This is a genomic window from Pseudomonas sp. NY15372, from assembly GCF_048068215.1.
Lineage (GTDB): Bacteria > Pseudomonadota > Gammaproteobacteria > Pseudomonadales > Pseudomonadaceae > Aquipseudomonas > Aquipseudomonas guariconensis_A.
Genome location: NZ_JBLUPY010000005.1, coordinates 113,228 through 167,500 on the forward strand (window position 1 = coordinate 113,228; position 54,273 = coordinate 167,500).

A 54,273-nucleotide genomic window follows, 5' to 3' on the forward strand; every position below is an offset into this window, starting at 1 on the left:
GGGCATCGCCTGCAGCTTGCGCGCCAGTTGCCGGGCGGCGGCCAGGCATTGCTCACCATCCTCATGCAGCTCGTTGGCCAGGCCCCAGGCCACGGCCTGTTCGCCGTTGAGCAGTTCGTTGGCCAGTAGCAACCGCGCGGCCCGGGCGTGGCCGAGCAGCCGGGGCAGCAACAGGCTGGAGCCGAACTCCGGGCACACCCCGAGCGGGGCGAACGGCATGCGCAACTTGGCCGAGCGGCTGACCAGCACCTGGTCGCAGTGCAGCAGCAGGGTGGTGCCGATGCCGATGGCCGGGCCATTGACGGCGGCGATCAGCGGCTTGGCCAGGCCCATGACCACGCGCATCAGGCGGAACACCGGGCTGTCGCGGTCGCGGGGCGGGTTGTCGAGGAAATCGCGCAGGTCATTGCCGGCGCTGAAGGTCTGCATACCACCGGTGATCAGGATCACCTCGACCAGCGGGTCTTCGTCGGCTGCGCGCAGCAGGTCGCCCAGCTGGCGGTACATGGCGACGTTCAGGGCGTTGAGCTTGTCGGGGCGGTTGAGGGTCAGGGTCAGCAGGCCCTGGTCCAGCGCGTAGGTGATCAGGTCGTTCATGGCAGCCGCTTTGTTGTTGTGATCGGGGCCTCGGCGCATGAACGCCAGGCCGGTGGCAGGGAGGGTTTATCACGGTGCTCGGCTTGTTGTACAGTCGTTCAGCCAGACTAGTCCCAATGAGAACCACGATGAGCCAGGAAGCCCGCTACAACCGCATGCTGCCGGAACTGCGCAAGGCCAACCTGGTCGAGGCGACCCTTGCCTGCCTGAAACGGCACGGCTTCCAGGGCGCCTCGATCCGCAAGATCTCGGCCGAGGCCGGGGTCTCGGTGGGGCTGATCAGCCACCACTATTCGGGTAAGGACGAACTGGTCGCCGAGGCCTACATGGCGGTGACAGGGCGGGTCATGGGCCTGCTGCGCGACGCCATGGCCCAGGCTGCGCCCAATGCGCGCGAGCGGCTGTCAGCGTTCTTCCGCGCTTCGTTCTGCGCCGAGCTGCTCGACCCACAGCTACTCGATGCCTGGCTGGCGTTCTGGGGCGCGGTGAAAACGGCCGACGCCATCAACCAGGTGCATGACCATTCCTATGGCGAATACCGCAACGAACTGAGCCGCCTGCTGGGCGCGCTGGCCAGCGAGGAAGGCTGGCAGGGCTTCGACGCGGACCTTGCCGCCATCAGCCTGAGCGCCTTGCTCGACGGTTTGTGGCTCGAATCCGGGCTTAACCCTGGAACCTTCTCGCCCGAACAAGGGGTGCTGATCTGCGAAGCCTGGGTCGATGGCTTGCAGGCCGGCGGCAAGCGGCGCTTCAGCCTGATCGAGGGCTGTTGATCACCTGTTCAGTAACGGGTACGCTGCCGTCGCGGGTTCGAAGAACAACACCAATAAGAAAGAGACAACACGCAATGACGCCTCGGGTACTGGTCGTCGATGACGATCCGCTTATTCGCGACTTGCTGCATGCCTATCTGTCCCAGGAAGGCTATGACGTCCACAGCGCTGATACCGCTGAGCAGGCCGATGCCTTCCTCGCCAGCCAGGATGTCGACCTGGTGCTGCTGGACATCCGTCTGCCGGGCAAGGACGGCCTGACCCTGACCCGGGAGCTGCGGGTGCGTTCGGAGGTCGGCATCATCCTCATCACCGGCCGCAACGACGACATCGACCGCATCGTCGGCCTGGAATGCGGCGCCGACGACTACGTGATCAAGCCGCTCAACCCCCGCGAGCTGGTATCACGTGCCAAGAACCTGATCCGCCGCGTGCGCCATGCCCGCGTCGCCCAGCCCGCACCGGCGTGCACCCAATCGCTCAAGCAGTTCGCCGACTGGTCGCTCGATACCGACCGGCGCCGGCTGATCGACCCCGATGGCGGCGAAACGCTGCTGACCCATGGCGAATTCCAGCTGCTCAGCGTGTTCCTGCGCAACAGCGGGCATACCCTGACCCGCGACCAGTTGATGGACCAGATCCGCAACCGCGAATGGGTACCCAACGATCGCTCCATCGATGTACTGGTCGGCCGTCTGCGGCGCAAGCTGCACGACGACCCGGCCGAGCCGCAGTTGATCATCACCATCCACGGCACCGGCTACCTGTTCACCGCCAGCGTGGCGGCCTGAACCCCATGGGCCGCCTGCTGGTGCTGGCCCTGGTGCTGCTGAGCCTGCAGGCTGGGGCCGGGGAGCGCATCCGTTATTGCGATTACCCGGTCTACCCACCGATCTCCTGGAGTGACGGGCGTCAGGTGCGTGGCCTGGCCCCGACCGTGGTGCGTGAGTTGCTCGGGCGCCTGGGCTACGACGTGCAGATCGTGGTGCTGGGCAACTGGAAACGCTGCCTGATGGACGCGGCGGCCGGGCGGGTCGACGTGGTGCTGGCCTACAACACCGACCAGCGCGACCAGAGCATGCGTTTTTCCACGGTGCCGGTGCTGCGCGAGGAAGTGGCGGTGTTCTACAACCGACGCCGGCCGGTGCATTTCCAGCGCATCGAAGACTTGGCCGGCTATCGCGGCGGGCTGCTGTTCGGCGAGAGCTATGGCGCCGAGTTCGACCGTTTCGTGGTCCGGCATCAGAACATCGAATGGGTGTCGTCCAGCCAGCAGAATTTCGGCAAGCTGATCCGTGGCCGCATCGACTTCGTCATCCAGGAGCGGCGCACCGGCGAACTGTTCGTCGAGCACCTGGCCGGCGCCGAGGACATCCAGGCGTTGCCCAAGGCCCTGAGCGTGGACTACCTGCGTGTCGCAGTCTCGCGCCACTCGCCCCTGAGCCGGAAGATGGATGCCATCGACGCGCAATTGCGGCGCATGACCGACAGCGGCGAGATCGACGTCTGGCTGGGGCAGAGCGAGGTGACCTACCGCGACATGATCAATTTACCGGCGGATGCACGATGATCCGCCTGCACACCGACGGCCTGCTGCGCCGCCTGCTGCTGTTCATCTTCCTGTTCAGCCTCTGCTTCACCGTGCTGGCCAGCTCGGTGCAGCTGTATTTCGAATACCGCCGGGAAATGCGCGACATCGAAGCGCGCATGGACCTGATCCGCGCCGGCTACCTGGCCAGCCTGGAGCGCAGCCTGTGGGACCTGGACGAGGCGCAGCTGGATGTGCAGTTGCGTGGCCTGGTGGATTTTTCCGATGTGGCCCGGGTGCGGCTGTTGAGCGACGACTTCCGGCTGCTGCGGGGCCAGGCCGAGCCCAAGGGGCCGTTGCGCATCGAGCGCTTCCCGTTGGACTATCAGCCGCCTTCCGGGCCATTGCGCCATCTGGGCGAGCTGGAAGTCAGCATCGACCTGGGCGCGGTGCATCGCCGCTTGTTCGCAACCGGTCTCACCAGCCTGTTATGGATGGGCGTCTTCCTGTGCGGCCTGGCCGTGGCGCTGTCTGGGCTGTTCTACCGCCTGGTGACGCGCCACCTGCAGGTGATGGCCGAGTTCGCCCGACGTATCGGCGCCGGGCAGTGGCAGGAGCCTCTGCGCCTGGGCCGGCGCCATTCGGCGCGCCCAGACGAGATCGACACCGTGGCCCATGCCCTGGATGACATGCGCCGGGCGATTCTCAGCGACATCGAGCGTCGCGAGCTAGACCGCCTGGCCTTGCAGGACAAGCGCGACGAGCTGCAGGCCATGGTCGAGCGGCGCACCGAGAGCCTGGCTCGGGCCAAGGACGAGGCCGAGGCGGCGAACCTGGCCAAGTCGCGTTTCCTGGCGACCATGAGCCATGAGCTGCGCACCCCCCTCAATGGCATTCTCGGCATGGCCGAACTGCTGCGCGGCGGGCGCCTGGACGACCTCGACCGGCAACGTCTGGAGGCGTTGTACAAGGCTGGGGAGGGGTTGCTCACGATTCTCAACGAAGTGCTGTATTTCGCACGTCTGGAGGAGGGCGAGAGCCGCCCGGATCGGGTCGACTTCTCCCTGCGTCAGCTCTGCGAGGAGGTCATGACCCTGCTCGAGCCCCGGGCCGTGGACAACGGTAACCGCCTGCACTGCCAGATCGACCCGCAACTGCTCCCTTTCCACTATGGTGCCGAGCAGTACCTGCGCCAGGTGCTGAGCAACCTGCTGGCCAACGCCATCAAGTTCACCGAGCACGGCCAAGTCAGCCTTCAGGTCCAGGTGCTGGCCAACCAGGGGGCGAGCCAGCGGGTAAGCGTGAAGGTCAGCGACAACGGCATCGGCATCGCCCCGGCCATGCAGGCCAGAATTTTCGAGCGCTTCACCCAGGCCAGCGAGGCTGTGGCGCGGCGCTATGGCGGCACGGGCCTGGGCCTGGCGATCTGCAAGCACCTGGTGGAAAAACTGGGGGGGCGCATCGGCCTTGACAGCACCGAGGGGCAGGGCAGCTGCTTCTGGTTCGAGCTGGAGTTGGCCCGAGGCCGGCAGCCCCAGGCCCAGGCTCCCATTCGCCAGGTTTCCCAAACGCTGGACATCCTGGTGGTCGAGGACGTGGCGCTCAATCGCGAGGTGGCCGGCGGTCTACTCACCCGCGATGGCCACCTGGTCAGCTTCGCCGAAGATGCAGGGCAGGCCCTGGCGATGTGCGCGCGGCACCGTTTCGACCTGATCCTGCTGGATGTACACCTGCCGGGCATGAGCGGCGTCGAATTGTGCCGCCAAGTGCGCGCCACGGCGGGGCCCAATCGCGATACCCGGATTCTAGCCTTGACCGCTGGTGTGCAGCCTGCACAGGTGCCCGGCTACCTGGAAGCGGGCATGCAGGGCGTGCTGGCCAAACCGCTGCGCCTGGACAGCCTGCGCCAGGCCCTGGCCGAGGCGGCGCCAGCGATACCAGCCAAGGCGCCGGACGACAGCGTGGACTGGGCATTGCTGCAAACCCACCGCACCTTGCTCGGCGAGCAGAAGGTGCAAGGCTTGCTCGTGGTCCTGCGCCAGGCCATCGACCAGCACCAGGCGGCGCTGGCCCAGGCCATGCAGGCCAAGGACTGCACCGAGGTCGCGCACCTGGCTCATCGCCTGGCGGGCAGCAGCGATTCCCTGGGCTTTCGTGGCCTGGGAGCGGTACTGCGGCGCCTGGAGGATGCTGCGTTGGCTGATGACTTGGCGGCACTCGAAGGCCTCGGCGAGCCCTTGGCCATGCAGCTTGCCGGGGCGTGCGACACCCTGGAACAGCTGATACAGGGCTGACGTACAAAAAAGTTACGACTTTTTACATCTTCGATCCTTTCGTACAACGGCACCTTACATCCGTTTCCAATAATCGATGGCAACCGTGCGCCCCACGGTCCATGAGGCTTATTGGAGATAACAATAATGAACTGCCGTAAAGCTGATGCCCCTCTCAATTCCCTGCCGTTGCAGCGTACCTGCCGAGCCGAGGTGCGCCATGTCTGAGGCCACCGACCGCAAAGGTATCCAGCTGACCCGCGCGCTCAAGAGCCGCCACATCTTCATGCTGTCGCTGGGCGGCGTGATCGGCACCGGCCTGTTCATGGGCTCGGGGGTCACAATCAACCAAGGCGGCCCGGTAGGCGCGATCCTGGCCTACCTGGTGGCGGGGTTGCTGATGTACCTGGTGATGGTCTGCCTGGGCGAGCTGTCGGTACAGATGCCGGTATCCGGCTCGTTCCAGGCCCACGCCACGAAATTCATCGGCCCGGCCACCGGCTTCATGATCGGCTGGGTGTACTGGATGAGCTGGGCCACCACCGTGGGCCTGGAGTTCACCGCCGCAGGCATGCTCATGACCCGCTGGTTCCCCGACGTGCCGATCTGGTACTGGTCGGCGCTGTTCGTCGGCGTGCTGTTCGGCCTCAACGCCCTGGCCACCCGCGCCTTCGGTGAGGCCGAGTACTGGTTCTCCGGCATCAAGGTCGCGACCATCCTGGGCTTCATCGTCATCGGCGTGCTGGTGATCTTCGGCGGCATCCCGCTGGAGAGCGGGGCGCCAGCACCGATGCTGGACAACCTGGTCGGCGACGCGTTCCCCCATGGCCTGTCGGCGGTGTTCGCGGTGATGATGACCGTGGTCTATGCCTTCCAGGGCTGCGAGATCATGGGCGTGGCCGCCGGGGAGACCGAGCATCCGGAAAAGAGTATTCCGCGTGCGGTGCGCAACGTGGTGTTCCGTGTACTGATCTTCTACGTGCTGGCGATCGCCGTGCTCTCGGCCATCGTGCCCCATGAGCAGGCCGGTCTGATGGAAAGCCCGTTCGTGCAGGTGTTCGACATGGTCGGCATCCCGTACGCGGCGGACCTGATGAACTTCGTCATCCTCACCGCCATCCTCTCGGTGGGCAACTCCGGGCTGTACGCCTCCACCCGCATCCTCTGGGCCATGTCCAAGACCGGCATGGCGCCCAAGAGCCTGTCGCCGTTGAGCAAGCGTGGTGTACCGCTGCGGGCCTTGAGCGTCACCCTGTGCTTCGCGCTGGTATCGCTGATGACCAGCTTCATCGCCGCGGATACGCTGTTCATGGTGCTGATGGCGGTGAGCGGGATGTCCGGCACCGTGACCTGGATCGTCATCGCCCTGGCGCAGTACCGCTTCCGCAAGGCGTACCTGCGTGACGGCGGCAAGCTCGAGGACCTGAAGTACCGCGCGCCGCTGTACCCGCTGGTGCCGCTGCTGTGCATCACCCTGTGCAGCTCGCTGTTCGTGTTCCTGGCCATGGACGAGACCCAGCGGCCGTCGCTGTACTGGGGCTTTGGCTTCATTGCCCTGTGCTATGCGGCATATTTCCTGGTCAATCGCCGTCGTCAGGGTGCCTTCGCGCCGAGCGCGCCTGGGGTTTGAGCCGCGCGCTCACCTCAAGCCCCTATCGCGGGACAAGCCCGGTACCACAGGCTAGCGCTGGTCCCCTGTGGGACCGGGCTTGTCCCGCGATTGCGTTGGAGCAGGCACGACAAAACTTCAGTTGTGCAAAGTTGTAACAACGCAGCGATCGAACTCATTCTTCGTCATTTTAAATTCATTAAAAACAATGAGTTATACGAGTAACTTCATTTGTTACACGCAGTTTTACCTCGATTGCCGCCTTGTTGAACACTCGTTTAGTATCTCTTCAAACCTTGTCCCTCTCGCCATCACAACAACATCGAGGCCTCCCATGACTAGCCCGTCGCCACTGCTGAGCAAGGTCGAAGCCGGCGTTGCCTGGATCACCCTCAACCGCCCCGAGCAGCGCAACGCGCTGGACATCCCCAGCCTGAAGCAGCTGCACGCACTGCTGGAGGCCTTCAACACCGACCCAGCCGTGCGGGTAGTGGTGCTCACTGGTACCGGCCGCAGCTTCTGTGCCGGTGCAGACCTTGCCGAATGGGCCGAGGCCGAAGCCCGTGGCGCCCTGGAAAGCTACGGCTGGACCGAGACCGCCCACGCCCTGATGCAGCGCCTGCACAGCCTGGACAAACCTACCATCGCCGCCATCAACGGCACCGCCGTCGGCGCCGGTATGGACCTGAGCCTGTGCTGCGACCTGCGCATCGCCGCCGCCTCGGCGCGCTTCAAGGCCGGCTACACCAGCATGGCCTACAGCCCCGACGCCGGGGCCAGCTGGCACCTGCCACGGCTGATCGGCACCGAACAGGCCAAGCGTCTGCTGTTCCTCGACGAACTGTGGAGCGCCGAACGAGCCCTGGCCGCAGGGCTGGTGGGCGAGGTATGCGCCGACGACCAGTTGCCGGCGGTCGCAGCCGAACTGGCTGGGCGCCTGGCCAATGGCCCGACCTTCGCCCATGCCCAGACCAAGCGCCTGATCCGCGACGGTGCCCAACGCACCCTGGCCGAGCAGCTACAGGCGGAACTTGCCGCCGGCCTGCTGTGCGGGCGTAGCCAGGACGGCGCCGAGGCGCTGCGCGCTTCGATCGAGAAGCGCGCACCTCATTTCGTTGGTAAATAAACACTTACACGACCTTCTTCAGGACCATTCCAGATGAATTTCCAACTCACCCAAGAACAAGAAATGTTGGTGGAAGCGGTACGCAGCTTCGTTAACAAGGAGCTGCTGCCCTACGAGGAAGAGGTGGACCGCGCTGATGCCGTGTCGCCGGAGCTTGCTGCGCAGATCCGCGGCAAGGCCATCGCTGCCGGCTTCTACGCCTTCAACATGCCTGAGGAGGTCGGTGGCGGCGGCCTGGACTACCTGTCCCAGGCGCTCATCGAACGCGAACTGTCCAAGGTGTCCTGGGCCCTGCATGTCTTTGTCGCACGCCCCTCGAAGATCCTCATGGCCTGCAAGGACGAGCAGATCAATGACTACCTGCTGCCGTGCGTGCAAGGCGAGAAGATCGATTGCTTCGCTCTCACCGAGCCAGGCGCCGGCTCCGACGCCAACGCCATCAAGACCCGCGCCGTGCGAGACGGCGATGACTTCGTGATCAACGGCAGCAAGCACTTCATCAGCCACGCCGGCCACGCCGACTTCGCCATCGTCTTCGCCGTCACCGATACCTACGAGCACAACGGGCGCAAGCGCAACGCCGTGACCGCCTTCCTGGTCGACCGCGGCACCCCGGGCATGACCGTACGCCGTGGGCCCAAGTGCGTGAGCAACCGTGGCTACCACACCTACGAGCTGTTCTTCGACGACTGCCGCGTGCCGGCCAGCAAGGTACTGGGTGAAGTGGACAAGGGCTGGGAAGTCGCCAACGCCTGGCTCACCGCCGGCCGGGTGATGGTCGCCGCCAACTGCGTCGGCCAGGCCCAGCGCGCCCTGGACCTGTCGCTGCAATGGTCGGCCGATCGCAAGCAGTTCGGCCAGGCGATCGGCAGCTACCAAGGGGTGTCGTTCAAGCTCGCCGACATGGCCACGCAGATTCGCGCCGCGGAGCTGCTGACCCTGCACACCGCCTGGAAGATGGACCAAGGCAGTATGACCGACGGCGAGGCCGGTATGGCCAAGCTATTCGCCAGCGAAGTGCTGGGCAAGGTCGCCGACGAGGCGGTGCAGATCTTCGGCGGCATGGGCCTGATGGACGAAGGGCCGGTGGAGCGCATCTGGCGCAACGCGCGCATCGAGCGGATCTGGGAGGGCACCTCGGAGATCCAGCGGCACATCATTTCACGTGAACTGCTGCGCCCCTTGCTGCGCTGATCGGCCTGGAGAACCCCCATGTCGCATTCGATCCGTGACAACCTCAAGCGCCTGCTGGCACCCAGGCACCTGGCCTTCGTCGGTGGCCGCAGCATGGCACGGGCGCTCAAGCGCTGCGCCGAAGGCGGCTTCGCCGGCCAGATGTGGTTGGTCAACCCGCAGCACGAAAGCCTGGACGGCGTGCCGTGCGTGGCGAGCGTCGCCGACCTGCCGTGCGCACCGGACGCCGTGTTCATCGCCACCAACAAGGACCTGACCCTGCAATGCGTCCAGGCCCTGGCCGAGCGCGGTGCCGGTGGCGCCATCTGCTATGCCTCGGGCTTTGCCGAGAGCGGCGAACAAGGGCGCCTGTTGCAACAGCGCCTGCTCGAGGCCGCCGGTTCCATGGCCTTGCTCGGCCCTAACTGCTACGGCCTGCTCGACTACCTGCATGGCGCTGCCTTGTGGCCGGTCGCCCATGGCGGCAAGCAGGTGGAGAAGGGCGTGGCGATCCTGACCCAGAGCGGCAACTTCGCCTACAACCTGTCGATGAGCGACCGCTCGCTGCCGGTAGCCTACATGGCCTCGGTCGGCAACCAGGCGCAACTGGGCGTAGCCGAGCTGATGGATGTGCTGCTGGATGAGCAACGGGTAACGGCCATCGGCCTGCACCTGGAAGGCCTGAAGAACGTGCCCGGCTTTGCCCGCGCCGCGCACAAGGCCCTGGAGCGAGGCATCCCGGTGATCGCCCTGAAGACCGGCGTCTCGCAGATCGGTGCCGAACTCGCGCTCAGCCACACCAGTTCGCTGTCGGGCTCCGACGCCCTGTACGACAGCCTGTTCCAGCGTCTGGGCGTGATCCGCGTGAGCGGCCCGGTAAGCTTTGTCGAAACCCTCAAGGCCGCCGCCTGCGGGCAACTGCCCAAGGATGGCCGCCTGATCGCACTGGCGTGTTCCGGTGGCGACGCCGGATTGATCGCCGACTATGCCGAGCGTAATGACCTGGCTCTGCCTCCACTCGAACAGGGGCAGGTAGATGAGCTGGCCCAGGTGCTGCCGGCCTACGCCAACCTGGTCAACCCGCTGGACTTCACCACGGCGATCTGGGGCGATGCCGCCGCGCTCGAACGCATGCTCGACAGCGCCCTGCGCGGTGATGCCGACGCGGCCATGCTGGTGCTGGACTACCCGGCGCAGTTCACCGGCGAGCGCAAGGAGTGCGACCTGCTGCTGGGGCTTTACTGCGACGCCCTGGCGCGTCATGGCAAGGTCGGCTTCGTCACCTCGGCCTTCCCGGAACTGCTGCCGGCTTGCGCCCGCGAGCGGTTGCATGCCCGTGGCATCGCCGCCTTGCAGGGGGTGGAGGACGGCCTGGCGGCCTGGGGGCGGATCGTCGCCTACCAACGGAACCGCCCGCGCTTGCTGGCACTGGGCGAGTCGGCCCTGGTACCGCTGTGCCCACAGGCGCTGGATGGCCAGGCGCAAATGCTCGATGAATGGCAATCCAAGCAGGCGCTGCGCGCGTTTGGCCTGCCGGTGCCGGCCGGTGTGCTGACCACGCCCCGGCAGGCTGTCACCGAGGCCGCCGGGGTGGGCTTCCCTCTGGTGCTCAAGGCGGTCAGCGCACAGTTGCCGCACAAGACCGAAGCCGGCGCCGTGGCGCTCAACCTGCGTGACGCCAGCGCCCTGGAGGCGGCGCTCAAACAGATGCGCGAGCGTATCGCGGCCTACGCGCCGAACATGCCGTTCGACCAGGTGCTGCTCGAGCCCATGGCCGAGGCGCCGCTGGCTGAGCTGATCGTCGGCATCAAGCGCGAGAACGACTTCGCCCTGGCCCTGGTGATCGGTGCCGGCGGGGTGCTGGTGGAACTGCTCAAGGACAGTGTCAACCTGTTGCTGCCCACCACCGACGGCGCCATCCGCAATGCCGTGCTGGGCCTGCGCAGCGCCGGCCTGCTGCAAGGCTTCCGCGGGCGCCCGTCGGCCGACCTCGACGCCTTGGTGGCGGCGATCCGCGCCGTGGCCGACTACGCCTGCGAGAACGCAGGCCGCTTGCTGGAGCTCGACGTGAACCCATTGATGGTCGGTGCCCAGGGCACCACCGCGGTCGATGCGCTGATCCGCCTCGGCCAGCCGCAAGGAGAACGACATGCATGAACCTTCCATGACCGCCGGCCAGGCCCTGGTGCGGCTGCTGGGTAACTATGGCGTGGATACCGTGTTCGGTATCCCTGGGGTCCATACCTTGGAGCTGTACCGGGGCTTGCCGGGCAGCGGCATCCGCCATGTGCTGACCCGCCATGAACAGGGCGCCGGCTTCATGGCCGACGGCTATGCCCGGGTCAGCGGCAAGCCGGGCGTGTGTTTCGTCATCACTGGCCCCGGCGTGACCAACGCGGCCACCGCCATCGGCCAGGCCTATGCCGACTCCATCCCGATGCTGGTGATCTCCAGCGTCAACCACACCGCAAGCCTGGGCAAAGGCTGGGGTTGTCTGCACGAAACCCAGGATCAGCGCGCCATGACCGCGCCGATCACCGCGTTCTCCGCCGTGGCCCTGTGCGCCGAAGACCTGCCGGAGCTGATCGCCCGTGCCTGGGCCGTGTTCGACAGCGAGCGCCCACGCCCGGTGCATATCTCCGTGCCGCTGGACGTACTGGCGGCCCCGGTCGCCCGGGACTGGAGCGCCGAGGTGGTACGCCGCCCCGGGCGTGGCCTGCCGGACCGTGACAGCCTGGATCAGGCGGCCTTGAAGCTCGCTGCTGCCAAGCGACCGATGATCATCGCCGGTGGCGGCGCCTTGCAGGCCGCAGATGAACTGCGACAACTGAGCGAGCGCCTGGCGGCGCCGGTGTTCACCAGTGTGGCCGGCAAGGGCCTGCTGCCGCCTGAGTCGCCTTTGAATGCCGGTGCCAGCCTGTGCGTGGAACCTGGCTGGCAGATGATCGCCGAAGCCGACGTGGTGCTCGCAGTGGGTACGGAAATGGCCGACACCGACTTCTGGCGCGAGCGCCTGCCGCTTCGTGGCGACTTGCTGCGGGTGGATATCGACCCACGCAAGTTCAACGACTTCTACCCTTGTGCTCTGGCCTTGCATGGCGATGCCCGGCAGACCCTGGCGGGCCTGCTGGAATACCTGCCGCACGTTCAGCGCGACGCCGGCGCCGTTATCGAGGCGGTGGCCTACCTGCGCCAGGCGATCCGCGCAGGCCATGGCCCGCTGCAAGGCATCCACCAGGCGATCCTCGACCGTATCGCTGCTGTCTTGCCGGAAAACGCCTTCATCAGCAGCGACATGACCCAGCTGGCCTACACCGGCAACTATGCCTTCACCAGCCGGGCCCCACGCAGCTGGCTGCACCCCACCGGCTACGGCACCCTCGGCTATGGCCTGCCAGCGGGTATCGGCGGCATGTTCGCCAGTGATGACCGCCCGGGCCTGGTGCTGGTGGGCGATGGTGGTTTCCTCTATACCGCTCAGGAGCTGGCCACCGCGGTCGAGGAGCTGGACCGCCCGCTGGTGGTGCTGTTGTGGAACAACGATGCCCTGGGCCAGATCCGCGACGACATGCTCGGCCTGGACATCGAGCCCATTGGTGTATTGCCGCGCAACCCGGACTTCGCCGCGCTCGGTCGGGCGTTCGGCTGCACCGTGGCGCAACCGCACAGCCTCGACGAGCTGCAACAGGAGCTGCAGACGGGCTTTGCCCGCAACGGCGTGACCCTGGTCGAACTCAAGCACGCCTGTGCCCACTGACGGAGGATTGCCATGCGCTTTTCCACGCTGACCCAACGCATCGCCGGCGACGGCGCCGCCGCCTGGGACATCCACTACCGCGCCCTGGCGATGCAGGCCGAGGGCAAGGACATCCTGCTGCTGTCGGTGGGCGACCCCGACTTCGATACCCCGGCGCCCATCGTCGAGGCGGCCATCGACAGCTTGCGCGACGGCCATACCCATTATTCGGACGTGCGCGGCAAGCTGGCCCTGCGCCAGGCCATTGCCCGTCGCCACCAGCAACGCAGCGGCCAGAAGGTGGATGCCGACCAAGTCACCGTGCTGGCCGGGGCCCAGTGCGCGTTGTTCTGCGTAGCCCAGTGCGTGCTGGAACCGGGCGACGAGGTGATCGTCGCCGAACCGATGTACGTCACCTACGAGGCCGTGTTCGGCGCCTGTGGCGCGACCGTGGTACCGGTGCCGGTCAAGCCGGAGAACGGTTTTCGCGTGTGCCCCGCGGATGTAGCTGCGCGCATCACCCCCCGCACCCGTGCCCTGGCACTGAACAGCCCGCATAATCCATCGGGGGCGAGCCTGCCGCGCGCTACCTGGGAGGCGCTGGCAGAGCTGTGCATCGCCCATGACCTGTGGCTGATTTCCGACGAGGTCTACAGCGAGCTGTTGTACGACGGCGAGCACGTCAGCCCCGGCAGCCTGCCGGGCATGGCCGAACGCACCGCGACGCTCAACAGCCTGTCCAAGTCCCACGCCATGACCGGCTGGCGGGTCGGCTGGGTGGTGGGTTCGGCCGAGCTGGCCGGCCACCTGGAAAACCTTGCCCTGTGCATGCTCTACGGCTCGCCCGATTTCATCCAGGATGCCGCGGTCGTGGCGTTGGAACAGCCGTTGGCGGAACTCGAGGCGATGCGCGACGCCTATCGCCAGCGCCGCGACCTGGTCTGCGAGCGCCTGGCAGGCTGCCCGGGCATCAAGGCGCTCAAGCCTGATGGCGGCATGTTCGTGATGGTCGATATCCGCGAGACCGGCCTGAGCGCCCAGGCCTTCGCCGACCGCTTGCTGGACCGTGAAGGGGTATCGGTGCTGGCAGGCGAGGCCTTCGGGCCGAGCGCCGCCGGGCATATCCGTCTGGGCCTGGTGCTCGGCGCCGAGGCGCTGGACGACGCGTGCCGGCGTATCGCCCGTTGTGCGCGGGCCTTAGTGGAGGAACAGGCCCATGCGTGAGTACCCGCGGCTGTACATCGACGGTGCCTGGCAATTGCCGAGCGGGCAGGGCATGGCCGAGGTCATCGACCCGGCCAGCGAGGCCGCCATCGGCCGCGTACCGCTGGGCGACGAGCAGGACGTGGAGCGCGCGGTGACGGCTGCCCGGCGTGCGTTCGGCGCCTGGTCGCGCACACCCTCCGGTGTGCGCGCTGGTTACATTCGTGCCCTGGCCGCGCAACTGAAGGCCAAGGCCGGGGAAATGGCCGATGTGATCACCGCCGAGCTGGGCATGCCAGTGCAGTGGTGCCAGATGGTTCAGGTCGATGGCCCGATCGAGGGGCTGGAGCAGTACAGCGAATTGGCCGGGTTGATGGACGAGGTGCGCGAAGTCGGCCATTCGCTGGTGTACCGCGAGGCAGTGGGGGTATGCGCTTTCATCAACCCCTGGAACTACCCGCTGCACCAGATGATCGGCAAGCTGGCCCCGGCCTTGGCCGCCGGCTGTACGGTGGTGGTCAAGCCCAGCCAGGAAACGCCGCTGCATGCCTTCCTGCTGGCCGAGATGATCGACGCCATCGGTCTGCCTGCGGGTGTGTTCAACCTGGTCAGCGGGCCAGGCTCTAAGGTGGGCGAGGCCCTGGCCCGGCACCCGCAGGTGGACATGGTGTCGTTCACCGGCTCCACCGGCGCCGGGGTGCGGGTATCCCAGGCCGCCGCGCCGACGGTCAAGCGCGTGTGCCTGGAGCTGGGCGGCAAGTCGCCGTTGTTGATCACCGCCGATGCCGACCTGGAAGCGGCCGTGCGCCATGGGGTGCAGGACGTGATGATCAACTCCGGGCAGACCTGCACGGCGCTCACCCGCATGCTGCTGCCGGCCGAGCGCTATGCGCAGGCCCTGGAGATCGCGGTGGCAGAAACCCAGGTGCTCACCATGGGCGACCCGCGTGACCCGCGCAGCTTCCTTGGCCCGATGTGTTCGGCTGGACAGCGGCGCACCGTGCTGGACTACATTCACCTGGGCCAGGAGGAGGGTGCGCGGCTGCTATGCGGCGGCGACACCGCCACGGGCTTCGAGCGGGGCTACTATGTGGCGCCTACGCTATTTGCCGACGTCGACAACCGCATGCGCATCGCCCAGGAGGAAATCTTCGGGCCGGTGCTGTGCCTGATTCCCTATGCCGACGAGGCCCAGGCAGTCGAGATGGCCAACGATTCGCCGTTCGGCCTGTCCAGCGCCGTCTGGGCCGGTAGCCGCGAGTGCGGCCTGGAGCTGGCGCGGCAGATGCGCGCCGGGCAGTGCTTCGTCAATGGGGCCGGGTTCAACTACCGCGCGCCGTTCGGCGGGTACAAGCAATCCGGCAATGGTCGGGAATGGGGCGAGGAGGGCTTGGGTGAGTTTGTCGAAGTGAAGGCCGTACAGGTCTGAAGCCAACAGCCACTGCACGCCGCCTATAGGAGCGGCATGCCCGGACCGCCGCGACGGGCTGCGAAGCAGCCCCAACGATTCACTAGCAAGGACCCTTTCATGAATGTACTGATCGTCCACGCTCACCCCGAGCCGCAATCCTTCACGGCCGCCCTGCGCGACCAGGCGGTCGAGACCTTCACCGCCCAGGGCCATCAGGTGCAGGTCAGCGACCTGTACGCCATGGGCTGGAACCCGGTGGCCAGCGCCGAAGACTTCGGCACCCGGGAGAACCCCGACTACCTGGTATATGCCCTGGAGCAGCGCCTGGGGGTCAAGAGTGGCTCCATCGCCGCGGATATCCAGGCCGAACTGGACAAGCTGCTGTGGGCTGACCTACTGGTGCTGAACTTCCCGATCTTCTGGTTCTCCGCCCCGGCCATGCTCAAGGGCTGGATCGACCGCGTGCTGGTCTCCGGTGTGTGTTACGGCGGCAAGCGTTTCTACGACCAGGGCGGGCTGGTGGGCAAGAAGGCGCTGGTGACCGTGACCCTGGGCGGGCGCGAGCACATGTTCGGCGACGGTGCCATCCACGGGCCGCTGGAGGACATGCTGCGGCCGATCCTGCGTGGCACCCTGGCCTATGTCGGCTTCGAGGTGCTGCCACCGTTCGTGGCCTGGCACGTGCCGTACATCAGCGACGAGGCGCGCAAAGGGTTTTTGCATGACTACCAGCAACGCCTGACCCACCTTTCGGACGACCTGCCACTGGAGTTCCCCAAGCTGTCGCAGTTCGACGAGGCGCTGTATCCGCTGCCCAAGTGATTGCGACCGATTGTCGCTGAGCGGAGACCCGGACGGGCGCGATACCGCGCCCACTTGGTTTTGTTGCCCGGGGCGCAACACATATTCTTCACGTCAAGACTGGTCAGTGGCGGCCCTACGACTTAAGGTGGCGGGTAGCAAAACTTGTCTGGAGCTCCAATGTCGAACTTCCCCATCGTCCGCCCACGTCGCCTGCGCCAGAACCCATCGTTGCGCAACCTGTTCCAGGAGACCGAATTCCGCCTCGACGACCTGATCCTGCCGATCTTCGTCGAAGAAGGTATCGACGATTTCGTGCCCATCACCAGCATGCCGGGGGTCAACCGCATTCCCGAGAAGCGGCTCGCCAGCGAAATCGAGCGCTACGCCCGCGCCGGCATCAAGTCGGTGATGACCTTCGGCGTCTCGCACAACCTGGACGCGACCGGTAGCGACACCTGGAACGAAAACGGCCTGGTGGCGCGCATGGCGCGTATCTGCAAGGACACCGTGCCGGAAATGGTGGTGATGTCCGACACCTGCTTCTGCGAATACACCAGCCACGGCCATTGCGGCGTGCTGCACGACCATGGCGTGGACAACGACGCCACCCTGGCCAACCTGGGCAAGCAAGCGGTGGTGGCCGCTGCCGCCGGTGCCGATTTCATCGCCCCGTCGGCGGCGATGGACGGCCAGGTCCAGGCCATTCGCAGCGCCCTGGACGGCGCAGGCTTCCATGACACGGCGATCATGGCCTACTCGACCAAGTTCGCCTCTTCGCTCTACGGCCCGTTCCGCGAAGCCGGCGGTACCGCGCTCAAGGGCGACCGCAAGAGCTACCAGATGAACCCGATGAACCGCCGCGAAGCCGTGCGCGAGTCGCTGCTCGACGAGCAGGAAGGGGCCGATGTGCTGATGGTCAAGCCGGCCGGCGCCTACCTCGACGTGATCGCCGACATCCGCACCGCCTCGCGCCTGCCGCTGGCGGCCTACCAGGTCAGTGGCGAGTACGCGATGATCAAGTTCGGTGGTTTGGCCGGTGCCATCGACGAGGCACGGGTGGTGCGCGAGAGCATCGGTTCGATCAAGCGTGCTGGCGCCGACCTGATCCTGACCTATTTCGCGATGGACCTGGCCCGCGACGGGATCTGATGTGGGGCCGGGCAGGGTAATACTGTAGGTCCTGTAGGGGCGGCGGTCCGACTTGTACCGTGTGAGGCCTCGTGCCGCGATGGGCTGCGCAGCAGCCCCAATGGGTTCAGGACCCCGCCGCCTGGGCTTTCAACAATTGCATCTGCTGGCGATACTCCGCCGTCACCTGGCGCGCCTGCTCGGGGTTGTTCACCACCTTCGGTGTGATCAGCACGACCAGCTCGGTACGATCGCGGCTCTTCGAACTGCTGCCGAACAACCAGCCAAGGCCAGGAATGCTCGAGAGCCAGGGCACGCGGGTCTGCAGCTTGGCGTTGTCCTGCTTGATCAGCCCGCCCAGCAACACCGTCTGGCCGCTTTGCACGGCCACCTGGGTCGAGACGGCGCGGCTGGAAATGCGCGGGTTGGGCTGGGTAGGCGTGACCGCGCTGTCGTCGGCGTCGCTGACCTGTTGCTGGATGTCCATGTACACCAGGCCGCCGGGGTTGATCCGTGGCACCACATCCAGGATCACGCCGGTCTGCACGTACTCGACGCTGCTCAAGGTCGTGTCCGAGGTGCCTGTGTTGACCGTGGTCTGGCTGATCGGGATGTTTTCCCCCACCTGTATCTGCGCCTGCTGGTTGTTCAACACCACCAGAGATGGCGCCGACAGCACTTGGGTCAGCCCTCGTGTTTCCAGGGCGCGCAGCGCGACCTGCAGGTTGTCGCTGACGAACGAGTAGAACATCGAGCTGCTGCCCAGGGCGACCCCGCCAGCACCCAAAGCCCCCTGGCTGCCGGGCTCGTTGGCCACGGTGGTGCTGGACGAGTTGCCGGCCAGGCGGCCCAGGTACCACTGCACGCCCAGGTCGAGGTCGCCGGTGAGCGTGACTTCAAGAATCCGGGTTTCGATCTGCACCTGCAGCGGCGGGCGGTCGAGGCGCTTGACCGCCGACTCGATCTCTTCCCATTGGGCCGGACGAGCCCGCACCAGCAACTGGTTGCTGCTTTGCTGCGCGGTGATGCGTACCGCTTCTTCGAGAGGGTTGGCGCCAGTGCTGCCCGCCACGCCGGCGTCGGGTTCGGCCGTGACGGCTTCGTCGCTCGGATCGCCGAATTCGTCGCTCGCCTCTTCATCGCCGACATCGCCTGAGGCAAGTGAGCCAGGAACGCCGTTATCAGGCTGCCCGCTGCCATTCAACGACAGCAGGTTGGTCGTCTTGAGCCCCGGCGCCACCTTGGCCGCCGCAGCTTCGGCAACCTTGCGAGCGCCATAGATCTGGCGCAGGTAGCGGGCCAGGTCCGCAGCCTTCATGTTGCGCACGTCGTATACGTACAGCTGGGGCTCATTGCCGCCGCCTTCGTCGATGGTTCTGATCCAGTCACCCACTTCTTGCAGGTACGCCGGTTGCGCCGAGATGGCGACGATCGAGTTGGTGCGCTCGTTGGGCATGAACCTGACCATGTCCGCCAACGGCAGCCCGCTGTCCGGGCCGAACAGCTTGTGCAACTGCGGCATGAGCTCGCCGACCGAGGCGCGTTGCAGACCGTAGACGCCGATCGACATGCCCTTGAGCCAATCGACATCGAAGGTGTCGATGGTGTCTTGGTAGTTGGCCAGTTCGTCGGGCGTGCCCGCCAGGCTAATCAGGTTGCGTGCCGGGTCGACCAGCAGGAAGGCGTTGTCGCGCACGAACGGCTGCAGCAATTTCTGCATTTCGGTCGCGCCGATGTAGCGCAACGGGTAAAGGCGCGCGGCCAGGCCTGGAGCGGGTTGCGCCGTGGCCACTCCAGGTACCAGCTTGCCAGCAACGGCCTGGTCCGCTGGCAGGATGACGTAGCGCTGGCCCTGGCGGATCAGTGCGTTGTCGGTCCAGGACAGCAGCGTCTCCAGGATCGACAGGGCTTGTTGCTTGTTCACGGGCCTTGAGGTGGAAAAGCTGACCGTGCCCTGCACACCTTGGGCAATGCTGTAGTTCTCATGCAGCAGGTCGCCCATGATGCTGTTGACCACGGCCTCGATCGGCTGGTCGGTGAAATTGAAGACGATGTCACCGGGCTCCGAGGCAGGCGTGCGCGCGGCGCTTGACGACGGGCGAACGAAGGTTTGGTCGCCTTCGATGATGCGCCGTGTAGGGCTCGCGGCAATCGTATCGCTGCGATCGGTCGTCGGTGCCTGTGCGACGCTGGCAGGTGGCAGCGGCGCTCCGGCCCCCTCGAGGGCTTCGCGCATCAGCGCCTGGTCAGTCTGCAGGCCTTGCCTGGGAGGGGCGCACCCGGCCAGGGCGACAGCGACACATAGGCCCAGCAACGGTGTGCGCACTGTCGGCAGGAGAAAACGCGAAGATAGGTGCATGGTCATAGTGATGGAGTACGTGACGGTGTGATGACGGAAGCCTTGGGTGGCGCGGGCAAGCGCGGCAGGGGCAGGCTGAGCGTGTAGGTCTGGGCATTGCGGGTGAAGGTGGCGGTGGTCGCGGTGAGGTGGCTGAGGGTCCAGCCACTGCCCAGGGTCGCGCCTAGTTCGACCTTGTGCGCCGGCTCGTTGCCGTCGCGCAGGTAGGCCAGCTTGGCATCGGTGCTCAGGACCACGCCGCTCAAGGTCAAGCCGGCGAGCGCCGGCACCTGCTCCCCGGGCAAGGACGGGTCGGGCTGGCGGGCCGGGGCGAACAGTGGGTGAGCCCAGGTTTCGGCAAGCAGCGCCTGCGACAGCCGGGGCGAGGGCGTAGGCTGTGCGGGGGCCTTGGGATCGGGAGCAGGGTCTGCGGCTAGCCACTGGGGCACGATCGGTGCGCCGAGCGCCCAGGCGATGGCCACCAGCAGCGCCAGGTTCGCCACCAACAGTACCAGCGTGAAGCGGCGCTGCTTCATGAGGAAGCCCCAGCAGAGCCGGCCCGATGCATGTAGCCATGGATCAGCAGGTGCACCTCCAGGCGGCCGGCGCCGCCCTGGGCCGGTGCCGAAGCGCTGCGGCGGATGCTCAACTGGTCGATGAACAGGCTGGGCTGGTTGTACTCCAGCGCATGCATCAGCAGCGCCAAGGGCTCGATGGCGCAGGCCAGCGTCAAGCTCACCTTCACCTGGCGATAGGGCGCGGCGGGTGCTGCGCCTTGTTCGCTGGCAGGCATCGGCATGCTCTGGGTCACTTCGCAGCCCACGCCATGGCGAGACAGCCGCTCGACCTGGTCGGCTACCCGCTGCATCAAGTTCGCCGTCACAGTGTTCGGGTCGTCGCCGGGCAGCAGGCTTTCGCGCCTGCCAGGATCATCCTGGGCACGCTTGAACTGGGCCTGCAGCGCAGTTTGTTGCAGCATCAGGCTGGCATAGCGGCGCTGTTGCTCCTGCAACGCCTGGGTTTGCTCGTCCAGGGCGCGCAGGGGGGCCAACCAGAGGCGCTCGACTCCCAGGTACCAGCCGGCTCCGATCAAGCCGGCCAGCAGGCCCAATGCAGCGACCTTGCGTTCTCTACGGCTTAGCGGACGCATCACGGGGCTCCTGCTTGAGTTGGGCGCGGATGGTGAAATGGTCTCGGTCGCTGGCCTGGTCGACCAGGATCGCGCCCTGGAACCGGGCATCCACGAGGGTTTGGCAGCCCTTGAGCTGGGTGGGCAGGGCACTGGCCTGGGGGCTCTGGCCGGTAAACATCACGTGGCCGTCGTCGTGCACCTCTAGGTGCTCTAACCAAGTGTCCCTGCCCAGGCACGCGGTAAGGTCTGCCAGCATCCAGCTCAGGGAGGGCCGCTGCGCCTTCAGGCGGGCCAGGTAGGACGATGCGTCCAGCGTCGTATCCAGCGTGTTGCGCAGCTCCAGCAAGTGCTGCACGGCTTTGCGCTGCTGGGCCACTTCCTGCTGCATGGCTTCGACCTGGGCCTGCCGGCGCTCCAAGTAAGCGGCTGCCAGCACCAGGGTGGCAGCACAGCAGCCGACCCACAGCCATCGGTCGAGCCGGGCAGGGCGGGTCAGTACTCGGCGCATGCCGGGCGGCAGCAGGTCGATATGCAAGCGCTCGCCATCGGCGCCTTGGGCGTCCACCGCCAGCAGGTGCAGGCCTTGCTGGCGGCAGGTGTCGACCATCGCCTGCAGGGCCGTACGTGCAATAGCGACCAACTGCACATCGGCGCCCGCGGCATGCCGCTGCACGATGCGCGCGATGAAATGCACCTGGTCCGCGGTATAGGGGGTGTACTTGTCGATCTCATAGGTAAGGACTTCGTGCAGGTTGCGTATCGCCGCCAAGGGCAGGCTGATGCGTTGCGCCATGACCTGGGCGGGGGCGAGCAGCAATACAGTCGGGCGCCCTGGCTGGCAATCGGCGGGCAACGGCCAGGTGACCACCTGGCCGACGTTGCGCTTGCCGACTTGCGCTGCCAGTGCGGGCGGTAGCATCTCGCCCAGTTCGGCGACCCAGGCGCCGACCCAGCGGTGCACGCTGCTGCTCAGCCAACCGGCCTGCCAAGCGTGTCGCCGGGCGGCAAGGTGCCTCATCATCCGCTTCATTCCTGCCACCTGAGGACTCGGTAGGGTTTGTTGCCGACATAGGCGGGCCGAAGGACCAGCGTCACCTGCAGGCGGGAGGTGAAGCCACTGGCCAGGCGCGGCTCGCTGGTGACGGTCAATACCGGGCCCGGGGCCGGAGCGGAGCCACGTGGGCTGGGCAGGCCGAGCAACCCGGCCAGCCGTGGCGCTGCGAGCCCCGCGGCAGGCAACGGGGTACCCGCCCAGACGGTGATGAACGGCAATGCGCGGTCATAGACCGCCTGGGTCATGCCGGGGAGCGGGCGAAATTCTTCGGGCATTCGCAGAGGGACCTCGTTACGCCTTGCCAGCAAGGCCTGGGTGATGGTCGTTGCGGTCTGGGCAGTGGCGCCGCTGGCACGCAATAGCTTCGCCAGGCTCATGGATGAGCAGGCGTTGAGGTCGAGCTTGCCGCGCTCGCTGGCGAGGCTGATACGCAGCGTGCTACCGGCGAAGTGCAGCGCATGCGGCTGGCCGTCAGGCAACCAGCGCGCCTTGTCGTTGCGCAGAGTATTGGCCACCGCCAGTTCGACGCCTGCCTGCGCGGCAAAGGCCGCCTGGGCCTGGTCGCTCTGCAGGTGCGCCAGACGCTGCTGCAGTTGCACGGCCGTCGCCAGCCCGGCCAGCAGTACGTCGAGCAACCCGACCACCCACAGCACGAGCAACAAGGCCGCCCCCCGTTGACGCGTCATGGCCGGCCACCGTCGCCGGAATGGTCCAGCAGCAGGTTGACGTGAAGGGTGGGCCAGGTCTTGCCGTCGGCAAGCAGCACATCGACGCGCACCGCACGGGGAAGGCGCTGGGGCCAGGGCCAGTCCCTCATCCAGCCGGTGGCCTTGCCCAAGGGGGAATCGCCGCTGTAGCGCAGCTTCAATGCCTTGATCCCGCCTAGCAAGGGGAGGGGTTCGCTCCAGGACTCCAGTCGCTGCCCGTCCAGCCTAGCCAACTGCAGTTGCAGGCGCCCCTCGCGCAGTTGCAAGCGCTGGCGGTACAAGCCGCCGCCCACCGAGCTGGGTACGGGGGCGTAGAAAACCACATGGTCACCACGGCCTTCGAATGTTGCGGTATGCCTGCCATCGTCGGTTTGCGCACTCAGCGCGAGCACCTGGCCGAGGGCCCGGCGCAGCAGGCGCTGAGTGGCGCGTTGTTCATCCAGTTGGGCGGCCAAGTGTTCGGCATTGGCCAGCGAGCGATTGGCCAGCATCAGTGCCGACGCCACCAACCCCATCAACAACCCCACCAGGCTCACGACCATGAGCGTTTCCAGCAGGGTGAAACCCGTCTCCCGCCTCATGGCCGGGCCTGCCCGTTGCGGGCACGCAGCGTGCTGTAGCGGGTGGTGCGCTGCCCGTCGCTGATCGACAACGCTAGCCGGTACAGCTCGACCGTGCCTGGGCCTGCAGGTTCGGCGGATACCTCCAGTACCCAGTCCAGGCCTTGCCAGGTGCCGCGACGCTGGCCGGGCGCAAGCTCGCCAAGGTCGAAGTCGTCCATTAACGAACGCGCAGCGGCTGTGTGCCGGTCGGATCGCTCGGCCTGCTGCAACGAGCGGCTGCCCTGGGCGAAAGCGCCCAGCAAAATTACGGTCGCCATCGTCAGTACGGCAATGGCCGCGAGCATTTCCAGCAAGGTGAAGCCACGTTGGCGGTTCATGGCAATGCCCGCAGGGTAACGCTGCCGGTCAGCCAGCTGATGTCGATGCGCCAACGCGCCTGGCCACGGGTCACCAGGATGTTGCCCCCGCTGGCGGCACCGTCGGGGTAGAACGCAAAGGCCGCGCCCAACTCGCGGGCGGTATGCAGGCGCACCGTGAAGTCGGCGGGCCACGCGATAGGCCTGCGCTCCGGCCCCTGGACGAGGCGGGCCTCCAGGTCGAAGTTCACCTCCACGGCTTGCCCGCTGGCGATGGCTTGGACCCGCGCGCTGCGCAAGGCGCCGACCATGCTTGCCAACGCGCTGCGCTCGGTCGCCGCCTGCATCCCGCGGCCCAGGCTCGGGGCCAGGATCGCTGCGGTAATGCCTGCCAGTACGATCACCAGCAGCAGCTCGAAGAGGGTGAAGCCGCGCTCGCGGAGTTGGGCCACGAAGGGGGTTATTCCCAATTGCCCAGATCGGCGGCGTGGCCTTGCCCGCCGGGTGCGCCATCCTGGCCGAGGAAGATCAGGTCGAAGCTGCCATGGGCGCCAGGGTAGCGATAGGTGAAGGGGTGGCCGAACGGGTCAAGCAGGTCCGAAGGCTTGGCATAGGGCCCTGCCCAGCGGCTGGCATTGGCCGGCTTGCGCAGCAGGTGGTCCAGATCGCTTGGTGGGGCACCCACGTCCAGGGCATAGCTTTCGACCTTCATGGCCAGGCTGGCCAGCTGCGCCTTGCCGGCGCCGTACTTGCCTTTGTCGACATTGCCCCCGACTTGGCGCACGACAATTGCCGAGACGATGCCCAGGAGCACGATGACCGCGAGCATTTCGAGCAAGGTGAAGCCTGCTTGGCAGGTAGCTTGGCGTCGCTGGGCGCGCATGATGGTCTCCTAGAGCGTGTCGGTGAGGCTCATGAGCGGCAGCATGATGGCGAGCATGATCGCCGCCACCGCAACCGCCATGAACAGGGTCAGGGTCGGCACCAGGGCCGCCAGCAGGCGCTCGATGGTGCGCCTGGCTTCGTGGTCGTAGAGGTCGGCGACCTTGAGCAGCATTGCGCCGACGCTGCCGGATTGCTCGCCGACCTCGATCATCTGGATGGCGAGCTCCGGCAGCATCGGCTCGCCGGACAGCGCGCGGGCCAGGCTGCTGCCTTGCTTGACCTGTTCGGTGGCCTGCCCAAGGTGCTGACGCAGGCCATGGTTGCTGCTGATGTCGCGGCTGATGACCAGCGCCGGCAGCAAGGCCACGCTGTGGTTGAGCAAGGTGCCCAGGGTGAAGGCCAGGCGCGCGGTTTCCAGCCGTTGCACCAGCGGCCCGAACACGCGGCTGCGCCAGAGCCGATGGTCCAGGGCAACCCGCCGCTGCAGGTTGCGCCGCGCGGTCAACCACAGCCATGCCGCACCGGCCAGCATGGCCAGGCCCGGGAGGCCCCAGGCATGCACACACTCACCCAGGGCCAGGATGGCGCGGGTCGCCAGCGGAAGCGGCACGCCCAGGTCCTGGAAGACCGGTACGAACTGTGGCACCACGTAGGCCAGGAGCAGCCCCAGCGAGCCGATGACGCCCACCACCAGGAACATGGGGTAGATCAGCGCATTGATGATGTCGCCACGCAACCTGTGGCTGCGCTCGAGGTAGCTGCTCAATTGCGTCAGGGTTACCTCGAGTACGCCTGCGGCTTCGCCGGCCCGCACCAGGCTGGTATAGAACGGCGAGAACGTCGCCGGGTGTGCCTCGAGTGCCTGGGACAACGAATGCCCGGCCTTGACTTGGTCACGCACCTGTCCCAGCACCGACTGGGCAGCAGGCTTGCGCACATGCTTGAGCAGCGTGGCCAGGGCCTTGTCCAGCGGTTGCCCGGCAGTGATCAGCGTGGCGAGCTGCTGGGTCAACGTGGCGAGTTCCGCAGCACGCAACACATTGCGCTGGCGTGTGCCACGCCGCAGATGGCTGCCTGGCTTCAGGCTCAGCACCAGCAGGCCACGCCGTTGCAACTGGCGGGCTGCGTCGTTGCGGTCGCTGGCCTGCAGTTCGCCTTGTTGCTCGCGGCGCTCTGCATCCAGTGCGCGGTAGGAAAATACCGGCACCTCAGTCGTCTCCCGTGACGCGCAGCACTTCTTCGAGCGAGGTAATGCCGGCCAGAGCCTGGCGCAGGCCGTCTTCATGGAGTGTCACCAGGCCTTTGCCGCGGGCAGCCGCCTCCAGGCTGGTGGCGTCGCAGCGGCGCATCAGCAATGCGCGCAATTCGTCATCCAGGACCAGCAATTCGGTGATCGCGATGCGGCCATGGTAGCCACCCCCAGTGGCTTGTTCGTCCGCCCGATAGAGCAGGATCGGCCGCTGCTGGGTATGGCGCGCCAGGTCGTAGCGTTCGATGAGCTCGGCGGGTGCCTCGAAGGCGATACGGGTTGCAGGGTCCAGCCGCCGGACCAGGCGCTGGGCCAAGATACCCTGCAGGGTCGAGGCCAGCAGGTAGCCCTCCACACCCATGTCCAGCAGGCGGGTGATGGTCGCCGCGGCGCTGTTGGTGTGCAGCGACGACAGCACCAAGTGCCCGGTCAAGGAAGACTGGATGGCGATACGGCAGGTTTCCAGGTCGCGCATTTCGCCGACCATGATGACGTCGGGGTCCTGGCGGACGATCGAGCGCAGTGCGCTGGCGAAGTCCAGGCCGATCGCGGGCTTGACCTGGATCTGGTTGATGCCCGGCAACTGGTATTCGACCGGGTCCTCGACCGTGATGATCTTGCGTTCGGCAGTATTGAGGCCCGACAGCGCGGTATAGAGCGTGGTCGTCTTGCCGGAGCCGGTCGGCCCGGTGACCAGAAAGATACCGTGGGGGCGCGCTAGCAGGTGCTCGATGGCTTCTAGGGTCGGGTGGCCGATGCCCAGGCTTGCGAAGTCGAAGCGCACGCTTTGCCGGTCTAGCAGGCGCATCACCACCGACTCGCCGAAACTGGTCGGCACGGTGGAGACGCGCAGGTCCAGTTCGCGCCCGTGGATGCGCAGCATGATGCGCCCATCCTGGGGCAGGCGGCGTTCGGCGATGTCCAGACGGGCCATGATCTTCAACCGTGAGATGACCGCTGCTGCGTAGCCGCTGGGCGGCGCCTCGCCTTCGACCAGCAGGCCGTCGACCCGGTAGCGCACCTTCAACTGCTGCTCGAACGGCTCGACATGGACATCCGATGCCCGCTGTTCCACGGCGCGCTGCAGCATCAGGTTGACCAGGCGGATGACTGGTGCTTCGGAGGCCATGTCCTTGAGTTGTTCCAGGTCGTTGTCGGCGAGGCCGTCGTCGGCCACCGTCTCGATCGACGCCACGCCGCTCGAATGGCCGTCCCCATAAGCTTGCCCGATCAGCCGGGAGACTTCGCCGGCAGTGGCGATCACCACCTCGACCGGCTTATCGGCCTGGTAGCCAAAGGCTGCGATGGCGTAGCCGCTGAGCGGTACCGCAGCAGCCACCCGCAGCCGTGTCGCATCCTCGCTCAAGGCGATGACGCCATAGTGGCGGGCAAAGCGCTCGGGTGCGGTGGGGTTGGCCTGGACCGTTTCGTTCGCCAGCCTTGGAGCACCGAGCAATTGCGCATAGGCAGTGGCCATTTGCTGCTCTTTTACCGCTCCCAGGCGTAACAGCGTGCGCAACTTTTCATCCTCGCCAATGCCTTGTGCCACGCCCAAGCGGGCGGCACGCTGGATATCCGTGGCTTGAAGTGCGCCAGCATCCAGCAACCACTTGCATATATCTTCGGTGGTGGGAATGTTCAAATTCATGTGATGGCTTTATGCAAGTAATGGCCATATAGCGGCGCAACTTCCGTCGATAATTAGGAAGTTGCGCGAGAATACGTCGTTGTGTTTTCTGGCGCAATAAGGCACCCCTGTTTGCACGGTGCGCCGCGCGGGCGGCGCTCGATGCTTGCCCGAAAACGAAGGGTGGCCAGCCCATTTCTAATTCGTTAAAAGGTCATAGATGCCCGTAACGATTTCAATGAGCTTTTAACTGAAAAGGGCCTGCGCCGTTTCAAACTTCCGTACTCAGGCACCCGCATTCGCCCCATGCCCGCGCATATATACCTGGGGGCTACATCCCCATTCCTGACGAAACGTATAGATAACGCAGACGTCCACCCGTGACCCAACTCAAGGGCCGTTCTCGTGACATCGGGTTGCTCGAAGTTGCCGAAGGATGAGCAGCAGCGTCGCTACCGACGGCGTGCGTACAGCTTCGGCAAGGCGGCAAGTTGCGCATAGAAGGCCTCTGGTAGCTCAGGAATGGCCTGTTTCAATGCGCCGATCGGGTCTTGCATGAAATGCTCCATACGCGAAGCATCGCCTCCCAGCCAGGCAAAGAAGCGCTGCTCATTGGCGGTCATTTCCTGGATCAGCCACGTGATCGCATCAGCCGCCTGTTGGTCGGTTTCAGCGACCTTGCGAACGAGCGCATGATCCTTTCCGTCCACCGGAACCCTGGGCGCCCGGGAAGAGAAGGTCAGGTAATGTTCGCCCTGGGCACTGTCTTTCAAGCGGTACTTCACGAAGTGGGTCGACTGGCTCGCCATGGCATGGCTCCTGTTGCTCCGTCGGGGCAGGGTACGCTGTCTCTGTGCCTGAAGGCCTAGACGAACAGCGGATCACCGCCCAGTTGCAGTGAAATGTTCGGGTGCACGTAGTCCAGCGTGAACGACGAACTGCCCGTCCATTTGATCGGGTCGACGGCATTGACCATGAGCAGGTCGACGGCGGGCGAGGTGTCCTTGTTGACCGACTCGATGGCGCCTGTGGCGATCTGCGAGGCCCCCAACAACAGGCCGATCACCAAGCCGCCTACGACGATCGAGGCTCCGTCGGTGAGAGGGGCGCAGATCACGGAAACCAGGCCGATGATGATCGACAGGATGACTTCGGTGATGACCACGCCGGGGTCCTGGTGGACGGTGTATTGCTGATCCGTCGGCTGCGTCTGGATGAAGGTGATGGTTTGGCCGTTGTTCGACGTCCCGAGGTTCAAGGTGTACCAGTTGGTGGCGGTCGTCTGCGAGGTGATGCCAAAGGTGATGTAGGTCGTGGTGGTACTGGTGACGGTGAATGTCTCGCCGTCGGTTTCCACGGTAAGTGCGGTGAGCTTAGGGTAGTAGGTCGAGCTGCCTTGCTGCACCGGCGGCATGTCGACGGATACCCCCTGCACCAGGTAGAGACGGGTCTTGTCGTCGCTCATCAGGAAGTTGTCATCGGTCAGCCCGGGGTAGGCGACCATGATCGCCGGGCGTATCAGGTCATAGAGCGTTCGTTCCTGGGAGACCAGGAACCCGGCTTCGCTTCCCGCGGGTATCGCCGAGGGCGATATCTGGTCGCTCAGGGCTTCACCGCTACGATCGCCGGTCATGGTGAGTACACCCAGGACGCTGTCTGCCAGCGTGGCGCCATCGAGGTAGGCGTAGCTTGTGTAGTTGGGGGTCACGAAGCCCCACTGTTGTTGGTCGATCATGCGGTTGAGATCGACGACCGAGAAGATATGGCTGAATGCCTCCAGGTTTTCGTTGATCCATTCCAGCAACGCCTGCCCGAACACTGCACTGGTGACGGTCCCGGGGTCAGGAGACAGCGTTACTTGCCCGACCAGGGCGGCCACGGGAGTCGATGGGTCATCCGAGGTGGTTTTCGCGACCAGCGCGACAGGGTTGGACGGGACATCACCCGATACATCATGGGGAATGTAGTGCAGGTTGATTTCAATGACCGCCGCGCCCGTTTCGCAGGCCACGCGCTGGCCGTTGCTGTAGTCCACCACGACTTCGGTCATGGGGATGGCAAAACGTACATTCTTGCCATCCCCTCCCATGCAGATCTGCCAGTCGCCGAAATGGGCCGAGACTGTGTACGCATCCGGCGCCGTGAGGGAAAACGCCGGCGGAGACGACTGCTGGTCGACGATGGATTTGTTGACGTCTGGAACAGGGATGGCGAAGGCGGTATCCCAGTTGTAGGTGTAGACCCCTGTGTTGCTCGCCATATCGCGTCTCCTTGTTCCGTACGCCGTTGCGGTCATTTGGTTTTCAGGCCGATTTGAAGCGAGTCTGCGAGCCACGCCGAGGTGAGGTCATAGCCGTTGACGCCGGGGAAGGTGTACGGCTCGATGGCGTCATTGGCGAAGGCATCGAAGCCAGGCACATTCTCCCATTCGTTGTTGTACACCGACGCCAGGATGGCGGAGACGGCGATCTCCACCCCTGAGGCGGCGGCGATGGCACCGGTGATTCCGCCAAACACTTTCCAGCGGGTGGAGTTGAAAGCGTTCTTGATGCTCGTCATCCGCCCACCGGTCTGGTTGGCGCTCACGCTCAAGGCATCCTGTTCATTGGCAAGGTTCTGCGCGTCCGCTTCCTCACTACCGCTGAGCTCATCAACGAAGGAAGATTCATTGAGCAGGGCGCTGCCTTCGTCCACGCCTTCGACCGTGACCTCCGCTGCGCCGGCCAGGCCATCGACGATCGGGCCCAACACGGCTACCAGCGCTAGCGTGGCCGTGACGGCACCCAACACGATCTCGAAGGTGATCTCCGCTTGGGTCTTGGTGACATTGATGGTCATGTCGCGAGCTGACTGGGTGAAGTTGAAGATCTGCTTCGTCGGCCCCGTCGAGGTAGTGACTGTCTTCAGGCCAAGGTTGACTTGCTCGGTGTAGTTGATGTGCACGTCGTACTGCCAGCTCTGGGCGTAGGTCAGGTCGATGAACTTGATTTCGAGGAAACTGTGCTCCAGGTTCATCTCGAACTGCCCCGCAGGAATGCTGACCTGGGTGGCTGTGTAGAACTCGAGCTGGCCGTTCTCGAGATCGACGATGTACTCGCCGCCGCTGCCGCTGAGAAACCACTGGCTGCCCTTGACATTGACCCTGACGGTATCGCCGCGCAGGTCAGGGTTGTAGAAGTAGCCGCCGTTGCCATTGTATTGCTTGAAGGCATCGACCAGCCCCTGAGGCAGCGTACCCTCGTCCAACTGGGCAGAGTAGCCGTTGTCCGGCGTGGTGGCGTCGGGGTCGTCTTCCATCTTGAAGTAGCCGTAGACCAAGTCGTTGACGTTCTTGATCGACAAACCATCGTTGAAGATCGAGAAGTCCTCGTCGCTGGCATCGTCGAACAGGTGCTTGGCGCCTCCGAGCATCATGTTCTTCATGAAGTTCGGGCCACTGATCAACAGCCCCACGTCAGCACCGTTAGCATCGCTGCCGGAGGGAATGGCGTTGGGCGAAACCTGGTGATTGGTGCCGGGCGCATTGTTTTGCACCATGGTCATCACCCCCATCACCGAGCTCTCCATGGTCTGCTGGTCGATCACTGCATAGCTGGTGGCGGTCGGGTCGATCCAGGTGTAATTGGGCGATTGCGCAAGCTGGGGGGTCAGGTCGATGACCGAGAACACGAAGTTGAAGTAGGCGATGTTGCTGTTGAACCATTCGCTCAGAAGATCCGGAAGCACCGCATTACCGATGGTGCCGGCGTTCGGAGGGTTCAGCACAGTGATGACCACGACGGCTGGCGTACCCCCGGCCTCCTCGCTGAGGGCGCAGAGCTGGCTTTTGAAGGCTTCGGTGTATTGGTAAACGGACAGGAACTGGTTCTGGTCCTTGTCTTGGCTGAGGAATAGGTAATAGAAGGTATTGTCGGCTGCGGCGATCAACCAGGCGGCCGACGGCTTGACCGGCGACAGCGGTGACTCGCTGGTGATGGTGACACCGTTGGCTTCGAACTCGCTGATCAGCGCCGCATCGATGATGTTGTTGTCAAGGTCGGTGACGATGGCGCTTACACCGCTGTTGATCACGAAGGACAGCTGGCCCGGATCGGGAATCCAGTCCATGTTGATCTGGATGACAGCGCTCATGCCCAGCCCGTCGAGCGGATAGCTGTTGGTGCCCGCTTGGTAGACACCACTGACGATCGGCACGCTCATATTGATGTTTTTGCCATCGCCACCGGTGGTCAATTGCCAGGCGCCCAGGCTGGCCTGGATCTGGTAGGTAGGGTCGTCGCTGGCGGCCTGGGAAAGGGTTTTGGCCCGATCATCGACACTGCTCCAGTTGTCGGTAAGGGCGGTATTGGTGGTATCGAAATGCAAGGCCACCACGGTATCCCAATCATAGGTATCGGCCGTTGGGTGGGTGTCGACTTGCGCTACGGGTACCGGGGCGATCGCGGTGTTGTCGGTCGTGACGGCCATTGGCTGTTTCCTCCTGGATGGATCAATTTCCCGGCATGGAACCCGTACCGGGCACCTGGAACGCTCAAGAAAGATTTCCACGCACGTAGAGGGCGCCGTCGAGTCCGCCGTCGGTCAACGTGAACGACTGGCCGTTTGCCTGCCAATCCAGAAGGTCGGTGACATTCACCGCATGATTGCCGAGGGTGGCCTGCAGGGTTGCGTTGATGTTGGACATGCCGATGTCGTTGACTTGGTCGCCGAAGTCATTGACGGCATCGGTGATGTCAGCGATCAGGCCGACCAGTGTCAGGCCCAGCCCCACCAGAATGATGTAGTCGTACCATGGGATGTCCTGGTCGTGGGTGGTCTTCGGGTTCGGATCCTGTTTGAAGGTCATGACGCCAGTGGAGACGTCCAGCGACAGCGGATTGACCGTCTGGGTGGTCCAGCTGTAGGACGCGTCAGGCAGATCGGCGAGGCCGAACAGGAAGGTGAGGGGACCGCCACCTGCCGAAGAGGTCTGCAAACCGTCGCCTGCATCTGAAGGCCAAAGGGAAAAATGGGTGGTGTTGATCGAGTCGCCGCCCACCACCACGGTGAACGGGCCATTATTGGCAATCAGCGAGTGTTGGTTCGCTTGGCTGACGGAGAACGCTCCACCCGGGAACGTTGCTTGGACGCCCGGTAGCAATGTGTACTTGAAGAACGCCGCCTGCGAAATGAGCGCGACGGCATTGGCTCCTGGAACCAATGCCGTCGAATCGAATGCGGGAGTTGATGGGAAGGGCGTATCGTCCAGCATGGACAAGAAGCACAGCGCCTCGATGTCACCCGATGCAATGTAATACTGCCACTTGTACGGGCGCAGCCAGCTCGACGCCCCTGCCGGTACCGGGACGACCCCGGCGAACACATACTGCAGGTTGCCCCGGTTTTCGTAGAACGCCGCCTGGATGATCTGCTTGAGCATGCCGATGGCAGCACTCGTCAGCAGGCCGGAAGGGTCGGTGACCGTGAGAATCGCGACATAACCGGGATCATCAGGCGTTGCGCCTTGGCTCGGGGAAAACACCAGTTGGGTCGCTGCCCCTTCGCCGCTGAGTGTTTGCTGGCTGCCGGAGCCCATCCAGCCTAGCGTGATTTCCAGCAACAAACTGACCCCAGCCATATTCCACTCACCATTGACGCCGGGGAGGTTCGAGATGCTCAGGCTGCCATCCTTGATGGGCACATTGAGCTTCATCAGGCCGTTTTGGCCACCATCGGCCATGCTCCAGACATCCAGATGGACATCGAGCATGGTGATCGCACCGGTCATGGGGTCGTGGTCGGTATAGGCGAGGGGCATCGATACCGATGCCAAGTTGTTGCGCATGATGTCGTTGACTTTGTCCTGGGTCAACGCATAGGAATAATCATATTGATAGGTGTCCATAAGAGCGTCCCTGCCTCTTTGCAGCTGCGCTCACCCCATGAGCAAGCGCGTGGTGTGTTTCTAGGCTAGTCACTTTCTTGGAGGGGTCAACGCGTTCAAAAAAGGCGAGCGAGGGCGAAGGCCAAGTGGCGGGGCGCGTTATTTTTTTCATGCCTTTTCAGACATTTTTTTATTGCCAGGAGAGATCACGCACAACGCCCGTGCCGCGCCAAAACCTTTTGGTTTCGTTGAATATTTACGCTCAGCAGAACAGGGATCCGCGGTGTGGACATATAGAACTGCCTGCTATGTGTTTAATGAGATAACTGTCTTGAAGAATGTCGTCGGGCCAACAATCCAGCCAGCAGGTCGAGCGTGGAGCACAACAAGAAGTAGAGCAGGGCGACGAAGAGGAAGATCTCCGTGGGATGCACCATCACCCGATTGCTTACCTGGGTCGCCACGAACGACAGCTTACCTACCCCGATCACATAGGCCAGCGAGGTGTCCTTGATCAGCGAGATCCATTGGTTGAGAAACGACGGCAGCATGATCGGCAACGCCTGGGGCAGTATGACGAGCCGCAGCACCTGCGCGGGTCGCAGGCCCAAGGCTTTCGCCGCCGCCCATTGGCCGGCGGGCAGGCTGTGGATGCCGGCATACACCGAATGCGCAAGGTAAGCGCCGCCGATCAATGACAGCGCACAGACCACCGTGGCCAGTGCCGGCACGTCGACCTTGAAGACGATCGGCAACAGGAAGTAGCTCCAGAAGATCAGCATCAGCACCGGGATGGCGCGGAAGAAACCCAGCACCGTCACCAGTACCCACCGCGGCCAGCCGCGCAGCACTGCCAGGGCGATGCCCAGCCCCAGGCCCAGCACAGCCGAGGCCAGGCCTGAGAGCAGTGCCAGCAATAGGGTCAGCGCGGCGCCACCGAGCGGGCCGTCGGGGTAGGCGCCTACCAACAGGTACTGCAGGTTGTCGACAATCACCGAGAAGTCCATGCCTCACGCACCTCCCTGGCGGTAACGGCGGCTGTTCTGCAGGGCCTGGCCGAGGGCTTCGATGAGCGCGATTGCACCGATGTAGAGGAGGGTGGCGACGCCGAAGGCCTGGAAGGTCTTGAAGGTCTCGGTCTCTACCTGGCGCGAGGCATAAGACAATTCGGCAAGGCCAATGGCCATGGCCAGGGAGGAATTCTTCAGCGCGTTCATGTACTGGCCGAGCAGCGGCGCCAGCGCGGTACGCAGCGCCTGGGGCAATACCACCACCCACCACACCTGGGCTGGCCGCAGCCCCAGCGCCAGGCCCGCGGCACGCTGTTGCGGGCGTACCGAGGCAATGCCGGCGCGTATTTCCTCGGCAACGAAGGCCGCGGTATAGAGCGTCAACCCCCAGGCCGCGGCGAGGAATTCGAACGAAGGCCACGGCAACCCAAGCCATTGATGCGGGATGTTGAGCCAGACAACAAGATCTTCCGATAACAGCGCCGGCACGCCGAAGTACCAGAAGAACAACTGCACCAGCAAAGGGGTATTGCGAAAGGCGGCCAGATAGGCACGCGCCGGCCAGGCACACCAGCGCCTGTGCGCAAGGCGGGCGATGGCCAATGGTGCGCCGATCAGCGTGGCGAGCAGGCAACTGAGCAGGGCAAGGCCTAGGCTCATCAAGAAACCGTCGAGCAGCAGCTGCAGGTAACGCGGGGCGAGGAGGTCACCGAACATCGAGGGGGTTCCAGCGAACGAAACGAGTCGCGCGCCCTACGGGCGTGAGGCGCGCGGTTGGCGCAGCGCGATCAGCTCTTGTCGCCGATCTTGTACAGGCGCGCCAGCGGCGTCTTGGTATTTGGGCCGAACCAGGTGTCGTAGATCTTTTGCGCTTGGCCATCGGCCTCCAGGTCCCGCAGGCTCTGGTTGACGAAGTCGGCAAGGGCGGCCTCGCCCTTGGGAATGCCGAGCCCGATCAGGTCGTTGGAAACGGTAAATGGTGGCACCTCGTACTTGTCCTTGTCCGGCACGTTGGCCAACAGCCCGATCAGCTTCGGGCCATCCTGGGTGATGGCCTGGACCTGGCCATTGCGCAGGGCCGTGAAGGCAAAGGGCGTGTCGTCGTAGGCGATGACCTTGGCGCCCGGGAACTTGTCTCGCAATACCCCTTCGTTGACCGTGCCCTTGTCGACGCCGACACGCCATTTGTTCAGGTCGTCAGGGGTTTTCAGGCTGCCTTTCTTGACGATGAACTGCTGCCCGGAAGCGAAATAGGGGATGCTGAAGTCCACCTGCAGCTTGACGCCCAGCTTGTCGGCCAGAGCCTTGGCGTAGTCCACGTCGAGGCCTTCGATCTGCTTGCTCTTGGCGTCGACGAAGCCGAACGGCGGGTTGCTGTCGAAGGCCGCGACACGCAGCACGCCGGCTTGCTTGATATCCGCCAGGCGATCGGCATGGGCCACGCCGGAAAGGACAGCCAGGGTAAGGGCGGTGAGGGCAGTGAGTTTCTTCATGAATATGCAGCTCCTGGGGATGGGCGAGGGCAGGGTTTGCGGGGAGGAAAGGCCCGTTGTAGAGCGGCGGCGGTAGACCGCTGGCGAGATGGATTCTGGCAGGGACGCGAGAGGGAGAGGAAAGAATGAATTGGTCTACCTTATAACCTGATCGCTTAGTTGAATTGATATGTATCGGCAGGTTAGGAATATAGCGGCCGCACCAAGTCGGCTTGGTTGAGCTATAGCTTAATGCGCCAGATCATTTACAGAGGACACCGAGATGACCGAAGCATCACGCCCACCCTTGCCGCCATTCACCTTGGAAACGGCCATCCAGAAAGTCCGGGGAGCCGAAGACGGTTGGAACTCACGGGACCCAGCCAAAGTGGCGCTGGCGTATACGGAAGATACCCATTGGCGTAACCGCAGCGAGTTCATCGAGGGCCGCGCCCAGGTGCAGGCGTTTCTGGAACGTAAATGGCACAAGGAACTGGACTACCGGTTGATCAAGGAGCTGTGGGCGTTTGCCGATAACCGTATCGCGGTACGGTATGCGTACGAATGGCACGACGATTCGGGTAACTGGTTCCGCTCGTACGGCAACGAAAACTGGGAGTTCGCCGCCAACGGGCTCATGCAGCGGCGGTTTTCGAGTATCAACGACCTGCCGATTAGCGAAAGTGAGCGCAAGTACCATTGGCCGTTGGGGCGGCGGCCGGATGACCACCCTGGGTTGAGTGAGCTCGGGCTTTGAATCGATCGCACCGGGCCTGGAATCGCTAGAAAGCAGGAAAGACAAGACCAGCATCACCCGCCCGAGCAGCACGTCCATTGCTCAAGCCGCAGTGGTTGGCTCTGTACCCGTGCAAGCAGGTTGGGAGTGTCAGCGGTACGGGTCATGGCAGCTTCTGGAGGGGGCGCGGCGGGCGGGATGCCGACGCCCGGTGGAGCCATTGTGTCAGTGGTGTTCATCCAGGATGTGTCGAGCAAGGCGCATTATGTATCGCACTGCAAATGGCGTGCGGCTACAGATGAAAATGTCCCGCAGTCTCCGGTTGGTAAAGCACTTTCCTGATCTCGATCCGGCAGTTGCGTTCAGAAATTCGCCAGTCGATGGTATCTCCCTCCTGGTAGCCGAGAATGGCGGCACCGATGTCGGAACACACGGAGTGCTTCCCCGCATTGCTGTCCGCTTCCTCAGGGTAGACCAAGGCCACTTCGATCTCTTCATCGTCCAGCTGCAGCAAGACCCTGGAATTCATCGTCACAACCGTACTCGCCACCTTCTGCGGCTTGACTACAATGGCTCGCTCAAGCTCATGTTCGAGTTCGACAACGGCCGGGCCTTGTTCAAGCGCAAGCAGACGCTCGAGCCTGGCCTTGTCGATTTCAGTGATGTAGATCCCAGAGGAGTCGCTAACGACACCTTCGCGCAATAGCTGGCGATAGCGCCCCAGTGTCATGGAAAACGACTTCAATGTCGGCGTTTCGCTTTCAAGCACGAAGCCGCTGCGCAGGAAGGCTTTCAGCGAACGGGTGTTGTCAGGGTGGACCTTAGCGATCAGTTTCGCGGCCCGCATGTCAAAGAAGGCCAGCTTCATGCCTTCGCGGATCGTGCGGGCACCAAGACGTCGGCCCCATTTATTGCGGTCTCCGATGGCCAGGACGATCTCGCAATTTGAGCCGGTCTTGACGAGACGGACAAATCCCACCGGCGCGTCATGCCGGTCATAGGCTATGAAGAATCGGCCGCCGCGGTTGAACAGATGGGTCAGGATCGGCAATTGAGTCCGATCGATGGCTTGCTCGATGGAGCGGGAGACATGACGCGAATCGCTCAGATAGCAGGTGACACGCTCATCTTGCAACCAATCCATCAGCATCAACGCGTGTGCCCGAGTAATTTCAGGGCACAGCGAAATGAAAGGCTTGTTCATCTTCACCACATTTACTTGTAAAGGATGAAAGCCCTCCATGGCTATGGCCATGACGGTTCTTTCGGCAACCGGCTACTTTACGACATAACGCGGGTGGTGCCCAACCATGCCGTAATGGTCACGTCGACCTGCTCGGCGCTCTCTGCATCTAGAATCGCCAGAAAGCAGGGGAGACCAGGACCAGTACGGTGAGAATCTCGAGCCGCCCGAGCAACATGCCCACCGTCAACAGCCATTTGGCAGCGTCTGGCAGTGAAGCGAAGTTGCCTACAGGGCCGATGATAGTGCCAAGCCCTGGGCCGACGTTGCATACAGCGGTGGCCGCACCGGTCAGTGCAGTGGTCCAGTCGAGCCCGATCAAGGCAAGGCCCAGTGCGATGACCGCGATGGTGATGGAGAAAAAGAAGGAGAACGTCAGTAATGAGCGAACGATTTCTCCATCGATGGGATGCCCATTGTATTTCTTCGAAATCACCGCCCGAGGGTGGGTCAATTGCTTCAGGCTGCTGACCAGCAGCGCGCCAGCCACCTGGAAACGGAAGATCTTCAGGCCGCCAGCCGTGGAGCCGGAACAGCCACCGACGAACGTCAGGTAGAAGAACAACAGGACCGAAAAGCTACCCCAGAGTGTGTAGTCCCCAACCGCGATGCCCGTAGTGGTGACCACCGAGGTGACGTTCACCGCAACGATACGAAAGGCGTCCCACCAGGACAGGTCGCTGTGCCAGCACAGCCAAGTGCCCACCGTGACCCATACGAAGAGCAGAAAACCAAGGAAACCCCGAACCTGGTGATCGGTGAACAAGGCAGCGCGATGCCCGCGCAGCGTAGCCACGTACAACGTAAACGGCAGACTGCCGAGGACCATGATGACGACTGCCAGCCAGTGCACCGCAGGTTGCGTCCAATGGCCCAGTGAAGAATCGGACGTCGAGAAGCCGCCCGTGGAAATCAGCGACATCGCATGATTGACGGCCTCGAACGGGGTCATGCCTGCAACCCACAGTGCCAGCGCTCCTGCAGCCGTCAAGCCGAGATAGATCACAAGAATCATCTTTGCAGCTACGTGCGAGCGTGGCGTGACCTTGTCCGACCAATCAGCCGATACCTCCGAGCCAATGCAGCAGGGACCGCCAGATCAACAACCCAGGCGACGCCGTGTCCAGGCCGGTCAAGACCGTCGAGCCGGTCGTAGTGATTCCCGACATGGTCTCGAAGAATGCGTCCGTGTAGCTGATATGCCGGATGAACACCATCGGCAGGGCCGCGAATGCGCAAACGACGACCCAACTGGCGGTGGTCAGCAGATACATGTCCCTGGCGCGCAGTTGCGGCGCGTCGGGTATGCCCCGAGCGACCAGCAGCAGGCCGGCGCAAAGCGCGATCAGGCTAGACCAGACGAAGGCGCTCAGATCGTCGCTGCGCTCGTAGACCAGCAGCGTCGCCATGGGAATCACCATGCCGACAGCCAAGGTGATCAGGAATACTCCGATGATGAAGGCAATGAAGCGCAAGGCGGGAAGTGGCATTGAATGAACCTGTGTCGACGATGCCGGGAGTATTGGAGACGGAGGGGAAATGTCGAGTAAAAAAGGCGTAAATTCCCAAGCGCTTTTAAACAGGGTCCACTGTACGCGTAGCCGCCTGGCCAGTTCCTGGTGGTATTTGGGTGTGTATCTCTTTGTATCTTCCTGCGTGTTTCCAGGGTTTTGCTACAAATGGCTCTGTTTCGGGATACGCCTCGGACACATGCCGCCGATCAAATGAGCCTGCCTGAACGAAACGGCCCCTGGGCCTCGTTCACTGGCGCTTTCGGCCATGAGGCCAATCATAGAAATCCGGGGAAGCACAATGTCTCGTATCCAGTTGCCTAACAAGACCCGCCTTGGCCTGCTCACAGTTGCCCTGGTCGGCGGTCTCAACATGACGTCTGCAGCCTTTGCCGTAGAAGCCCTGCCGCAGGGGTATCAACTCGCCTCGGCAGAAAAGGCCGGGGAGGGTAAATATGGCGAGGGCAAGTGCGGCGCTGGCGGCGCCCAGGTGAAAACCACCCAGGCCGAAGGCAAATGCGGTGAAGGCAAGTGTGGCGATGCCTCATTCGCCCGCACCGACACCGACCATGATGGCCGTGTTTCCCGGGCCGAATTATTGGCGGTCGCGCCGAAGGCCAATGCCGAATTCGACGCCATCGACGCCAACCATGACGGTTTCCTCTCCGAAGGCGAGGTCTATCAGTTCCGCAAGGGCCAGTTCGACGCCAACGGCAAGCCGTTCCCTTCCGACCTGTACAGCAGGCTGAGCCAGGCCAAGGAATGAACGTTCGCTGATTTCCTCCCTGAGCACCTGGTCAGGAAGGGAATCTGATCCGCCGTTCGCTCGGGTGTCACCCAAGCCCGCATACCCTGAAGGTATGCGGGCTTTTTGCGTTCCTGCAGCACTGCGCGAGCACGAATGGAGGGCGGTGAAGCAAGTCGCTACCGGTCTGCACGGCAGGGCAATGGAACAGGGTGATCGCTCTTGTCAGGATGAGCAGACGTCTTGATGGAGGATTTATTCAGCACAACGACAAACGCCCTCTTCAGAAAAGAAAAGGGCGCTGCTGGAGGAGGAAAAATTGCAGATCAGGCCGATCGCTGCATTGCGCTATGCCACTGAAGCCATGCATTTACCGCAATGGGAAGTACCGGCCCAGATAGCTTGTCAGCTTGAGAGAAGAATCACCGTGTAGCGCTTGGCGTTGTAACGGCACGCGTGTTGTTGCGCAAACGTACGGCCAGTTTCGCGATGAGCTTGAAGACAATGGCACTGAAGATCAGTGCAAAGCCCAGTGGGTACCAAGACCCCATCGGTATGCGCTTGTAGAGGGACAGGACGAAAATGCCGGCGATCACCCAGGTTCCGGTGCTATGCAGGCCTTTCCAGGTGCGGGCACCGAGCAGTTTCACTGCACCCGGGAAGGAGGTGACGGTCAACAAGATGATGAACAGATATCCGATCGAGCCAGGAATGTTCGCCGCGGCCGTGCGGCCATGCCAGAAGGTTTCGGGAAAGATATTTGCGTAGAGAATGATCAGCACTGCATGTATGGCGTGAGAAAAGGCGAAAGCCAATCCCAGGAAGCGTCGCTCACGCAATAAACCGCGGGTGAAGGCAGTGGGCACCAGGATTGCCAGCGAGGACGCCAGGAAAGTCGCGAGGAACAACATGAAGGACGTACGGGCAGTAGCCCGGATCGCGCTGCGCAGGGCTTCAACCCATTGAGGCTGGGACCACAAGGCCAGGGAAGTGACGATCAGTACCAGCAGCGACAGCAGTGAAAACAGTCTCCAGCCGTGCAAGCTGGCGATTTCGGCGTGACGATTCATGGCGGGCTCCAAGAAATGAATGTGGCGCGCGGGATGCCGCCACGATTCGAGGGGCCATGGTGACAACAGCGTTTATCCGGGATATGTCTGGAAAAGCCTGTCGTGTATCACTTTGTACATGCTCTCGATGAGCATCTTCAGAGTGGCATTTGCAGCAGACAACCTGCTTTCAGATAGCTGTCGTCCTGGTTGGACAGGCCGACAGCTTCACCCGGCACGGCCAGCCGTAATCAGTGGCTTTGGGGAGGGAAATCGATAGCGGTCTTCGCTACGTTGTTGAGGTAATTGGTCAGCGTCAGCAAAGACACCTGGGCGATCACATCGACAATCTTGGCATCATCCAGGCCTGCCTCCCGTGCTGCTGCCAACTGCGCATCGGTGACCTGGCCCCGGCTCAACGTAACCGCCCTGGCCAGTGCAGCGACGCCATCGAGCGTGCCGGCGCGTGCTGCCAATAGATCATCGACTCCAAGCCCCGCCTTGTTGCCAAAGAAGCTATGTGCGGCAACGCAGTAGTCACAGCCATTGACCTCAGATGCTGCCAGCGCCGCAATCTCACGTTCGGCGGGTGTCAGGCTGTTTTTGTTCAATGCTTGCGAAAGTGCCAGGTAGCCATTGAGCGCAGCAGGGGAATGGGCGAGGGTGGCAAACGCATTCGGGATGAAACCCAGGCTTTTTTCCACGCCCTGAAGGACGGTACGGACAGCGGCAGGTGCCTGTTCGAGTGACAGAGCGTTGATGCGAGTCATGAGGCAGTTCCTTGAACGGATTCGGGAATTTGGGTTCAGGCAACAGGAATCGGGTTTTCCACCAGCGACAGGTTGAACTGATGGATCAGTGCGTGTTCGTTCGCCCCCTGGTTCGCTCGCAGCGGGACGACGCGATCCACCAGGACTTCCGTAGTCGCTGATTCGAGCTTGGCCAGGGTTTCCTGGATGAAGTCTCCCAGTGGCATGGCACGTTCATCACCGCTCTTGTGAACAAGGTCGGTGTCTACCCATGGCGGCGCGATTTCCAGCACCTTGACGCTGGTGTCACGCAGGCTGAATCGTTGCGACAGCGAGTAGGAATGGATGGCCGCCTTGGTTGCCGAATACAGTGCGGTGGCCGCCAGCGGCAGGTAGGCCAGCACCGAACTGTTGTTGATGATATAGGCATCCGGTTGGCGCTTGAGGTGCTCGACGAAGGCAGCGCTGACGCGCACCGGGCCGAGCAGGTTGGTCTGCAACAGGCTCACTGCCTGTTCGTCGTCGTAGTCCCCAGAGGCCGGGTTGTCGAACGGCATGATGCCGGCATTGTTGATGATCACATTCAGCGAGGGATGGCGGCGGATCACTGCTTGAGCCACTTCCTTGATCTGCTGCGGATCGTTGATATCCAGGCGCACCGTATCGATGCCGGGGTTGGCCTGGGCGATCTCATCCAGCAATGCCTGCCGACGCCCCGCAACGATCACCTGATTGCCACGTTGATGGAATGCCTCGGCCAGAGCGCGGCCAATGCCTGAGGTACCGCCGGTGATGAAAATGGTGTTTGCGCTGAGTTTCATGATCCGTTTCCTTTGCTGGTGGTCAATTGGCGTTGTAACGCGGAGCCAGCCGATTGCTGGACAACTGGCTGAACAGGGCCTGCCGGCTGGCTTCGTAGCGTTCGAATGACTGCAGGTCATGCATCGAGGGGATGGAGATCAGGATGTGGTCGTCGAAATCTTGCAGGGCGCCGTCCACCAAATCCTGGGCCGACATCACGATGCCCGGGTCAAGGTGCTCGACAGGTAAACCGCCGATCTGCCAGAAGTCGGTTGCGGTGGCACCTGGCAGTACCGCCTGGATCTTGATGCCCTTATCCGCCAGCTCCTTGTGCAGGGACTGGGTAAAGGCGGTGACATAGGCCTTGCTGCCGCCATACACGCCATTGAGCAGTTCTGGCGCCAGGCTCACGATGGACGAGATGTTGATCACGGCGCCTTGTTCGCGAGCCACGAACCCCGGGATGGCTGCATAGGTAAGGCGGGTGAGGGCGGTGACGTTGAGGGTGATCATTTCGGCCATACGCTCGACGTCACTTTCCAGCAGGCTGGTGTGGGTGCCGATCCCGGCGTTGTTCACCAGCAAGCTGATGCTGGCGTCTTCACGCAGCTTGCGCTCCACCTTGGCCAGATCAGCAGCATTGGCGAGGTCTGCCGGAAACACCTCCACGTTCTGGCGGGTCTCTGTGGTGAGCCGGGCGGCCAGGGTGTTGAGGCGATCACGGTTTCGGGCGACCAGGACCAGGTCATAACCCCGCCGGGCCAAACGTTCCGCGTAGATGGAACCGATGCCGGTGGAGGCGCCGGTGATCAGGGCAGTGCCTTTGAATTGCTGCGTCATGGTCGTGCTCCGTAGGTTGATGTGGAGCCATGATGCAGAACGTCGCTTTCGTCTTAAACGACGCATATAGTACTGTTTTAGGACATCAAATAGTGGAGCTTCAACCATGCACCGGGTCGGCTACCTCATAACCGAAGGTTTCCAGATCATGTCGCTGGCGACCCAGGCCGTCTTCGAGTTCGCGAACATCGTGGCGGGGGAAGCGGTTTACAAGATCCAGAATTTTTCCATCGAGGGCGGCACGGTGCGCTCTTCCCTGGGGATGTACATGGACACGCTTGCGCTGGGGGCTCCTGGTTTGGCCGACACATGGATGATCACCGGGACATTGACGCCGCTGACACCGCCGGGCGAGGAAGTGCTGGCCAGCGTACGAGGTTTTGTCGACAGCGCTCGACGCACCGCAGGTCTGTGTACCGGGTGCTTCGTATTGGCCCAAGCGGGCGTGCTGGATAATCGACGGGCAACGACGCACTGGGCCTACGCGAAAAAACTGCGCGAGCTGCATCCGAAAATCGAAGTCGAAGAAGATCGGATCTACATTGTGGACGGGCAAATCTGGACGTCCGCTGGCATGACCGCCGCCCTGGATATGGCGCTGGGCATGGTGGAAAAAGATCTGGGCGCCGAGATGGCCAGGTCGGTGGCGAGAAAGCTGGTGATGCATCAACGGCGGTCAGGTGGACAATCCCAACACTCCGAACTACTGACGCTTTCGCCGAAATCGGATCGGATTCAGATCGCCTTGGACTACGCGCGCAAGAACCTGAGCCGCGCTCTGAGCGTTGAGGAGCTCGCCGAAGTGGTGCATCTGAGTCCCCGACAATTTACCCGCGTCTTCACTGCCGAGACAGGGCAGTCACCCGCCAAGGCCGTGGAAAGCCTGCGTCTTGAGGCGGCCCGGTTGATGATCGAGCAGAGCCGACACAGTTTGGATGTCGTGGCGAAGGAAGCTGGCTTCAGGGATCGCCGGCATATGCGAGAGGTCTTTATTCGCGGATATGGCGTACCCCCTCAAGCCGTGCGAAGGGATGCCAGGCGGGTGATTGCTTCTTGATCACAAGGGCCATTTACTCGAGACATGGGCTGGTCTCAGGGCCAGCTGGTTGAACAGCGAGGTGAGATGGATTGGGGCGGAGAGAACCGCGGTATTGTCCTCGAATAATATAATATTTAACATAATATACATTATGCGCAAATTCGTATGGAGCCACCTGGGTCGTGTGTGGCAGATTTGAAGCCAGGCCCCTGGCCTCGATCTCTGCGCTGCAGATCGAACTTGGACCTCAGCGATGTAACTCAGCACGAACGGATCCTGCGAGCCTCGTTCCTTTTAGTAGCCAACCACGTTGGCTAACGTCCACCGCAGCGATCTCATCAGTACTGGATCGGAAAATTTCCAGTTGGCTGACTCGTACTGATACCGGCTGTTGGTGAACACATCGCGATACCGCTCGAATGAGTGTTCCTGGCTGTTCAGAGCCAGGCTCTCACGAATCGTTGGAGGCACCGCGTGAAACAGCGTCAGCAGATCGTGTGCGTCACGCTTTTGTTTGGGTGGAATCTTGCCGATCGACTGCAGGTGCTGGTGAGCCGTTTTAAGTGCTTCGACGTCGAGCTTGTAGGTTTCGCCGGACGTACCTTGGTGCTGATCCGGTACGGAAATAAAGCTTTTCAGCAAGATTTCCATACCGATCGCTGCATTGACCATGGCAACATGCGGGAGGTTTTGGGCGTCTAGAATCTCAGCGGCCTTGAGGTAATTATGGGCGCTTTCAAGCATCCAGCCTGGATAGTGAGTCATTGAATGGTAATCCTTAGCGATCACGCATGAGTTACCCCATAGCTCACCAGATGGGCTACCCTGCCCTTATGATATGAGCTTAAGGAATAACTAAACTAAATATTCATTTAGTTTAGTTATATTGTTTATATTTATGTTCTGTGTTCGATAAAGTGCTCCTCCTCATTGATGCATTCACACGCGCAAACTCGATAAATGCTTCAACGCACCCGGTACGCGGTCGCTGTCTAAAGACTCCGCCTAGCCCGGGGGCGCCCTACAGGTTGACTCCCCACCCCATAAATGCTCAGATGCGCCCCAGTTTCAGGTGTCCCCTGCCGCCGCGCCGGGGATTAAACGGGAAGCCGGTGCATCGCCTTGCGCGACCAGTCCGGCGCTGCCCCCGCAACGGTAAGCGAGCGATGCATTCGATACGCCACTGTGCCGCCAGCATGGGAAGGTGAATGCCTCACGACTCTCGCAAGCCCGGAGACCGGCCTGTCACCTCGTTTGGCAACTCCCGCGGTGGGCGGGCGCGGGCCGGTCTTGGGGCAGTAGCCTGCCCGCGATTCCCTTGCGCGCCGTCATCGTCGGGTTACATTCATTCCCGGTACGGTTGCTCGTCATGTCCGCCCCTACCCTGCGTCTCGAAGGTTTGCACTGGGCGCCATCCCATGGTGGCCGGAGGCTGCTCGACAACATCGATCTGGAGGTGCGCCCTGGTGAATGCGTCGGCTTGATCGGCCCCAATGGCAGCGGCAAGACCAGCCTGCTGCGCTGTGCCTATCGCTTCACTCGGCCCGATGCCGGGCGCGTGCTGCTCGAGAACGAGGACATCTGGCAGCGCCCAGCGCGTTGGGTGGCGCAACGCGTCGCAGTGATGCTCCAGGAATTTCCCGAAGATTTTGGCCTGAGTGTACGCGACGTGGTTGCCATGGGCCGCACGCCGCACCAGGGTTGGTTCGATGGCGACGATGACGACGCGCTGGTGGACGACAGCCTGCATCGCCTGGGGCTGCAGGGACGCGGCGATCATGGCTTCGCGCCGTTGTCTGGCGGCGAGAAGCAACGTGTGCTGCTGGCCCGTGCACTGGTCCAGCAACCGCGTCTGCTGATCCTTGACGAGCCCACCAACCACCTCGACCCCCGCTACCAGCTGGCTTTGCTGGAGCATCTGCGCGCCACCGGCCTGAGCCTGCTCGCCAGTTTCCATGACCTGAACCTGGCTGCGGCCTTCTGTGACCGCTTGTATGTCATCGAGGCTGGCCGCATCGTTGCCCACGGCCCCCCAGCCGACGTGCTGACCGAGCAGTGCCTGGCCGAGGTCTTTGGCGTACGGGCACTGGTCGACCGTCACCCCGTGGCTTTTCACCCACGCATCACCTGGATCAGCCCCGCATGAAGCGACACCTTGCCTGCCTGGCCCTGCTGGCCGCCCTGCCCTTCGCCGCCTGGGCCGGCGACTATCCCGTTACCGTGCGCAGTTGCGATCGCGACGTCACCTTCAGCCAGCCGCCCCAGCGGGCGGTGAGCCATGACAGTAACCTGACCGGCATGCTCCTGGCCCTAGGGTTGCGCGAGCGCATGGTTGGCTTCACCGGAATCAGTGGCTGGAAGACCCTGGACCCATCCTTGACCGGTGCTCTCGCCGGCCTGCCTGAATTGGCGCCGCGCTACCCGTCGGTGGAAACCCTGCTCGATGCGAACGTCGACTTTCTCTTCGCCGGCTGGGGCTACGGCATGTACGTAGGCGGCCCGGTCACGCCGCAGGCCCTGGCACCGTTCGGCATCCCGGTGTACGAGCTCAGCGAGTCCTGCTCGCGGGTGATGCCCCAGCGCCGCGCCAGCCTCGACGACCTGTACCGGGACCTGGACAACCTGGGGCGCATCTTCGATGTTCGCCAGCAGGCCCAGGCGCTGATCGATACCCTGCGCCAGCGCGTGGCCCGCGTGCAGGCACATGTCGCCGATGTACACCAGGCTCCCCGCGTATTCCTCTATGACAGCGGCGAAGACCGCCCCACCACCTCTGGCCGTCTCGGCATGCCCCAGGCGCTGATCGAGGCGGCTGGCGGTGACAATGTGATGGCCGACGTCGCTGCCAGCTGGACCGAAGTGAACTGGGAGAGCGTGGTAGAGCGCGACCCGCAGGTGATCGTCATCGTCGACTACGGCCCGACCTCCTGGCAACAGAAGCGCGACTTCCTGCTCGCGCAGCCGGCCCTGGGCGAGGTAACGGCCATCCGCGATCGACGCTTCGTGGTGCTTTCCTACCTCCAGGTCACCCCATCGGTGGACAATGCCGGAGCCATCGAGCTGTTGGCAGCGGCGCTGCATCCCCGCCTGTTCGCAGGCACGCCGCAGTGATGCCCGTGCGTGATCGCAGTGCCTACCGGCTGCTGCTCGCCGGGCTGCTGGTGGCTGTGCTGTGCTCGTGCGTGTTGTCCCTGGGGTTTGGGGCTGCCAAGGTGCCACTGACCGACGTGCTGGGCATCGTGATGCAACAGGCCGGCCTGGGCGACACAGGGAGCTGGAGCCGCGGCCAGGCGCAGATCGTCTGGCAGATCCGCGCCCCACGGGTGCTGCTCGGAGCGCTGGTGGGCGCAGGCCTGGCCCTGGTCGGGGGCGCCCTGCAGGCCGTCACACGCAATCCGCTGGCAGACCCGCACCTGCTCGGGGTCAGCTCCGGTGCGGTGCTGGGCGCAGTGCTGGTGGTGCTGTTCCTGGGCGCCTTCGCCGGCCCATTCAGTCTGCCACTGGCGGCGTTCATCGGCGCGCTCGGCAGCATGTTGCTGGTATTGGCGGTGGCCAGCAGCCGTGGCCGTCTGGACAGCGACCGGTTGTTGCTGGCGGGGGTGGCCGTGTCCTTCGTGATCATGGCCCTGGCCAACCTGCTGCTCTACACCGGCGACCCTCACGCAGCCAGCTCGGTGATGTTCTGGATGCTGGGCGGTCTGGGCCTGGCGCAGTGGTCGCTGCTGTGGCTGCCAGCACTGTGCGTACTGGCAGGCTTCGCCTTGCTGATGAGCTTGGCGCGGGCCCTGAATGGCTTGATGAGCGGCGAACAGACGGCCGTCAGCCTGGGCTTCGAGCCTCGTCGGGTGCGGGCCCAGGTATTCGTGGGGTGCGCGCTGCTTACCGGCGTCTTGGTGTCGTTGTCCGGGGCCATCGGCTTCGTCGGCCTGATGCTGCCCCATGTCGCCCGCCACTTGGTAGGCGCCGAACATCGTCGGCTGCTTCCGGCCTGCGCCTTGCTCGGAGCGTTGTTCGTGGTCTGGGTGGACATTGGCGCACGTACCCTGATCGCGCCCCAGGACCTGCCCATCGGCATCGCCACCGCCGCCATTGGCGGGATGTTCTTCATCCTGATGCTGCGCCGCAAGGCCTGACTGCGTCGCGCGTCTATAGGCCCTGTGCCCGTCGCGCGCGTACCTGGCGCTTGAGCACACGCAAAGGTGGTGCGTAGAAGAAGCCGAACGACACGCTGCCCTTGCGCCCAGGCAGCGCGTGGTGCAGCCGATGAGCCTGATACAAGCGCCGCAGATAGCGATTCACCGGCTTCGGCGCCCGGGGCCAGTGGCGATGGAAGAAGCCATCATGGGCCAACACATACAGCACGCCGTAGCCCGCCACGCCAGCGCCGACCCATTGCAGCGGCGCGTACCCGGCCTTGCCCAGGGCGACCAGGCCCGAAGCGATCAGGGCGAGTGCCACCAGATACAGGTCGTTGGTCTCCAGCATGCCCAGGTGCGGCTCATGGTGCGAGCGGTGCAGCCACCAGCCCCAGCCATGCATCACGTACTTGTGGGCCAGTGTGCCGACGCCTTCCATGGCCACCAGCGTGCCGAACAGGATGGCGAGATTGAACAGCATGTAACGGTCCGAAGTTGTAACGAAGGGGGCAAGGTTAACACCGCCTGGGGGCGCTTCGGTGGCCTTTTTCATGAAAGTCCCAGTCGGCTAATGCCTGACTTCATGAAGGAAATTTCCCAGAAAGCGCAATTGTCACGCAACTGCCCTTGACCCTGCCCGGCGCCAGGCGTAACGTCCGCGGCGCAGTTTTGCATCCCACAACAGGAGTCCTGCATTGGACAGTAGCCCCAGTCGATTGCGACAGGCCCACACGGCAAGCTAGTCCGGCAGCCCTCCTGCCACTGTCTTGCCGCACTCGGTAGACGGTGGTTCATCACAGCCCAAGCGGGCCGATGTCTCCCCTTCTTTCCTTCCTGCCCCGTGCCCCGGCATGCGGGCATGTGGTCCTCGCACTCGTTGTTTTCAGTTGCGCCGCACGTGACGGCGCCCCGCGGGCATGCGCCCGGGAAATGAGGTTTGCTATGGATTGGAAAGTCTTTCTGCTGCGCGTCAGCGTAGCCCTGGTACTCGGCGCCCTGATCGGTGCCGAACGTCAACTGCGCCAGCGCCTGACCGGCCTGCGCACCAACGCGCTGGTCAGCACTGGCGCTTGCCTGTTCGTACTCATGACCCAGGCGGTGCCTGGCATGGCGCCCACCGATGCCTCGCGTATCGCCGCCTATGTAGTGTCCGGCATCGGCTTTCTCGGCGGCGGCGTGATCATGCGCGACGGCTTCAACGTGCGAGGCCTGAACACCGCAGCCACCCTGTGGTGCACGGCTGCCATCGGCGTGCTGTGCAGCCTGGGCCTGCTGCTGGAGGCGACCTTGGGCAGCCTGGTGGTGCTGTGCGCCAATATCCTGCTGCGTGACATCGCCCAACGCCTGGACCGCCAGGACGTGCTGCCGGCCAGCGAGGTGGAGCAGCGTTTCGAGGTGCGTATCGTCTGCCGCGCCGAGGACGAGATCCAGGTGCGCAGCCTGATGCTGCACAGCCTCAGCGACCCAGGCCTGCGCCTGCAATCACTGCACAGCGAAGACCTGGCCAACCCCGCGCGCCTGGAGGTTCGCGCCGAGTTGCTCGGCACGCCACAGGCCCCCACCCAGCTCGAACGCCTGGTCAGCCGGGTAAGCCTCGAGAAAGGCGTCAGCTCGGTTCGCTGGCAGCTGCGCGAGCTGGTTGGCGAATGAGCCTCACGCGAGCCTTGTCTTTTGTACGGCAAGGCTCGCAAACTGGGCGTTTCGCCAAGGACAGCCGATGCGCATTCGCCCCACCCGCCTTCATGACGTCCCCTTGCTTGCGGCCATCGAGCGCTCGGCGGCCCAGGCGTTCCTGTCTTTGCCCGACCTGGCCTGGCTGGCGAGCGGCGATGTGCTGGACGATGCGGCCCACCGGGCATTCATCGCCGGGCAAGGCAGTTGGGTGGCCATTGACGACAACGACCACCTGCGGGGGTTCATCTGCACCGAACAGGCCAGCGACTGGCTGCATATCCATGAAATCTCGGTGTGCGCGCAGGCGCAGGGCCAAGGTATCGGTCGCGCTCTGCTGCATTGGGCGATATCCGTGGCGCGCAGCCAAGGCATGCGTGTCGTCACCCTGACGACCTTCGCCGAGGTGCCCTGGAATGCGCCGTTCTACGCGCGCCATGGGTTCAAGGTCGTCGAACAGGCTCAACTGGATACTCGCCTGCGTGAGGTCCTGCGTCAGGAGCATGCACATGGCCTGGTTGGACGCTGCGCCATGGCATTGCTGGTCCAGTCGGCAGGCTGAATGATCAGGGCGCGCTGGAGGCCAGGCAATGCCGGTCCCGCCCTTGACGTTTTGCTTCGTACAGGGCTCCGTCCGCCGCCGCCATCAGGCCTTCCGGGGTAACCGCCTCTGGGCCTGGATATCCGACCGCGATGCCTGCACTGGCGGTGACATACCCCAGCGGGCTGCCGGCATGCTCGATCATCTGTCGGCGCAGCAAGGCCAGGATCTCCTGCACGATCGCCACCGCACCCTGGGCATCGGTATTGGGCAGCAGCAAGGTGAACTCCTCACCGCCATAGCGCACCGCCAGGTCGCCCGGCCGTTTCAGCGCATGCTGCAACATCTCGCCGAAACGCCGCAGGCACTGGTCGCCACCTGGGTGGCCATAGCGGTCGTTGTAGGCTTTGAAGTAGTCCAGGTCCATCATCACCAGCGCCAACGGGTAGCCCTGGCGCCGCGCCCGGCGGATCTCGGCGTCGAATACACCATCGAGCCGCCGGCGGTTGCCCAGGCCCGTCAGGCTGTCGGTGAGCGCCAGGGACTTTAGGGTCTGGTGCGCCTGGTGCAAGGCGCGCTCGATGACGATGCGCTCGCGCAACTGGCGCAGTACCACCCAGCCGAAGGCCGCCAGCCCCACCAGCAACAGCAGCAGCACGAGTACCGACTTGAGCATGTCGTGACGCCATGGGGCGAGGATCGACTCGCGCGACAAGCCTGCCTCGACCACCAGCGGGTAGCTCGATAGCGCCCGGTAGGCGTACAAACGCGGCGTGCCGTCCACCACCGCCACGGCCTCGGCCACGCCTTGGTCGGCATAGGGCAGGTGATTGCGAAAGATTTCGCTCTCCGACAGGCTGCGCCCCACCACCTGTTCGACGAAGGGCCGCCGGACCAGGATGGTGCCATCACGCTTGGCCAGCACCAGCGCGCCACGCTCGTCGATCTTGAAGTCGCCGTAGTAACGCACGAACCAATCCACCTTGATGGTGCCCAGCAGCACGCCGGCGAAACGGCCGTCCGGGTGGTCCAGACGTCGAGAGATCGGGATGATCAGGTCTCCCGTGGACCGACTGCGCACCACCGAACCGATACGCACGCCCCGATCGGCATGGGTGCGGTGATAGATGAAGTAGTCGCGGTCGGCGTTGTTGGCGTGCTTGGGTATGGCAGCCTGGTCGGTCACCACCCAGCGACCGTCGGCGTCGTACACGAACAGGCCGTGCAGCTGTGGCATGATGGTTTTCTGTAGCTTGAGCAAGGCATGCAGCCGCGGCCGGTCAAGGTTGGCGAAACCATCGCCTTCGAGGCGTTCGGCCAGTGCCGCAGTGATGACATCGACTTGGCGGATGGCGTCCTCGGCATGCTGCGCAGTGGCCCTGGCCAGGTTGATCACCGCATCTTCGGCGTTGAGGGAGGCATGGCGGTAATCACGGGCGATCCGCCAGCCCTCGATCGACAGGAAGGCCAGTAGCACCACCGCCATGAAGCTCACGACCAGGCGCAACAGCCCAACGGCCCGGTCTTCGCTGGTGAGCGCAAATGGCCCTTCCTCGTACTGTTTCCTGCTTACGGCCATTACATTCCCTTGCTGTCCAGCCCTCGCCGCCTATGACTATAGATCAGCGTACCGGGCCCGCGGACAACGCTTGGCAAGTTACGCCGGCCTACGACGCGGTCTGCAGCGAGATCCACACCGGCGCGTGGTCGCTTGCCTTCGGCTCGTTGCGCACCCAGGCATCCACCCCGGCGGCCTCGAGCCGTGGCGCAAGCTCGCGGCTGAGCAGTAAATGGTCGATGCGCAGACCCGCGTTGCGCTGCCAATGGTTACGAAAGTAATCCCAGAACGTATAGACCTGCTCGTGCGGGTGCAGTTGGCGGATCGCGTCGCTCCAGCCCTGGGCCAGCAGCTGGCGGTAGCATTCGCGGCTCTCGGGCTGGAGCAGCGCGTCCTTGAGCCAGGAGCGCGTGTTGTAGATGTCCTGGTCGGTGGGCACCACGTTGAAGTCTCCGGCCAGCACCGTCGGGTGGCCGCTGTCCAGCAGCCCCTGGGCGTGCGTGTTGAGGCACTGGAACCAGCGCAGCTTGTAGTCGAACTTTGGCCCGGGCTGGGGGTTGCCGTTGGGCAGGTACAGGCAGGCCACCAAAACCCCATGGGCCGCGGCTTCCAGGTACCGGCTCTGGCTGTCCTGCTCCATGCCTGGCAGGCCCCGTCGTACTTCCAGCGGCTCGCTGCCCCGGGCGAGGATGGCCACGCCGTTCCAGGACGGCTGGCCGTGGTGTAGGCAACCATAGCCTGCAGCCTCCAGGGCATCGCGCGGGAAGTCCTTGTCGGCGGCCTTGAGCTCCTGCAGGCAGGCGATGTCCGGCTGCTCGCGCGCCAGCCATGCCAGCAGCCCAGGCAGGCGGCTGCGAATGCCGTTGATGTTGAACGTGGCGATCTTCAAGGTCTTCATGCGTCAGGGTCGTCGACATGGGCCTGCACGGCTTCTGCGAGGGCACGCCCATGGGCCTGGTCGGCCAGGGCCTTGAGTGCCAGCCAGTCGTCCCAGTCGATAGCGCCATCGTCGCGCAGGGCTTCGGCGGTACGGATCAGTTCATGGTGGTAAGCATCCGGCGACTCGCGCCGATAGCTCGCGTCATCGTACTGGGCGTACCAGGCTTCGAGCTCGGGAATGCTGCGTTCGATGCTCATGGGCAGGCTCCTCGGTGCAACCTTTGAATGTCTGAGCCCAGGTTGCCGGCAACGTTCAACCCAATGACCATTCGCCTCGTGGTGCGCAGAAAAATCAAACCTTTGCCCATCGGCCATGCTCAACCCTAAGCGACACTGAGGTCGCGCCAATGGATAAGGAGTGACACATGAGCAATCTGTTCCTCAAGCGAGTCGGCCTGACCGTCGCGCTGGGCATGGCTTCGATGCATGTGCTGGCCGCCAGCTCCAACGACTTCGTCGACAGCGCCACCGAGGCGGGCATCGCCGAAGTGGTGACGGGCAACCTGGCCCAGGAAAAGAGCAAGAACCCTGAGATCAAGGCCTTCGCCCAGCAGATGGTCACCGATCACACCCAGGCTAACCAGAAACTCGGCGATGTCGCCCGCTCGCTGGATATCAGCGTGCCGGACGAGGCCGCGCTGACCGACAAGGTCAAGAAGATGATCCTGCAATGGCGCGACGAGTCCTTCGACCAGTCGTATATCAACAACCAGGTCGAGGCCCATGAAAAGGCTGTGAAACTGTTCAAGGACGAAGCGAACACCTCCGACAAACCCGAGCTCAAGGCCTTTGCCAGCGAAACCCTGCCCAAGCTCGAACAGCACCTGGAGCACGCCAAGCAGCTCCAGGCCAAGCACGGCAAATGACCTGCAGCACGCGTGAGGCATGCCATGAGTAACGATGCACTACGTTCCGAAATCCTCACCCGCCTGTTCCATGCCCACCCGCAAGGGCTGGGCAAGGAACTGCTGGACAACTACCGCGGCGAGAAGGCCGTGGCAGGGATGCTCAAGACCCTGCAGGAGCAGGGATTGATCCAGGACGGTAGCGTCGATGTCGATGCCGAGCATCGGCTGAGCGTGAACTACCCGATCAAGC

Annotated in this window: 52 protein-coding genes, 1 pseudogene and 1 riboswitch (2 of these 54 only partly in view); of the genes and pseudogenes, 23 read left to right on the plus strand and 30 right to left on the minus strand. The window is 63.7% G+C overall.

Going from position 1 to position 54,273, the window contains the following annotated elements; all coding sequences use genetic code 11:
• Nucleotides 1-597 carry the 5' portion of an enoyl-CoA hydratase gene (locus tag ACNFG0_RS06080; RefSeq protein ID WP_416764265.1) on the minus strand. The gene continues 150 nt to the left of window position 1, outside the view, so only the first 597 of its 747 coding nucleotides appear in the window; the start codon lies at nucleotides 595-597; its stop codon lies off the left edge, out of view.
• A gap of 128 nt (nucleotides 598-725) precedes the next feature.
• On the opposite strand from ACNFG0_RS06080, the gene ACNFG0_RS06085 reads away from it, so the two are divergent.
• From ACNFG0_RS06085 to hemB, 13 genes are all read left to right on the plus strand, one after another.
• Nucleotides 726-1,370 carry a TetR family transcriptional regulator C-terminal domain-containing protein gene (locus tag ACNFG0_RS06085; RefSeq protein ID WP_416764266.1) on the plus strand — a complete coding sequence of 215 codons (645 nt, stop codon included), beginning with the start codon at nucleotides 726-728 and terminating at the stop codon, nucleotides 1,368-1,370.
• A 74-nt stretch (nucleotides 1,371-1,444) separates the two neighbouring features.
• Nucleotides 1,445-2,161 carry a response regulator gene (locus ACNFG0_RS06090; protein WP_196145292.1) on the plus strand — a complete coding sequence of 239 codons (717 nt, stop codon included), beginning with the start codon at nucleotides 1,445-1,447 and terminating at the stop codon, nucleotides 2,159-2,161.
• Between the two features lie 5 nt (nucleotides 2,162-2,166).
• Nucleotides 2,167-2,940 carry a substrate-binding periplasmic protein gene (locus ACNFG0_RS06095; RefSeq protein ID WP_416764267.1) on the plus strand — a complete coding sequence of 258 codons (774 nt, stop codon included), beginning with the start codon at nucleotides 2,167-2,169 and terminating at the stop codon, nucleotides 2,938-2,940.
• Nucleotides 2,937-5,192 carry an ATP-binding protein gene (locus tag ACNFG0_RS06100; RefSeq protein WP_196155579.1) on the plus strand — a complete coding sequence of 752 codons (2,256 nt, stop codon included), beginning with the start codon at nucleotides 2,937-2,939 and terminating at the stop codon, nucleotides 5,190-5,192. Before ACNFG0_RS06095 ends, ACNFG0_RS06100 begins: the two co-directional genes overlap by 4 nt.
• Nucleotides 5,193-5,391: 199 nt before the next feature.
• Nucleotides 5,392-6,801 carry an amino acid permease gene (locus ACNFG0_RS06105; protein WP_196155580.1) on the plus strand — a complete coding sequence of 470 codons (1,410 nt, stop codon included), beginning with the start codon at nucleotides 5,392-5,394 and terminating at the stop codon, nucleotides 6,799-6,801.
• Between the two features lie 313 nt (nucleotides 6,802-7,114).
• Nucleotides 7,115-7,906, plus strand: a complete 792-nt coding sequence (locus tag ACNFG0_RS06110) for an enoyl-CoA hydratase/isomerase family protein (RefSeq protein ID WP_196145288.1) — start codon at nucleotides 7,115-7,117, stop codon at nucleotides 7,904-7,906.
• A gap of 33 nt (nucleotides 7,907-7,939) precedes the next feature.
• The gene (locus tag ACNFG0_RS06115) at nucleotides 7,940-9,100 is read left to right on the plus strand and encodes an acyl-CoA dehydrogenase family protein (RefSeq protein ID WP_084857888.1); all 1,161 of its coding nucleotides are present in this window, start codon (nucleotides 7,940-7,942) and stop codon (nucleotides 9,098-9,100) included.
• Nucleotides 9,101-9,118: 18 nt separating this feature from the next.
• Nucleotides 9,119-11,236: an acetate--CoA ligase family protein gene (locus ACNFG0_RS06120; RefSeq protein WP_416764268.1), complete on the plus strand. Its 2,118-nt coding sequence runs from the start codon at nucleotides 9,119-9,121 to the stop codon at nucleotides 11,234-11,236.
• Nucleotides 11,229-12,836 carry a 5-guanidino-2-oxopentanoate decarboxylase gene (locus ACNFG0_RS06125; RefSeq protein ID WP_416764269.1) on the plus strand — a complete coding sequence of 536 codons (1,608 nt, stop codon included), beginning with the start codon at nucleotides 11,229-11,231 and terminating at the stop codon, nucleotides 12,834-12,836. The genes ACNFG0_RS06120 and ACNFG0_RS06125 overlap by 8 nt, the downstream gene beginning before the upstream one ends.
• 12 nt (nucleotides 12,837-12,848) lie before the next feature.
• On the plus strand, nucleotides 12,849-14,039 hold the full coding sequence (locus ACNFG0_RS06130) for a pyridoxal phosphate-dependent aminotransferase (RefSeq protein WP_196155584.1): 1,191 nt from the start codon (nucleotides 12,849-12,851) through the stop codon (nucleotides 14,037-14,039).
• Nucleotides 14,032-15,447, plus strand: coding sequence for an aldehyde dehydrogenase family protein (locus ACNFG0_RS06135; protein WP_416764270.1), 1,416 nt, complete (start codon nucleotides 14,032-14,034; stop codon nucleotides 15,445-15,447). The genes ACNFG0_RS06130 and ACNFG0_RS06135 overlap by 8 nt, the downstream gene beginning before the upstream one ends.
• Nucleotides 15,448-15,546: 99 nt before the next feature.
• The gene (locus tag ACNFG0_RS06140) at nucleotides 15,547-16,251 is read left to right on the plus strand and encodes an NAD(P)H-dependent oxidoreductase (protein WP_196155586.1); all 705 of its coding nucleotides are present in this window, start codon (nucleotides 15,547-15,549) and stop codon (nucleotides 16,249-16,251) included.
• Between the two features lie 159 nt (nucleotides 16,252-16,410).
• Complete coding sequence (hemB, locus tag ACNFG0_RS06145; RefSeq protein WP_416764271.1) at nucleotides 16,411-17,382, plus strand: porphobilinogen synthase; 972 nt, start codon at nucleotides 16,411-16,413, stop codon at nucleotides 17,380-17,382.
• 106 nt (nucleotides 17,383-17,488) lie between these two features.
• On the opposite strand, the gene gspD is transcribed toward hemB, so the two are convergent.
• From gspD to ACNFG0_RS06235, 18 genes are all read right to left on the minus strand, one after another.
• Complete coding sequence (gene gspD, locus ACNFG0_RS06150; RefSeq protein WP_416764272.1) at nucleotides 17,489-19,726, minus strand: type II secretion system secretin GspD; 2,238 nt, start codon at nucleotides 19,724-19,726, stop codon at nucleotides 17,489-17,491.
• Nucleotides 19,723-20,235: a hypothetical protein gene (locus tag ACNFG0_RS06155; protein WP_416764273.1), complete on the minus strand. Its 513-nt coding sequence runs from the start codon at nucleotides 20,233-20,235 to the stop codon at nucleotides 19,723-19,725. The genes gspD and ACNFG0_RS06155 overlap by 4 nt, the downstream gene beginning before the upstream one ends.
• Complete coding sequence (gspM, locus tag ACNFG0_RS06160) at nucleotides 20,232-20,849, minus strand: type II secretion system protein GspM (protein ID WP_416764274.1); 618 nt, start codon at nucleotides 20,847-20,849, stop codon at nucleotides 20,232-20,234. The genes ACNFG0_RS06155 and gspM overlap by 4 nt, the downstream gene beginning before the upstream one ends.
• On the minus strand, nucleotides 20,830-21,852 hold the full coding sequence (locus ACNFG0_RS06165) for a type II secretion system protein GspL (protein WP_416764275.1): 1,023 nt from the start codon (nucleotides 21,850-21,852) through the stop codon (nucleotides 20,830-20,832). Before ACNFG0_RS06165 ends, gspM begins: the two co-directional genes overlap by 20 nt.
• 5 nt (nucleotides 21,853-21,857) lie before the next feature.
• A complete protein-coding gene (locus ACNFG0_RS06170; protein ID WP_416764276.1) occupies nucleotides 21,858-22,571 on the minus strand; it encodes a type II secretion system minor pseudopilin GspK in 714 nt (237 codons plus the stop codon).
• Nucleotides 22,568-23,173: a type II secretion system protein GspJ gene (locus ACNFG0_RS06175; RefSeq protein WP_416764277.1), complete on the minus strand. Its 606-nt coding sequence runs from the start codon at nucleotides 23,171-23,173 to the stop codon at nucleotides 22,568-22,570. The genes ACNFG0_RS06170 and ACNFG0_RS06175 overlap by 4 nt, the downstream gene beginning before the upstream one ends.
• Complete coding sequence (locus tag ACNFG0_RS06180) at nucleotides 23,170-23,532, minus strand: type IV pilus modification PilV family protein (RefSeq protein ID WP_416764278.1); 363 nt, start codon at nucleotides 23,530-23,532, stop codon at nucleotides 23,170-23,172. The genes ACNFG0_RS06175 and ACNFG0_RS06180 overlap by 4 nt, the downstream gene beginning before the upstream one ends.
• On the minus strand, nucleotides 23,529-23,963 hold the full coding sequence (locus ACNFG0_RS06185; RefSeq protein WP_416764279.1) for a pilus assembly FimT family protein: 435 nt from the start codon (nucleotides 23,961-23,963) through the stop codon (nucleotides 23,529-23,531). The genes ACNFG0_RS06180 and ACNFG0_RS06185 overlap by 4 nt, the downstream gene beginning before the upstream one ends.
• Nucleotides 23,964-23,971: 8 nt before the next feature.
• Nucleotides 23,972-24,394, minus strand: coding sequence for a type II secretion system major pseudopilin GspG (gene gspG, locus ACNFG0_RS06190; RefSeq protein ID WP_416764280.1), 423 nt, complete (start codon nucleotides 24,392-24,394; stop codon nucleotides 23,972-23,974).
• Nucleotides 24,395-24,403: 9 nt separating this feature from the next.
• A complete protein-coding gene (locus tag ACNFG0_RS06195) occupies nucleotides 24,404-25,603 on the minus strand; it encodes a type II secretion system F family protein (RefSeq protein WP_416764281.1) in 1,200 nt (399 codons plus the stop codon).
• Between the two features lies 1 nt (nucleotide 25,604).
• On the minus strand, nucleotides 25,605-27,293 hold the full coding sequence (gene gspE / locus ACNFG0_RS06200) for a type II secretion system ATPase GspE (RefSeq protein WP_416764282.1): 1,689 nt from the start codon (nucleotides 27,291-27,293) through the stop codon (nucleotides 25,605-25,607).
• A gap of 431 nt (nucleotides 27,294-27,724) precedes the next feature.
• Nucleotides 27,725-28,081 (minus strand): hypothetical protein, encoded by a 357-nt coding sequence (locus ACNFG0_RS06205; protein WP_416764283.1) that lies wholly within the window; start codon nucleotides 28,079-28,081, stop codon nucleotides 27,725-27,727.
• Between the two features lie 56 nt (nucleotides 28,082-28,137).
• Complete coding sequence (locus ACNFG0_RS06210) at nucleotides 28,138-29,532, minus strand: TULIP family P47-like protein (RefSeq protein WP_416764284.1); 1,395 nt, start codon at nucleotides 29,530-29,532, stop codon at nucleotides 28,138-28,140.
• Between the two features lie 32 nt (nucleotides 29,533-29,564).
• Nucleotides 29,565-31,739, minus strand: coding sequence for a TULIP family P47-like protein (locus tag ACNFG0_RS06215; protein ID WP_416764285.1), 2,175 nt, complete (start codon nucleotides 31,737-31,739; stop codon nucleotides 29,565-29,567).
• A gap of 64 nt (nucleotides 31,740-31,803) precedes the next feature.
• Nucleotides 31,804-33,156, minus strand: coding sequence for a TULIP family P47-like protein (locus ACNFG0_RS06220; RefSeq protein WP_416764286.1), 1,353 nt, complete (start codon nucleotides 33,154-33,156; stop codon nucleotides 31,804-31,806).
• 293 nt (nucleotides 33,157-33,449) lie between these two features.
• A complete protein-coding gene (locus ACNFG0_RS06225) occupies nucleotides 33,450-34,142 on the minus strand; it encodes an amino acid ABC transporter permease (protein WP_416764287.1) in 693 nt (230 codons plus the stop codon).
• Nucleotides 34,143-34,145: 3 nt separating this feature from the next.
• A complete protein-coding gene (locus ACNFG0_RS06230) occupies nucleotides 34,146-34,862 on the minus strand; it encodes an amino acid ABC transporter permease (protein WP_416764288.1) in 717 nt (238 codons plus the stop codon).
• A 71-nt stretch (nucleotides 34,863-34,933) separates the two neighbouring features.
• Nucleotides 34,934-35,638 carry a transporter substrate-binding domain-containing protein gene (locus ACNFG0_RS06235; protein WP_416764289.1) on the minus strand — a complete coding sequence of 235 codons (705 nt, stop codon included), beginning with the start codon at nucleotides 35,636-35,638 and terminating at the stop codon, nucleotides 34,934-34,936.
• A 262-nt stretch (nucleotides 35,639-35,900) separates the two neighbouring features.
• On the opposite strand from ACNFG0_RS06235, the gene ACNFG0_RS06240 reads away from it, so the two are divergent.
• A complete protein-coding gene (locus tag ACNFG0_RS06240; protein ID WP_196145274.1) occupies nucleotides 35,901-36,374 on the plus strand; it encodes a DUF1348 family protein in 474 nt (157 codons plus the stop codon).
• Between the two features lie 271 nt (nucleotides 36,375-36,645).
• On the opposite strand, the gene ACNFG0_RS06245 is transcribed toward ACNFG0_RS06240, so the two are convergent.
• Both ACNFG0_RS06245 and ACNFG0_RS06250 read right to left on the minus strand, forming a co-directional pair.
• Complete coding sequence (locus ACNFG0_RS06245; protein WP_196145273.1) at nucleotides 36,646-37,608, minus strand: bifunctional GNAT family N-acetyltransferase/nucleoside diphosphate kinase regulator; 963 nt, start codon at nucleotides 37,606-37,608, stop codon at nucleotides 36,646-36,648.
• 97 nt (nucleotides 37,609-37,705) lie between these two features.
• Nucleotides 37,706-39,086: pseudogene (locus tag ACNFG0_RS06250) on the minus strand (TrkH family potassium uptake protein).
• Between the two features lie 322 nt (nucleotides 39,087-39,408).
• On the opposite strand from ACNFG0_RS06250, the gene ACNFG0_RS06255 reads away from it, so the two are divergent.
• The gene (locus ACNFG0_RS06255; protein WP_416764290.1) at nucleotides 39,409-39,873 is read left to right on the plus strand and encodes a hypothetical protein; all 465 of its coding nucleotides are present in this window, start codon (nucleotides 39,409-39,411) and stop codon (nucleotides 39,871-39,873) included.
• 401 nt (nucleotides 39,874-40,274) lie between these two features.
• Here the strand turns inward: ACNFG0_RS06255 and ACNFG0_RS06260 are convergent, their stop codons facing one another.
• The 4 genes from ACNFG0_RS06260 to ACNFG0_RS06275 form a co-directional block, all read right to left on the minus strand.
• Nucleotides 40,275-40,922 carry a hypothetical protein gene (locus ACNFG0_RS06260; protein ID WP_416764291.1) on the minus strand — a complete coding sequence of 216 codons (648 nt, stop codon included), beginning with the start codon at nucleotides 40,920-40,922 and terminating at the stop codon, nucleotides 40,275-40,277.
• Nucleotides 40,923-41,152: 230 nt separating this feature from the next.
• The gene (locus ACNFG0_RS06265; RefSeq protein WP_196145270.1) at nucleotides 41,153-41,671 is read right to left on the minus strand and encodes a carboxymuconolactone decarboxylase family protein; all 519 of its coding nucleotides are present in this window, start codon (nucleotides 41,669-41,671) and stop codon (nucleotides 41,153-41,155) included.
• 35 nt (nucleotides 41,672-41,706) lie between these two features.
• Nucleotides 41,707-42,471, minus strand: a complete 765-nt coding sequence (locus ACNFG0_RS06270; RefSeq protein ID WP_416764292.1) for an SDR family oxidoreductase — start codon at nucleotides 42,469-42,471, stop codon at nucleotides 41,707-41,709.
• Between the two features lie 22 nt (nucleotides 42,472-42,493).
• On the minus strand, nucleotides 42,494-43,291 hold the full coding sequence (locus ACNFG0_RS06275) for an SDR family NAD(P)-dependent oxidoreductase (protein WP_196155591.1): 798 nt from the start codon (nucleotides 43,289-43,291) through the stop codon (nucleotides 42,494-42,496).
• 106 nt (nucleotides 43,292-43,397) lie between these two features.
• On the opposite strand from ACNFG0_RS06275, the gene ACNFG0_RS06280 reads away from it, so the two are divergent.
• Nucleotides 43,398-44,348, plus strand: a complete 951-nt coding sequence (locus ACNFG0_RS06280; RefSeq protein ID WP_196155592.1) for a GlxA family transcriptional regulator — start codon at nucleotides 43,398-43,400, stop codon at nucleotides 44,346-44,348.
• 276 nt (nucleotides 44,349-44,624) lie between these two features.
• Here ACNFG0_RS06280 and ACNFG0_RS06285 read toward each other — a convergent pair whose 3' ends face one another.
• Nucleotides 44,625-45,095 (minus strand): hypothetical protein, encoded by a 471-nt coding sequence (locus tag ACNFG0_RS06285; RefSeq protein WP_416764293.1) that lies wholly within the window; start codon nucleotides 45,093-45,095, stop codon nucleotides 44,625-44,627.
• 288 nt (nucleotides 45,096-45,383) lie between these two features.
• Nucleotides 45,384-45,591: riboswitch (cobalamin riboswitch) on the plus strand.
• A 108-nt stretch (nucleotides 45,592-45,699) separates the two neighbouring features.
• Here ACNFG0_RS06285 and ACNFG0_RS06290 point away from each other — a divergent pair.
• The 3 genes from ACNFG0_RS06290 to ACNFG0_RS06300 are packed head-to-tail and all read left to right on the plus strand — an operon-like array spanning nucleotide 45,700 to nucleotide 48,463.
• Nucleotides 45,700-46,476 carry an ABC transporter ATP-binding protein gene (locus ACNFG0_RS06290; RefSeq protein WP_196166467.1) on the plus strand — a complete coding sequence of 259 codons (777 nt, stop codon included), beginning with the start codon at nucleotides 45,700-45,702 and terminating at the stop codon, nucleotides 46,474-46,476.
• Nucleotides 46,473-47,441 (plus strand): ABC transporter substrate-binding protein, encoded by a 969-nt coding sequence (locus ACNFG0_RS06295; protein WP_196145265.1) that lies wholly within the window; start codon nucleotides 46,473-46,475, stop codon nucleotides 47,439-47,441. Before ACNFG0_RS06290 ends, ACNFG0_RS06295 begins: the two co-directional genes overlap by 4 nt.
• Nucleotides 47,441-48,463: a FecCD family ABC transporter permease gene (locus ACNFG0_RS06300; RefSeq protein ID WP_416764294.1), complete on the plus strand. Its 1,023-nt coding sequence runs from the start codon at nucleotides 47,441-47,443 to the stop codon at nucleotides 48,461-48,463. The genes ACNFG0_RS06295 and ACNFG0_RS06300 overlap by 1 nt, the downstream gene beginning before the upstream one ends.
• A gap of 13 nt (nucleotides 48,464-48,476) precedes the next feature.
• Here the strand turns inward: ACNFG0_RS06300 and ACNFG0_RS06305 are convergent, their stop codons facing one another.
• Complete coding sequence (locus tag ACNFG0_RS06305) at nucleotides 48,477-48,947, minus strand: sterol desaturase family protein (RefSeq protein WP_196145263.1); 471 nt, start codon at nucleotides 48,945-48,947, stop codon at nucleotides 48,477-48,479.
• Between the two features lie 461 nt (nucleotides 48,948-49,408).
• Here ACNFG0_RS06305 and ACNFG0_RS06310 point away from each other — a divergent pair, with 461 nt between their 5' ends.
• Nucleotides 49,409-50,116, plus strand: a complete 708-nt coding sequence (locus ACNFG0_RS06310; protein WP_196155596.1) for an MgtC/SapB family protein — start codon at nucleotides 49,409-49,411, stop codon at nucleotides 50,114-50,116.
• A 67-nt stretch (nucleotides 50,117-50,183) separates the two neighbouring features.
• The gene (locus tag ACNFG0_RS06315; RefSeq protein WP_416764295.1) at nucleotides 50,184-50,699 is read left to right on the plus strand and encodes a GNAT family N-acetyltransferase; all 516 of its coding nucleotides are present in this window, start codon (nucleotides 50,184-50,186) and stop codon (nucleotides 50,697-50,699) included.
• A gap of 4 nt (nucleotides 50,700-50,703) precedes the next feature.
• Here ACNFG0_RS06315 and ACNFG0_RS06320 read toward each other — a convergent pair whose 3' ends face one another.
• The 3 genes from ACNFG0_RS06320 to ACNFG0_RS06330 form a co-directional block, all read right to left on the minus strand.
• Nucleotides 50,704-52,257 (minus strand): diguanylate cyclase, encoded by a 1,554-nt coding sequence (locus tag ACNFG0_RS06320; RefSeq protein WP_416764296.1) that lies wholly within the window; start codon nucleotides 52,255-52,257, stop codon nucleotides 50,704-50,706.
• A gap of 88 nt (nucleotides 52,258-52,345) precedes the next feature.
• Complete coding sequence (xth, locus tag ACNFG0_RS06325; RefSeq protein ID WP_416764297.1) at nucleotides 52,346-53,134, minus strand: exodeoxyribonuclease III; 789 nt, start codon at nucleotides 53,132-53,134, stop codon at nucleotides 52,346-52,348.
• Nucleotides 53,131-53,373 (minus strand): hypothetical protein, encoded by a 243-nt coding sequence (locus tag ACNFG0_RS06330; RefSeq protein WP_196145258.1) that lies wholly within the window; start codon nucleotides 53,371-53,373, stop codon nucleotides 53,131-53,133. Before ACNFG0_RS06330 ends, xth begins: the two co-directional genes overlap by 4 nt.
• A 167-nt stretch (nucleotides 53,374-53,540) precedes the next feature.
• On the opposite strand from ACNFG0_RS06330, the gene ACNFG0_RS06335 reads away from it, so the two are divergent.
• Together ACNFG0_RS06335 and ACNFG0_RS06340 are read left to right on the plus strand one after the other, a co-directional pair.
• Nucleotides 53,541-54,041 (plus strand): DUF4142 domain-containing protein, encoded by a 501-nt coding sequence (locus tag ACNFG0_RS06335; protein WP_196145257.1) that lies wholly within the window; start codon nucleotides 53,541-53,543, stop codon nucleotides 54,039-54,041.
• A 24-nt stretch (nucleotides 54,042-54,065) separates the two neighbouring features.
• Nucleotides 54,066-54,273, plus strand: the 5' portion of a protein-coding gene (locus ACNFG0_RS06340) for a hypothetical protein (protein WP_084857850.1). It continues 47 nt past the right edge of the window; the window shows 208 of its 255 coding nt (coding positions 1-208); it begins with the start codon at nucleotides 54,066-54,068; its stop codon lies beyond the right edge, outside the window.

Bases quoted from the DNA above. Each gene is read 5' to 3' on its own strand.
- ACNFG0_RS06085 (WP_416764266.1), top strand. From the start codon at position 726: ATGAGCCAGGAAGCCCGCTACAACCGCATGCTGCCGGAACTGCGCAAG.
- ACNFG0_RS06090 (WP_196145292.1), top strand. From the start codon at position 1,445: ATGACGCCTCGGGTACTGGTCGTCGATGACGATCCGCTTATTCGCGAC.
- ACNFG0_RS06095 (WP_416764267.1), top strand. From the start codon at position 2,167: ATGGGCCGCCTGCTGGTGCTGGCCCTGGTGCTGCTGAGCCTGCAGGCT.
- ACNFG0_RS06100 (WP_196155579.1), top strand. From the start codon at position 2,937: ATGATCCGCCTGCACACCGACGGCCTGCTGCGCCGCCTGCTGCTGTTC.
- ACNFG0_RS06105 (WP_196155580.1), top strand. From the start codon at position 5,392: ATGTCTGAGGCCACCGACCGCAAAGGTATCCAGCTGACCCGCGCGCTC.
- ACNFG0_RS06110 (WP_196145288.1), top strand. From the start codon at position 7,115: ATGACTAGCCCGTCGCCACTGCTGAGCAAGGTCGAAGCCGGCGTTGCC.
- ACNFG0_RS06115 (WP_084857888.1), top strand. From the start codon at position 7,940: ATGAATTTCCAACTCACCCAAGAACAAGAAATGTTGGTGGAAGCGGTA.
- ACNFG0_RS06120 (WP_416764268.1), top strand. From the start codon at position 9,119: ATGTCGCATTCGATCCGTGACAACCTCAAGCGCCTGCTGGCACCCAGG.
- ACNFG0_RS06125 (WP_416764269.1), top strand. From the start codon at position 11,229: ATGCATGAACCTTCCATGACCGCCGGCCAGGCCCTGGTGCGGCTGCTG.
- ACNFG0_RS06130 (WP_196155584.1), top strand. From the start codon at position 12,849: ATGCGCTTTTCCACGCTGACCCAACGCATCGCCGGCGACGGCGCCGCC.
- ACNFG0_RS06135 (WP_416764270.1), top strand. From the start codon at position 14,032: ATGCGTGAGTACCCGCGGCTGTACATCGACGGTGCCTGGCAATTGCCG.
- ACNFG0_RS06140 (WP_196155586.1), top strand. From the start codon at position 15,547: ATGAATGTACTGATCGTCCACGCTCACCCCGAGCCGCAATCCTTCACG.
- hemB (WP_416764271.1), top strand. From the start codon at position 16,411: ATGTCGAACTTCCCCATCGTCCGCCCACGTCGCCTGCGCCAGAACCCA.
- gspD (WP_416764272.1), bottom strand. From the start codon at position 19,726: ATGACCATGCACCTATCTTCGCGTTTTCTCCTGCCGACAGTGCGCACA.
- ACNFG0_RS06155 (WP_416764273.1), bottom strand. From the start codon at position 20,235: ATGAAGCAGCGCCGCTTCACGCTGGTACTGTTGGTGGCGAACCTGGCG.
- gspM (WP_416764274.1), bottom strand. From the start codon at position 20,849: ATGCGTCCGCTAAGCCGTAGAGAACGCAAGGTCGCTGCATTGGGCCTG.
- ACNFG0_RS06165 (WP_416764275.1), bottom strand. From the start codon at position 21,852: ATGATGAGGCACCTTGCCGCCCGGCGACACGCTTGGCAGGCCGGTTGG.
- ACNFG0_RS06170 (WP_416764276.1), bottom strand. From the start codon at position 22,571: ATGACGCGTCAACGGGGGGCGGCCTTGTTGCTCGTGCTGTGGGTGGTC.
- ACNFG0_RS06175 (WP_416764277.1), bottom strand. From the start codon at position 23,173: ATGAGGCGGGAGACGGGTTTCACCCTGCTGGAAACGCTCATGGTCGTG.
- ACNFG0_RS06180 (WP_416764278.1), bottom strand. From the start codon at position 23,532: ATGAACCGCCAACGTGGCTTCACCTTGCTGGAAATGCTCGCGGCCATT.
- gspG (WP_416764280.1), bottom strand. From the start codon at position 24,394: ATGCGCGCCCAGCGACGCCAAGCTACCTGCCAAGCAGGCTTCACCTTG.
- gspE (WP_416764282.1), bottom strand. From the start codon at position 27,293: ATGAATTTGAACATTCCCACCACCGAAGATATATGCAAGTGGTTGCTG.
- ACNFG0_RS06205 (WP_416764283.1), bottom strand. From the start codon at position 28,081: ATGGCGAGCCAGTCGACCCACTTCGTGAAGTACCGCTTGAAAGACAGT.
- ACNFG0_RS06210 (WP_416764284.1), bottom strand. From the start codon at position 29,532: ATGGCGAGCAACACAGGGGTCTACACCTACAACTGGGATACCGCCTTC.
- ACNFG0_RS06215 (WP_416764285.1), bottom strand. From the start codon at position 31,739: ATGGCCGTCACGACCGACAACACCGCGATCGCCCCGGTACCCGTAGCG.
- ACNFG0_RS06220 (WP_416764286.1), bottom strand. From the start codon at position 33,156: ATGGACACCTATCAATATGATTATTCCTATGCGTTGACCCAGGACAAA.
- ACNFG0_RS06225 (WP_416764287.1), bottom strand. From the start codon at position 34,142: ATGGACTTCTCGGTGATTGTCGACAACCTGCAGTACCTGTTGGTAGGC.
- ACNFG0_RS06230 (WP_416764288.1), bottom strand. From the start codon at position 34,862: ATGTTCGGTGACCTCCTCGCCCCGCGTTACCTGCAGCTGCTGCTCGAC.
- ACNFG0_RS06235 (WP_416764289.1), bottom strand. From the start codon at position 35,638: ATGAAGAAACTCACTGCCCTCACCGCCCTTACCCTGGCTGTCCTTTCC.
- ACNFG0_RS06240 (WP_196145274.1), top strand. From the start codon at position 35,901: ATGACCGAAGCATCACGCCCACCCTTGCCGCCATTCACCTTGGAAACG.
- ACNFG0_RS06245 (WP_196145273.1), bottom strand. From the start codon at position 37,608: ATGGCCATAGCCATGGAGGGCTTTCATCCTTTACAAGTAAATGTGGTG.
- ACNFG0_RS06255 (WP_416764290.1), top strand. From the start codon at position 39,409: ATGTCTCGTATCCAGTTGCCTAACAAGACCCGCCTTGGCCTGCTCACA.
- ACNFG0_RS06260 (WP_416764291.1), bottom strand. From the start codon at position 40,922: ATGAATCGTCACGCCGAAATCGCCAGCTTGCACGGCTGGAGACTGTTT.
- ACNFG0_RS06265 (WP_196145270.1), bottom strand. From the start codon at position 41,671: ATGACTCGCATCAACGCTCTGTCACTCGAACAGGCACCTGCCGCTGTC.
- ACNFG0_RS06270 (WP_416764292.1), bottom strand. From the start codon at position 42,471: ATGAAACTCAGCGCAAACACCATTTTCATCACCGGCGGTACCTCAGGC.
- ACNFG0_RS06275 (WP_196155591.1), bottom strand. From the start codon at position 43,291: ATGACGCAGCAATTCAAAGGCACTGCCCTGATCACCGGCGCCTCCACC.
- ACNFG0_RS06280 (WP_196155592.1), top strand. From the start codon at position 43,398: ATGCACCGGGTCGGCTACCTCATAACCGAAGGTTTCCAGATCATGTCG.
- ACNFG0_RS06285 (WP_416764293.1), bottom strand. From the start codon at position 45,095: ATGACTCACTATCCAGGCTGGATGCTTGAAAGCGCCCATAATTACCTC.
- ACNFG0_RS06290 (WP_196166467.1), top strand. From the start codon at position 45,700: ATGTCCGCCCCTACCCTGCGTCTCGAAGGTTTGCACTGGGCGCCATCC.
- ACNFG0_RS06295 (WP_196145265.1), top strand. From the start codon at position 46,473: ATGAAGCGACACCTTGCCTGCCTGGCCCTGCTGGCCGCCCTGCCCTTC.
- ACNFG0_RS06300 (WP_416764294.1), top strand. From the start codon at position 47,441: ATGCCCGTGCGTGATCGCAGTGCCTACCGGCTGCTGCTCGCCGGGCTG.
- ACNFG0_RS06305 (WP_196145263.1), bottom strand. From the start codon at position 48,947: ATGCTGTTCAATCTCGCCATCCTGTTCGGCACGCTGGTGGCCATGGAA.
- ACNFG0_RS06310 (WP_196155596.1), top strand. From the start codon at position 49,409: ATGGATTGGAAAGTCTTTCTGCTGCGCGTCAGCGTAGCCCTGGTACTC.
- ACNFG0_RS06315 (WP_416764295.1), top strand. From the start codon at position 50,184: ATGCGCATTCGCCCCACCCGCCTTCATGACGTCCCCTTGCTTGCGGCC.
- ACNFG0_RS06320 (WP_416764296.1), bottom strand. From the start codon at position 52,257: ATGGCCGTAAGCAGGAAACAGTACGAGGAAGGGCCATTTGCGCTCACC.
- xth (WP_416764297.1), bottom strand. From the start codon at position 53,134: ATGAAGACCTTGAAGATCGCCACGTTCAACATCAACGGCATTCGCAGC.
- ACNFG0_RS06330 (WP_196145258.1), bottom strand. From the start codon at position 53,373: ATGAGCATCGAACGCAGCATTCCCGAGCTCGAAGCCTGGTACGCCCAG.
- ACNFG0_RS06335 (WP_196145257.1), top strand. From the start codon at position 53,541: ATGAGCAATCTGTTCCTCAAGCGAGTCGGCCTGACCGTCGCGCTGGGC.